Annotated in this window: 45 protein-coding genes (1 of these 45 running past the window's edge); 39 read left to right on the top strand and 6 right to left on the bottom strand. The window is 45.1% G+C overall.

Features of this window, described 5'->3' with window-relative positions:
* Positions 1-593, top strand: the 3' portion of a protein-coding gene (locus tag G590_RS0116270; protein WP_022766721.1) for an acyltransferase. Its footprint begins 460 nt before the window's first position; 593 of the gene's 1,053 nt are visible here — the last part of the coding sequence; its start codon lies beyond the left edge, outside the window; its stop codon occupies positions 591-593.
* A gap of 23 nt (positions 594-616) precedes the next feature.
* Here G590_RS0116270 and G590_RS0116265 read toward each other — a convergent pair whose 3' ends face one another.
* Both G590_RS0116265 and G590_RS0116260 read right to left on the bottom strand, forming a co-directional pair.
* Complete coding sequence (locus tag G590_RS0116265) at positions 617-1,909, bottom strand: response regulator (RefSeq protein WP_022766720.1); 1,293 nt, start codon at positions 1,907-1,909, stop codon at positions 617-619.
* Positions 1,910-1,933: 24 nt separating this feature from the next.
* Positions 1,934-3,634, bottom strand: a complete 1,701-nt coding sequence (locus tag G590_RS0116260; protein ID WP_022766719.1) for a sensor histidine kinase — start codon at positions 3,632-3,634, stop codon at positions 1,934-1,936.
* A gap of 224 nt (positions 3,635-3,858) precedes the next feature.
* Here G590_RS0116260 and G590_RS0116255 point away from each other — a divergent pair, with 224 nt between their 5' ends.
* The 7 genes from G590_RS0116255 (at position 3,859) to G590_RS0116225 (ending at position 13,095) form a co-directional block, all read left to right on the top strand.
* The gene (locus tag G590_RS0116255; protein ID WP_022766718.1) at positions 3,859-5,241 is read left to right on the top strand and encodes an ABC transporter substrate-binding protein; all 1,383 of its coding nucleotides are present in this window, start codon (positions 3,859-3,861) and stop codon (positions 5,239-5,241) included.
* Positions 5,242-5,349: 108 nt separating this feature from the next.
* Positions 5,350-6,273, top strand: coding sequence for a carbohydrate ABC transporter permease (locus tag G590_RS0116250; protein WP_022766717.1), 924 nt, complete (start codon positions 5,350-5,352; stop codon positions 6,271-6,273).
* Positions 6,274-6,289: 16 nt separating this feature from the next.
* On the top strand, positions 6,290-7,126 hold the full coding sequence (locus G590_RS0116245) for a carbohydrate ABC transporter permease (RefSeq protein WP_022766716.1): 837 nt from the start codon (positions 6,290-6,292) through the stop codon (positions 7,124-7,126).
* Between the two features lie 4 nt (positions 7,127-7,130).
* Entirely contained in the window at positions 7,131-9,062 is a 1,932-nt protein-coding gene (locus G590_RS0116240) for a heparinase II/III domain-containing protein (RefSeq protein ID WP_022766715.1), read from the top strand.
* A 24-nt stretch (positions 9,063-9,086) separates the two neighbouring features.
* The gene (locus G590_RS0116235) at positions 9,087-10,220 is read left to right on the top strand and encodes a glycoside hydrolase family 88 protein (protein ID WP_022766714.1); all 1,134 of its coding nucleotides are present in this window, start codon (positions 9,087-9,089) and stop codon (positions 10,218-10,220) included.
* 18 nt (positions 10,221-10,238) lie between these two features.
* On the top strand, positions 10,239-12,281 hold the full coding sequence (locus G590_RS0116230) for a DUF2264 domain-containing protein (RefSeq protein WP_022766713.1): 2,043 nt from the start codon (positions 10,239-10,241) through the stop codon (positions 12,279-12,281).
* A 22-nt stretch (positions 12,282-12,303) separates the two neighbouring features.
* Positions 12,304-13,095: a carbohydrate-binding protein gene (locus tag G590_RS0116225; RefSeq protein WP_026494222.1), complete on the top strand. Its 792-nt coding sequence runs from the start codon at positions 12,304-12,306 to the stop codon at positions 13,093-13,095.
* A 55-nt stretch (positions 13,096-13,150) separates the two neighbouring features.
* On the opposite strand, the gene G590_RS0116220 is transcribed toward G590_RS0116225, so the two are convergent.
* Positions 13,151-14,764 (bottom strand): CTP synthase, encoded by a 1,614-nt coding sequence (locus G590_RS0116220; protein ID WP_022766711.1) that lies wholly within the window; start codon positions 14,762-14,764, stop codon positions 13,151-13,153.
* A 109-nt stretch (positions 14,765-14,873) separates the two neighbouring features.
* On the opposite strand from G590_RS0116220, the gene ftsH reads away from it, so the two are divergent.
* From ftsH to G590_RS0116200, 4 genes are all read left to right on the top strand, one after another.
* Positions 14,874-17,090, top strand: coding sequence for an ATP-dependent zinc metalloprotease FtsH (gene ftsH, locus G590_RS19960; protein WP_022766710.1), 2,217 nt, complete (start codon positions 14,874-14,876; stop codon positions 17,088-17,090).
* 152 nt (positions 17,091-17,242) lie between these two features.
* Entirely contained in the window at positions 17,243-17,689 is a 447-nt protein-coding gene (locus tag G590_RS19955; protein WP_022766709.1) for a DUF4274 domain-containing protein, read from the top strand.
* A gap of 25 nt (positions 17,690-17,714) precedes the next feature.
* Positions 17,715-18,275 carry a hypothetical protein gene (locus tag G590_RS0116205; RefSeq protein WP_022766708.1) on the top strand — a complete coding sequence of 187 codons (561 nt, stop codon included), beginning with the start codon at positions 17,715-17,717 and terminating at the stop codon, positions 18,273-18,275.
* A gap of 45 nt (positions 18,276-18,320) precedes the next feature.
* Positions 18,321-19,034 carry a DUF4272 domain-containing protein gene (locus tag G590_RS0116200; protein WP_022766707.1) on the top strand — a complete coding sequence of 238 codons (714 nt, stop codon included), beginning with the start codon at positions 18,321-18,323 and terminating at the stop codon, positions 19,032-19,034.
* A gap of 54 nt (positions 19,035-19,088) precedes the next feature.
* Here G590_RS0116200 and G590_RS19950 read toward each other — a convergent pair whose 3' ends face one another.
* A complete protein-coding gene (locus tag G590_RS19950) occupies positions 19,089-20,291 on the bottom strand; it encodes an endo-1,4-beta-xylanase (protein WP_022766706.1) in 1,203 nt (400 codons plus the stop codon).
* 206 nt (positions 20,292-20,497) lie between these two features.
* Here G590_RS19950 and G590_RS0116190 point away from each other — a divergent pair, with 206 nt between their 5' ends.
* The 25 genes from G590_RS0116190 to G590_RS0116070 all read left to right on the top strand — a co-directional run bounded on the left by G590_RS0116190 (position 20,498) and on the right by G590_RS0116070 (position 53,850).
* Positions 20,498-21,937 carry a hypothetical protein gene (locus G590_RS0116190; protein WP_022766705.1) on the top strand — a complete coding sequence of 480 codons (1,440 nt, stop codon included), beginning with the start codon at positions 20,498-20,500 and terminating at the stop codon, positions 21,935-21,937.
* A 115-nt stretch (positions 21,938-22,052) separates the two neighbouring features.
* Positions 22,053-24,419 (top strand): EAL domain-containing protein, encoded by a 2,367-nt coding sequence (locus G590_RS0116185; RefSeq protein ID WP_022766704.1) that lies wholly within the window; start codon positions 22,053-22,055, stop codon positions 24,417-24,419.
* 215 nt (positions 24,420-24,634) lie between these two features.
* Positions 24,635-26,038: a PTS mannitol transporter subunit IICB gene (locus G590_RS0116180; protein WP_022766703.1), complete on the top strand. Its 1,404-nt coding sequence runs from the start codon at positions 24,635-24,637 to the stop codon at positions 26,036-26,038.
* A 12-nt stretch (positions 26,039-26,050) separates the two neighbouring features.
* Positions 26,051-28,087: a PRD domain-containing protein gene (locus G590_RS0116175; RefSeq protein WP_022766702.1), complete on the top strand. Its 2,037-nt coding sequence runs from the start codon at positions 26,051-26,053 to the stop codon at positions 28,085-28,087.
* 13 nt (positions 28,088-28,100) lie between these two features.
* Positions 28,101-28,526, top strand: a complete 426-nt coding sequence (locus G590_RS0116170) for a PTS sugar transporter subunit IIA (RefSeq protein ID WP_022766701.1) — start codon at positions 28,101-28,103, stop codon at positions 28,524-28,526.
* Positions 28,526-29,788, top strand: a complete 1,263-nt coding sequence (locus G590_RS0116165) for a zinc-binding dehydrogenase (RefSeq protein ID WP_022766700.1) — start codon at positions 28,526-28,528, stop codon at positions 29,786-29,788. Before G590_RS0116170 ends, G590_RS0116165 begins: the two co-directional genes overlap by 1 nt.
* Positions 29,789-29,840: 52 nt before the next feature.
* On the top strand, positions 29,841-30,098 hold the full coding sequence (locus G590_RS0116160) for an HPr family phosphocarrier protein (RefSeq protein ID WP_022766699.1): 258 nt from the start codon (positions 29,841-29,843) through the stop codon (positions 30,096-30,098).
* 123 nt (positions 30,099-30,221) lie between these two features.
* Positions 30,222-32,096, top strand: a complete 1,875-nt coding sequence (uvrC, locus tag G590_RS0116155; protein ID WP_022766698.1) for an excinuclease ABC subunit UvrC — start codon at positions 30,222-30,224, stop codon at positions 32,094-32,096.
* A 264-nt stretch (positions 32,097-32,360) separates the two neighbouring features.
* A complete protein-coding gene (locus tag G590_RS0116150; RefSeq protein WP_022766697.1) occupies positions 32,361-34,058 on the top strand; it encodes a hypothetical protein in 1,698 nt (565 codons plus the stop codon).
* Between the two features lie 47 nt (positions 34,059-34,105).
* On the top strand, positions 34,106-34,567 hold the full coding sequence (locus G590_RS0116145; RefSeq protein WP_022766696.1) for a hypothetical protein: 462 nt from the start codon (positions 34,106-34,108) through the stop codon (positions 34,565-34,567).
* Positions 34,564-35,265: a hypothetical protein gene (locus G590_RS0116140; RefSeq protein ID WP_022766695.1), complete on the top strand. Its 702-nt coding sequence runs from the start codon at positions 34,564-34,566 to the stop codon at positions 35,263-35,265. The genes G590_RS0116145 and G590_RS0116140 overlap by 4 nt, the downstream gene beginning before the upstream one ends.
* A 28-nt stretch (positions 35,266-35,293) precedes the next feature.
* Positions 35,294-36,979, top strand: coding sequence for a vWA domain-containing protein (locus G590_RS0116135; RefSeq protein WP_022766694.1), 1,686 nt, complete (start codon positions 35,294-35,296; stop codon positions 36,977-36,979).
* Positions 36,980-36,992: 13 nt separating this feature from the next.
* Positions 36,993-37,943, top strand: coding sequence for an HPr(Ser) kinase/phosphatase (hprK, locus tag G590_RS0116130; protein WP_022766693.1), 951 nt, complete (start codon positions 36,993-36,995; stop codon positions 37,941-37,943).
* Between the two features lie 29 nt (positions 37,944-37,972).
* Complete coding sequence (locus G590_RS0116125; RefSeq protein ID WP_022766692.1) at positions 37,973-38,908, top strand: ROK family glucokinase; 936 nt, start codon at positions 37,973-37,975, stop codon at positions 38,906-38,908.
* Positions 38,909-38,926: 18 nt separating this feature from the next.
* Positions 38,927-39,841 carry a UDP-N-acetylmuramate dehydrogenase gene (gene murB, locus G590_RS0116120; protein ID WP_022766691.1) on the top strand — a complete coding sequence of 305 codons (915 nt, stop codon included), beginning with the start codon at positions 38,927-38,929 and terminating at the stop codon, positions 39,839-39,841.
* A gap of 22 nt (positions 39,842-39,863) precedes the next feature.
* On the top strand, positions 39,864-40,733 hold the full coding sequence (gene rapZ / locus G590_RS0116115) for an RNase adapter RapZ (RefSeq protein WP_022766690.1): 870 nt from the start codon (positions 39,864-39,866) through the stop codon (positions 40,731-40,733).
* Between the two features lie 3 nt (positions 40,734-40,736).
* On the top strand, positions 40,737-41,681 hold the full coding sequence (gene whiA, locus G590_RS0116110) for a DNA-binding protein WhiA (RefSeq protein WP_022766689.1): 945 nt from the start codon (positions 40,737-40,739) through the stop codon (positions 41,679-41,681).
* Between the two features lie 10 nt (positions 41,682-41,691).
* Entirely contained in the window at positions 41,692-41,952 is a 261-nt protein-coding gene (locus G590_RS0116105) for an HPr family phosphocarrier protein (protein ID WP_022766688.1), read from the top strand.
* A 351-nt stretch (positions 41,953-42,303) separates the two neighbouring features.
* Positions 42,304-46,092, top strand: a complete 3,789-nt coding sequence (locus G590_RS0116100; RefSeq protein WP_022766687.1) for a diguanylate cyclase — start codon at positions 42,304-42,306, stop codon at positions 46,090-46,092.
* Position 46,093: 1 nt separating this feature from the next.
* On the top strand, positions 46,094-47,011 hold the full coding sequence (locus G590_RS0116095) for a GNAT family N-acetyltransferase (protein WP_022766686.1): 918 nt from the start codon (positions 46,094-46,096) through the stop codon (positions 47,009-47,011).
* A 74-nt stretch (positions 47,012-47,085) separates the two neighbouring features.
* The gene (locus G590_RS0116090) at positions 47,086-48,879 is read left to right on the top strand and encodes a Na/Pi cotransporter family protein (RefSeq protein ID WP_022766685.1); all 1,794 of its coding nucleotides are present in this window, start codon (positions 47,086-47,088) and stop codon (positions 48,877-48,879) included.
* 26 nt (positions 48,880-48,905) lie between these two features.
* Positions 48,906-50,060, top strand: coding sequence for a serine hydrolase domain-containing protein (locus tag G590_RS19945; RefSeq protein ID WP_022766684.1), 1,155 nt, complete (start codon positions 48,906-48,908; stop codon positions 50,058-50,060).
* A gap of 12 nt (positions 50,061-50,072) precedes the next feature.
* Complete coding sequence (locus G590_RS0116080; RefSeq protein WP_022766683.1) at positions 50,073-50,633, top strand: NUDIX hydrolase; 561 nt, start codon at positions 50,073-50,075, stop codon at positions 50,631-50,633.
* A gap of 4 nt (positions 50,634-50,637) precedes the next feature.
* Complete coding sequence (locus G590_RS19940; protein WP_022766682.1) at positions 50,638-51,360, top strand: Crp/Fnr family transcriptional regulator; 723 nt, start codon at positions 50,638-50,640, stop codon at positions 51,358-51,360.
* A gap of 12 nt (positions 51,361-51,372) precedes the next feature.
* On the top strand, positions 51,373-53,850 hold the full coding sequence (locus G590_RS0116070) for an adenosine deaminase (protein ID WP_022766681.1): 2,478 nt from the start codon (positions 51,373-51,375) through the stop codon (positions 53,848-53,850).
* Between the two features lie 49 nt (positions 53,851-53,899).
* Here the strand turns inward: G590_RS0116070 and G590_RS21430 are convergent, their stop codons facing one another.
* Positions 53,900-54,052 carry a hypothetical protein gene (locus tag G590_RS21430; RefSeq protein WP_022766680.1) on the bottom strand — a complete coding sequence of 51 codons (153 nt, stop codon included), beginning with the start codon at positions 54,050-54,052 and terminating at the stop codon, positions 53,900-53,902.
* 369 nt (positions 54,053-54,421) lie between these two features.
* On the opposite strand from G590_RS21430, the gene mgtE reads away from it, so the two are divergent.
* A complete protein-coding gene (mgtE, locus tag G590_RS0116060) occupies positions 54,422-55,786 on the top strand; it encodes a magnesium transporter (RefSeq protein WP_022766679.1) in 1,365 nt (454 codons plus the stop codon).
* A gap of 195 nt (positions 55,787-55,981) precedes the next feature.
* Here mgtE and tnpA read toward each other — a convergent pair whose 3' ends face one another.
* Complete coding sequence (gene tnpA, locus G590_RS0116055) at positions 55,982-56,467, bottom strand: IS200/IS605 family transposase (protein ID WP_022766678.1); 486 nt, start codon at positions 56,465-56,467, stop codon at positions 55,982-55,984.
* Positions 56,468-56,563: 96 nt separating this feature from the next.
* On the opposite strand from tnpA, the gene G590_RS0116050 reads away from it, so the two are divergent.
* Positions 56,564-57,671: RNA-guided endonuclease InsQ/TnpB family protein (locus tag G590_RS0116050; RefSeq protein ID WP_022766677.1), on the top strand; the 1,108-nt coding region annotated here is incomplete at its 3' end.

The raw sequence follows: 57,671 nt of genomic DNA, 5'->3' as shown, positions 1-57,671 counted from the left end.
TGAGATATTTCCTTCTGGTGTCATTTATCCTTACTTATCTGATTCCAACACTGCAGCTTATTCCGGCAGTCGCGGGCAGCACTGCATGGTTCACGGGAAAGTTTGATCTTTCCAACATTTCCGGATATATTCTTTACTATCTTGCGGGATACTATTTTGGAACTGCGGAGCTTAGCCCTAAGCAAAGAAAGATAATCTACACCATCGGTATAGCATCAGCTTTGATAATGTTTGCAGTAGTTTCAGCTGTAATAATCAGCCAGCAGTATCCGACAGATGCCTATTATAAATACTCAAATGCCGGAATGCCGCTTTTTGGTCTGGCAGCATTTGTCTTTTTCAAATACAGATTTGAGGATGTAGATCCGGGTACCAAAATTATGAGAGCAATTATAAAGCTTTCTAAAATGAATCTCGGAATATATCTTGTGCATGATTTTGGGCTTATCGTATTTAAGAAGATTGGCTTAAAGCCGGTGTTGGGAACGCCATTTATATCGCTTCCGCTGCTTGTTCTTGCAGATTTTGGGATTACAGTTTTCATCGTATTTATAATCAGTCACATACCATTATTAAAAAAGTGGGTAATATAATAATTAAGCGACATGCAGTATTACTACATGTCGCTTTTACTTTGAATATATTCTCTGGGGCTGTGCCCATCAACTTTCTTGAATACCTTGGAGAAGTAGTACGCTGATTCAAAGCCCAGGGCATCAGCTACTTCATATATCTTCATATCACCGGACAGGAGCATTTCTTTTGCCCTGTCTATTTTCTTGGTGTAGACGTACTCGGAGAAGCCGGTCTCTGTGTTTTTCTTAAAAAGAACTGACAGATAAGCCGGGGAGAGGCCGAAGACCTCGGCGACTTCGTTGAGCTGGAGCTTACCGTTCAGATTCTCATCGATATACTGCTGGATGGCGCCGATGAGCTTGTCCTTGCCGGAGCGGCGGTTTGAGCCGACGATGTGGCTAAAGAGCCTTATGGGTTGGGCGTTATCCGCCTGCTGCTGTGCGGTCTTTGCTTCGTCAAAAGACACTGCGATATCCATCGGGGTAGAGACGGCAGAGCCGATACCAAAAGTAAGAGAACCCTTAAAATAACTGGTTATCATGGTCCTGGCATTTTCCAGAGCCTCTGTTATAAGATCCATTGTCCCTGCGACAGGAGTGTCTTCAGTGAAGGAAAAGACAACTGCAAAGTGCTGAAGGTCTATTGAGACAATCTGGCAGGGCGCGTGGCGTGAGATGATCTCTTTGGCCATGCTGATGCTTGAGTTGTAGATATCAAGGGCTTCCGGAGTAAAGCCATCCTCTGAGCTAAAAGCGCTATCGGATGATATCTCGCCAAATACCACGATATATCGGTTGTAATCAAAGGACAGGTTGAGAGCCCTGGCCTCGTTTATAAGATCTTCCTCAGAATTTATCAGATGATTAAAGATTTTAAGCATGAATTTCTGGCGAAGGTCCTCAAGAGAACCGGTGCTGCTTACGTCTCCCGGAGCAGATGCGGGGCGAGCCTCGTCAACTCTCTGGATTGCTTTGTTTATGGCACCTGTCAGAGTCTTCGGATTGAGCTCTATTTTTACAAGATAATCGACGGCGTCATAGACTATTGCCTGTCTTGCCATTTCAAATTCTTCATAGGCGGTCAGCATTATAAAGGCCGGAACAGAACCGTATTTGTTGTGTGACTTGCCTAAAAGCTCAAGTCCTGTCATTACAGGCATTCTGATGTCTGCTATGACAATGTCAGGCGGATTTTCTGAGATAATATCCCAGGCTTCCTGTCCGTTGGAGGCTGTTCCAACTACTTCTATTTTGTCAGCAAGCTCTTTTGCCAGCATGCTCTTAAGGCCTATCTGTACGAGAGGCTCATCATCTACGATCAGTAATCTGTACATTAATTCAAAAACTCCAATTGTAAATTATATGTAAGCTTCTTCAGGCGGTGCTACGAACGGAAGGGTGAATCTCATGGTGGTGTAAACTCCGGGCTCACTCTCAATTGTGATACCGTAGCTGTCTCCGAAGGTATATTTTATGCGCTCATTGACATTGAAGACGCCGATCTGCCTGAAGAACTCAGTGCTGGTCTGACTGGCACCTGAAAGGACTTCTTCAATAGCATCAGCCGTCATTCCGACGCCGTTATCTGTAACATCTATTATAACATTGTCACCTTGCCTGTAGGTGTGGATGGTGATCCTGCCTGCACTGCCTTTGGGCTCGATGCCGTGGAAGATGGCGTTCTCGATGATTGGCTGCAGTGAAAAGCGGTTTATACGCTGCTTAAGCAGAAGTTCGTCATCTGTAATATAGTCCAGTTCAATGGTTCCGCCGTAGCGGTATTTCATAATGGTAAAATAGTCATCTACCAGCGAAAATTCGTCGCTTATCGGGATAAGATCCTCTGTGCTCTTCGAGATGTTCTTCATCAGGCGGGAAAGGGAAGTGGACATGTCGGCTATTCCCTCGGATCCCTGAATGGTCGCCATCCATTTGATGGTGTTTAAGGTGTTGTACAAAAAGTGAGGATTGATCTGGGACTGAAGAATCTGATATTCCAGGTCATGCCTTGCTTTTTCGTCAAGAAGTCTTTTGTCCATAAGATCTGATACGTTCTCGGAGAGATTGTTGATACCTCTTCCGATCTCGCCAAGCTCGTTGTCCCACTCAATTTTGCCGTCTCTTGAAAAGTCGCCCTGGCCTATTTTATCAAGCCTTGTGATGATCCTGTCAACGGGGCGTGTTATCGTATGCTGAAGCGATATGCTCAGGATGATTCCGGCAAAGAGGATAACCAGCGATATTACTACAATAAGAAGCTGGTACGAACGCATCCTGTCTATAAGAGCTGTTCTCGATGGCAGGTAGGAAAGAATCCATCCGGTATCCGGAAGGGTATAGGAAATCGCGCCTTCGGGAACAGATTCTTTTACCAGATCGGAGCCTGTATATCTGTATGTGACACCGCGGCTGAAGGTTATATACAGTGCGTCATCCTTGGTGAGGACAAAACTCCGAAGCGAGTCTGTGATCACGGAGATCGGGATGTCCATGTATACCCATCCGATCAGGGCTGAAGACGAAGAACTGTAGATGGGTCTTATCATAGGAAGGACCTTTGGATTGCCGCCGCGGCTTAAGGGATTTGCATAGAACCCGTTCCATTTAAAATTCGAAGCCGTTATCAGGTCATCAAAAAAGGAAGTGTCCATTATGGTCATGGGGACATCGGTTACAGACTGGTCGTTTCCGCCGGATACACACTGAAGGAACTGGGTTCCCGAAGGAGTTGAGATCACAACTCTGGTTACTGCATTTCTGACGCCGACAATATTGAACTCATTATTAAGATGGTTCCATGCGCTGAGGGACAGCTTTTTTCCTGCCTGAACATCCTGGGAATAGGATCTGTCTACGGTGCGAAGGTAGTTGCTGATGGTGCTGTCGAGGCATATCCAGTTTGAAAAAGTAAGAACGGTGTTTATGTCGGAATCCAGGTCGTTGCCAAGGATGTGAATATTCGTAAGAGCAGACTGCTGCTGGTTTTCCCTGAGATAACGCGCAGACAGGACATAGCTGGAGCATGCAACTGCCAGAGCAATTATGAGGGCAAAACCCACAGCCCATATAACGATTTTGTTACGAATAGAGTGTTTTTTGGTATGCATAGGTATATATTAGAGCAGTGGGGAATTAAAGAAAATACAATTTTATATAAAAAAATTGCATTTTTTTGACAACAAGAAATAAAGAATGTACATTCATTCAATTATTAACAAAATATAAACTATGTGTATAACAAACACGCCGTCTAAATGGCGGCATCATTAAGAGGGAGGTTATCATGAAAAAGAGAATTCTTAGCTCTTTGCTTGCTATGACACTTGTCGTTGCAAGCATCACAGGTTGCGGTGCAGCAGCAGAGCAGGCACCTGCAGCAGACACAGCACAGACAGAAACACAGGCACAGCCTGAGGCAGCTCCTGCAGAGACAACAGAGGCAGCAGCTGAGACAGCAGAGACTACATCAGATGAGCCCGTAACACTTAAGTGGGCACTTTGGGATGTATCCAGCACAGTTTACTATCAGCCACTCATCGACGCTTATACAGCAGCTCATCCAAATGTAACAATCGAGATGGTTGACCTTGGATCAACAGATTACAGCACAGTTCTCGGAACACAGCTTTCAGGCGCAGGTTCAGACTTCGACGTAGTAACAATCAAGGATGTTCCCGGCTACGTATCACTGGTTAACAAGGGTGTTCTTGAGCCCCTTAACGACCGTATCGCAGCAGACGGTGTTGATCTTTCACTCTACAATGGAGTAACAGATCAGGTTACTATCGACGGAAATCTCTACGAGCTTCCTTTCAGATCAGATATCTGGGTTCTCTTCTATAACAAGGACATCTTTGACAAGGCCGGCGTAGATTATCCTACAAACGACATGACCTGGGAAGAGTACGACAAGCTTGCAAGAAGCGTAACAGATACAACACCTGGTGCTGAGGTTTATGGATCTCACTACCACACATGGAGATCAACAATCCAGCTCGATGGTATCCTTGATGGTAAGCACACCATCGTTGATGGCGAGTATGACTTCACAAAGCCTTACTACGAGATGGTTCTTAACCAGCAGAAAGACGGTGTCTGCATGGATTATGCAACACTTAAGACACAGGGGCTTCACTACTCAGCAGCATTTGCTCAGGGTAACGTAGCTACAATGAACATGGGATCATGGTTCATCGCAACTCTTATCCAGAAGATCAAGGACGGCGAGTACACAGACTGCACAAACTGGGGTATTGTTAAGTATCCTCACGCTGACGGCGTAGAAGCAGGTTCAACTCTTTCAACAATTACAGCTCTTGCAGTTCCTACATCAGCTCCTAACAAGGATGCAGCTTGGGACTTCGTTAAGTTCGTAAGCGGCGCTGAGGGTGCAGAGGTTATGGCTTCAACAGGTAACATTCCTGCTATGACAAACAAGACAATCGTTGACATCATCGCATCTATGGACGGCTTCCCAACAGACGATGCTTCCAAGGAAGCTCTTATCACAAGCCACACATATCTTGAGATGCCTGCAAACGACAAGTCATCTGAGATCGAGACAGTTCTCAACGAGCAGCACGACCTCATCATGAACGAGGAAGTAAGTGTTGACGATGCTATCGCAGCAATGAACGAAGGTGTTCAGGCAGTTCTTGCTCAGTAATAAATAAGAATCAGATACCAAAAGACGGAGCACTTGAACGTCAGGACAAACCTAGTTCAAGTGCTCCTTTTAGGAAAAACGCTATTAAAGGAAAATGAGGAAACACACATGGCTGCAGAACTTACTGCTATGGAAAAGAATATGAAGAGGCGCCAGCGCAAAAGAAATATGGTGGCCTATTCATTTATCGCACCGAACTTTATAGGGTTTGCAGTATTTACCCTTGGACCTATAATCCTGGCCCTGCTTATGTCTTTTGCCGAGTGGGACGGAAGTAATGCGATGAAGTTTGTGGGTCTTAGCAACTTCACGCAGATCTTTGCGGATGACAGATTTACATCTGCTCTTAAGAATACAATTATCTACAGTATATTCACAGTGCCGATCACACTGGTTATGGCGCTGGCACTGGCTATACTTCTCAATCAGAAGATAAAGGGAAAGAGCTTTTTTAGGACCGTTGCCTTCTTCCCTTATGTTGCTTCACTTGTTGCTGTTGCCGCTGTATGGAACATGCTCTTTACACCGGCCAAGGGCGGAATAGTGAATCAGTTCATTATGAACGTACTTCATGGACAGCCGCTTAAATGGGCTGCATCATCAAGTACAGTAATGTTGACAATTATCATGTTCTCCGTATGGAAGAACATGGGTTACTATATGGTTATTTATCTGGCGGGACTCCAGGGAATAAGCGAAGATCTCTATGAAGCCGCTTCCCTTGACGGAGCAAATGCATGGCAGAAATTCCAGCATATCACTGTTCCACAGCTCAAGCCCACCACATTCTTTGTAACAATCATGCTTACTATCAACTGCTTCAAGGTATATGACATTGTTTATATGCTGGCAGGAGGTTCCAACGGTGTTGTTAATAAGAGCGCAATCGTTCTTGTCTACTACATCTACGAGGAGGCTTTCAGAAACTGGAAGCTGGGAAGAGCTTCTGCATCAGCACTGGTGCTCTTTGCCATAGTTCTTGTTGTTACGCTCATCCAGTTCAGGGGTGAGAAGAATTACGCTAACGACTGACGGGGAGGAATCAAAAGTGAAGAGCAAAAAGAACAATCGCATAATAGGAAATATCATAATCTATGCGCTGCTGATCCTCCTGGCACTTATGATGCTTGTGCCATTCCTTTGGATGATCTCCGCATCGCTTAAGTTTAACAAGGACGTATTCGTAATACCTTTCGAGTGGATACCCAAGGCTCCCAGATGGCAGAATTACATTGATATCTGGACCAAGATCCCTCTGGCAAAGTTCACATTAAACACTGCCAAGCTGACACTTATCGTTACACTGTTACAGCTGCTTACATCAAGCTTTGCTGCTTACGCTTTTGCCAAGCTTGAATTCAAGGGAAGAAACATCCTGTTTTTGGCATACGTCGCAACTATCGCCGTACCATGGCAGGTTTACATGGTTCCTCAGTTCATGTTCATGAGAAGCCTCGGCCTTGCAGATACGCACCTTGCAATCATCATACTTCAGGCGTTCTCTGCTTTCGGAGTTTTCCTGATGAGACAGTTCTACGAAGGAATCCCTGATTCGCTTTGCGAAGCAGCAAGAATTGACGGAATGAGTGAGTACGAGATCTACGCCAAGATCATGCTTCCGCTTTCAAAGCCGGCGCTGTCAACACTGATCATCTTTACCTTCGTTAACACCTGGAACGACTTCCTCGGACCACTCATCTATCTGACAACCGAGTCCAAGAAGACATTGCAGATAGGACTGAAGATGTTTATTTCACAGTATTCCGCTGAGTATGGTCTTATCATGGCAGCATCTGTGTTATCATTAATACCGGTATTTATTGTGTTTATTTCACTTCAGAAGTACTTTGTTGCCGGAATCACTACCGGTGCTGTAAAGGGATAATAGGATGGCAAAAGAGATTTCACCCAGACATCTTGTATACAACTACTTTAAGGAAACGCGCTCATTGTGCGCGTTTTCTTTGTGTCCCGACATCGCAGGCAGGAGGGAATACGAATCTCTTCCCGCCTCATTAAAGGACCTTCTTATAAATGAGGGCAAAAGAGCTATGGCCGAGCCATGGTCAGCTATCCTTTTGTCCGACTATCTGGAGTTTTCAAAAAACGGAAACAGGGTAAGGTTTGAGGAACTGTATTTTTCCAGAAGGAGAAAGCTCTGCAGCCTTGTAATGGCGGAGCTTGCAGAGAACAAGGGGGCTTTCCTTCAGGATATTTTGGACGGGATATACCTTATCCTCTCAGAATCCTCATGGTGTCTTCCTGCCCACAACACACACATCAGGGATCAGAAGCAGCAGGAGATGCCCGATGTCCTTCACCCGATAATCGACCTTTTTGCCGCAGAGACCGGTGCACTCCTGGCTTTTGCTGAGTATCTGCTTCGCCCAGTCCTTAGGGAAAAGAGCTCTGATATCAGCGAAGTCATAGAAAGCGCCCTGAAAGAGAGAATCTTTACGCCCTATGAAAACGAGCACTTCTGGTGGATGGGAGACGGCAGGCAGCCCATGTGCAACTGGACGCCCTGGATAATTCAGAACGTGCTTATCTGCGCGCTCACAAGGCCGGAAGGATTTTTTGAGGAAAAAGAGCTTTTGCAGTACCTGGAGAGTTCGGCAAGATCTCTGGATTTCTTCCTTGATGAATACGGGGATGACGGGTGCTGTAACGAGGGAGCTCAGTACTACTCACATGCAGGACTGTGCCTGTTCGGTGCTCTTTATCTGATGGCTGATGTCCTTAAGGGAAGCGGCTTTGAAGAGATATTTAAGGAGCCACTGATAAAGAATATTGCAAGTTACATTGTAAGGATGAATGTGACAGACAACATATATGTGAACTTTGCGGACTGTGCTGCAGTATGTCCCAGAAGAACTTCAAGGGAGTTTCTGTTTGGAAAGCTATGCGGCGATGAAGTACTCGCATCCTTTGCAGCTGCTGACTTCAGGAAGGCAGATGATGATGCCAGGATCCTCAAGGAGGAGATAAATCTCTTTTACCATGTGCTTCAGGCCATGAGCTATGAGGATATGACAGAGTACCCGGTAAGCGCCGGTCTGTGCGAAGATGTATTCTTCGAGAGCACGGGGCTTATGGTCAGCAGGGATGAGACCTACATTCTGGCCGCCAAAGCCGGAAACAATGCAGACAGTCACAACCACAATGATGTCGGCTCTTTTACCATCTACAAGAATGGTAAGCCGCTTATCATCGATCTTGGGGTCGGGACATATACAAGGGAGACATTTTCCGACAGGCGATACGAGATATGGACCATGCAGTCCCAGTTCCACAATGTTCCTACCTTTATAAAAAATGATACTGAAGTGAAAATAACCCGGCTTGGAAGCAATGCGGCAGAGGACTATCATGATAGTGATATCCTTATGCAGAGTGACGGAAAGGAGTTTGCGGCTACGGAAGTGGTATGCGATGCAGCAGCCGGACAGCCTAAGAAAAGCAGCACACTTTTGATGGAGATTTCGGGAGCTTACAGGGATGAGGCGGTCCGAAGGTACCATAGGACGATTACTCACGAGAAGGGCAGTGGCATTGATATTTGGGATAAGTATGACGGAAGCGCGACAGCTCTTTTGACACTGATGACATATGAGAGGCCGGAGGCAGAAGCAGGGACTTTGGGAGAGTGTGTCATAAGCGTAGGAAGTCTTGGAAAGGTAAGTGTGACGGGGGGAGAAGTTATTGATATCAGGACATATACTATTACCGATGAGAGGCTTAAGATATCCTGGAAGCATGAAGTTTACAGGACGCTGATAAGGATGAGCACAGGTGGCAGGCTCAGGATGCATATAAGTTAAAAGACAAAACGGAGGAATACACATATGAGAGCTCTGACAGATGATGAGAGAGCATGGGTCATTAAGACCCTTAAAAAGATAGAAGACAAGATGGTTCCTGTTACAAAGAGGAACTTGGACAAGATTCCATACACTACCGCAGATGGGAAGTTCGATGACAAGAGTGTATCTGACCCCTGCTGGTGGACCAACGGCTTTTGGGGTGGCGAGATGTGGCAGCTCTTTGCACTGACAGGAAATGAAATGTTCAGGCAGGAAGCCATCGGAGTTGAGGAGAAGCTTGATAAGAACCTAATGACTACCGAGGGGCTGGATCACGATAACGGCTTTAAATGGCTGCCGACTTCCGTGATCAGATACAAGCTGGAAAAGAACAGGGAGTCACTTAACAGGGCAATGCTGGCTGCGAACAACATGGCCGGAAGATTTAACCTTGCAGGAAATTTCATAAGAGCATGGAATAACTGGGACAATGTGGACAGAAGAGGCTACGCCATCATCGACTGCATGATGAATCTTCCGCTTCTGTATTGGGCGTCAGAAGAGACCACAGATCCGAGATTTAAGATGATGGCTGTCGCTCACGCGGACACAGCCATGAAGGAATTCGTAAGAGAGGACGGATCCGTCAATCATATCGTGGTTTTCGATCCCTTCACAGGCAGGATGACAGAAACCCTGGGAGGACAGGGATACGGAGTGGGCTCATCCTGGACCAGGGGACAGAGCTGGGGAATATACGGCTTTGCGCTTTCGGCCCGCTACACCGGAGAAAAGAAATATCTGGAGACCTCAAAGAAGATCGCAGACTATGTACTTTCTGAAATGCCTGAAAGCTTCCTTGTGCCTATAGACTACAGGCAGCCAAAAGATGTGGACCTCGAGGATTCCACGGCAGCAGCAATCACAGCTTCAGGTCTCATTGAACTGGCACAGCAGCTGGAGGACGGAGGAGATAAGTATCTTGATGCTGCCATAAAGCTCCTTAAGACACTGGACGAAAAGCGCTGCAGCTGGGGACTTGATACTGATAATCTTCTTAATAACTGTGCCGTTGATTATCATGGCGATGGCCACAACATGTCAATCATCTATGGAGACTACTACTTTATAGAAGCGCTGATGAAGCTTGATGACAAGGCGCTCAGGATATTCTGATGGCGCGGGGGAGAAAAAATGGTATTTACACCTGAACATACAGACTTTGAACTCAGCCCTTATACAGGGCTTACCAGAGAGAGCTGGATAGAAGCGGCAGAGTACCTTCTTTCCGGAGTATTTAATAACCTGAAATCAATCGAAGATCCGGTGGTTATGCCAAGGTATGAGACTAAGATTACATACCCTCAGCCCGGGCATCCGCAGTGGCGCTATAAGGCTGAAATCTTTGAGGGACTGGCAAGATCTTTTTTCATAGCTGCGCCTCTTTTGCATATCAAGCCGGACCTTGAGCTCAACGGAATAAACGTCAGGGATTACTATGCAAAGCAGGTCCTGGCAGCAGTAACTCCGGGGAATGCGAACTATGTACTGAATTACACCGATATGAAGAGCACGGATGATAGTGGGAATCTGTTTGCTGCCTATCAGCAGACCGTGGAGACTGCAGCTCTTGTTATCTGTCTGTGGCTGTCAGCGGAGGAAATCTGGGATAAGTACAATAAAGAGGAGAAGGACAGGATCGCGGATTTTCTGTCCGACTTTGCACATGCCAACACAGTTCCTCAGAACTGGAGGCTCTTTAACATGCTGGACCTGGCGTTCCTTTATATGAACGGATATGAGATAGATGAGGATATCATGAGAGACCACGCTGAGAACATTCTTCACTACTACGTGGGTGATGGCTGGTATCGTGACGGGCACTCTTTTGACTACTACTCATGCTGGGCTTTCAATATGTACACAGCCATCTGGAACAACTGGTATGGCTATGAAAAAGAGCCATACATCGCAGCTAGATTTGAAGAGAACTCAAATGAACTTATGAAGACTTATCCGTATTTCTTTGACAGGGACGGATTTACCAATATGTGGGGCAGGAGCGGGATTTACAGAAACGCAGCCACCAGTGCAATTGACGGAAATCTCATGATGAGAAATTCATCAGTGGATCCGGGACAGGCAAGGCGCATATGTTCAGGATCACTTCTTCAGTTCTTCACAAGAGACGATTTTTTGTGGGAGGGTGTGCCGACTCTTGGGTTCTACGGACCGTTTTCGCCGCTCCTTCAGGGATACTCCTGCGCAGAATCACCTTTCTGGCTGGCAAAGGCTCTTTTGTGTCTGCATCTTCCTGAGGATCATCCCTTCTGGACGGCCAGGGAGAGTAATGGTCTATGGGATGAGCTAAAAGAGAATGAGACTAAGGTATGGACTCTTGATGGACCCGGGCTTTGCATGGCAAACCACGAGGCCAACGGTATAACGGAGCTCAGGACAGGTAAGGTTGTTAAGCATAAAGACGATGAGCACGGCATGAACAATTATTCCAAGCTCGTCTTTAACACTAAATTCCCGTGGGAGGCAACCGTGGACAGAGCGGTGGAATCCCAGCAGTATGTGGCAAGGTACACGGATGAGGATATTGCTCTTCGCGGTAATGTCACCTACTGGGCCGGGGAAAAGGACGATGTTCTCTACAGGAGACAGTTCTTTGACTACGAGATGGAGACAGAATGTCACTGGCGCACAGCCATTGATCTGGCGGATTTTACTGTTCCCTGCGGCATCATAAGAGCTGACAAGATCCGTATGTACAGAAGGCCGATTGAGATTACTCTGGGTGCGTTTGGCTTTCCGGATAATGGCACAGATGTCACATTTATAGAGAAGGACGGTGCCAGGGCAGCAGTCCTTAAGGGACATGATCACACGGGAAAAGAGAAGCAGATGGCCTTCACCGTATTCGACGGCTGGAGCAGTATAGAGCGTATTGACTCTGAAGGAACAAATCCCGACAGCAAAAAGTCGATTGTTATGTACGCCAAGACCAGCAGAGAGAAGCAGTATGGGTATGAACCATACTTCCTGATCTCACAGGTAATTACAAAGGAGTCACTTGAGGATTTTACTGAGGATGAGATATTCCCCATAGAGAAAGTGGAATACACAGATCCTCAGAAATGCGGAGGCTACGGCCCTGTTACAATCCACCTAAAGAGCGGAGAAGTCAGGACCATCGATTTCTATGGCATTGAAGGCAGATTTTCAGTTTGACTCACAGAAAAAAGGAGCGAGTATGAAGATTAGCATATACAACGACTGGGACCATGTCCCGAAAGCAGAAGCAGCCGGAGAGGCAGAAGTGATCTTGGCCTGGGATGGAGAATACAGGAAAGGCGATATCATAGAGTTCTCCGGAATAACTCCCGATGAGTTCTATGTGGTTAAGGTGGATGCCACCATCGATCCGGCGCTGGTACTTATCAAGGAGGAAACGGTTCTCTTCACTGTGCCCTTCTATGAGAAAAAGACAAGCTATAATCCTCTGTCATTTTTCGGAAACAGACATATAGTCACCATCAGGAAGGCAGCGGAATACGAGGTCAAAGCATACAGAAACCTGGCTCTTAATCCCTTCGATCAACATGAAGTTTCGGGAGTTTATCCGCATGCCTCAGCCAATGTTGAGACAAGAGGTGAAGCGGTGTTTGCTGCAAGAAATGCCATCGATGGTTGTAAGGCAACACTTTCTCACGGCGAGTGGCCATATGAATCCTGGGGAATAAACAGACAGGATGATGCAGAGATCACGTTGGACTTTGGAAGAAAGGTTGATATAGACAGGATCGTTCTTTACACAAGAGCGGATTTCCCACATGACAACTGGTGGGTAGAAGGAACCTTTACCTTTTCCGACGGCAGCAGCGAGATCATAAAGATGGACAAGAAGGTCCAGGAGCCGCACATTTTCAACATTAGCAAAAAAGGAATCAACTTCCTCAAGCTCGGCAACCTGATAAAAGCAGATGACCCGAGCCCATTCCCGGCACTGACACAGATAGAAGTATACGGAACAGAAACAGAATGAGATAAAAAAGGCTTTCCTAGAAAAAAGAGGAAAGCCTTTTATCATCGCAATAATATTATTTTCTCTTGTTCTCATGAGCAAGTGAAGCCTTGATGAATCCTGAGAAAAGAGGATGTGGTCTGTTTGGACGGCTCTTAAGCTCCGGATGAGCCTGAGTTGCCATGTGGAAGTCATTGCTTGGAAGCTCGATCATCTCTACGATCCTGCCATCAGGTGACATTCCGCAGAGCTTCATGCCGTTCTGAACAAGCACGTTCCTGTAATCGTTGTTAACCTCATATCTGTGACGGTGACGCTCTGTGATGTTCTCATCTCCGAAGAGCTCGTATGCCTTGGAGTCTTTATCAAGAACGCAAGGATATGAACCAAGACGAAGTGTTCCGCCGATATCCTCAACACCGTTCTGATCAGGTAAAAGAGCTATCATAGGATGCTGTGTATTGGGATCAAACTCAATTGAGTGAGCATCTGTGTAACCAACAACATCGCGGGCAAATTCTACGATTGCCAGCTGCATTCCAAGGCAAAGGCCAAGGAACGGAAGGTTGTTCTCTCTTGCATACTTAATTGAGGTTATCATACCTTCAATACCACGATCGCCGAAGCCGCCGGGAACGATAAGGCCATCAACGTCTGAAAGGATCTCTGCTACATTGTCCTCAGTAACTTCCTCTGAGTCAACCCACTTGATATCAACTGCGGTCTGATTTGAAATACCGCCGTGCTTGAGGGCTTCAACAACGCTTATGTATGCATCGTGGAGCTGAGTATATTTACCGACAAGGGCAACCCTTGTTTCATGCTTGAGTGAGTAGAGTGTGTCAACCATTGCCTTCCAGTCTGTGAGGTCGGGCTCGGGACATTCAAGGTTTAAGCACTCACATGCAACCTGAGCCAGATGCTCTTTTTCCATGGCAAGTGGTGCTTCATATAAGTATTCAAGGTCAAGGTTGTTAAGTACATGGCTTGAAGGAACATTACAGAAAAGAGCTATCTTCTCTTTGGTCTCGATATCAAGCTCGAGCTCACTTCTGCAGACGATGACGTCGGGCTGAAGTCCCATTCCCTGCATAGTCTTAACAGCAGACTGTGTGGGCTTGGTCTTGATCTCCTGTGAGCAGCGAAGATAAGGAATGAGAGATACAAGGATAAGCATTGCATTATCATGTCCTACTTCGTGCTGGAACTGTCTGATAGCCTCAAGGAACGGCTGAGACTCAATATCTCCGACTGTTCCGCCGACCTCGATGATGGCGATACGTGTCTCATCATCTGTAAAGTTGCGGTAGAACTTGCTCTTTATCTCGTTGGTGATATGAGGAATTACCTGAACGGTCCTTCCGCCGTAATCACCGCGACGCTCCTTTTGAAGTACTGACCAGTATATCTTACCTGTGGTAACGTTGGAATTCTTGTCGAGGTTCTCGTCAATGAATCTCTCATAGTGACCAAGGTCGAGGTCTGTCTCTGTTCCGTCTTCGGTAACGAATACCTCTCCGTGCTGAACTGGATTCATTGTACCCGGATCTATGTTGATATATGGATCAAATTTCTGCATTGTAACTTTGTAGCCGCGGGCCTTAAGTAGACGTCCCAGCGACGCAGCAGTGATTCCTTTTCCAAGTCCTGATACAACACCACCTGTCACAAAGATGTATTTTACTGCCATTTTCGCCTCCCCTTGATTAAATCGATTGTACACGATATAATTCTATGTTATAGTTAAAACATCCTTTTTATTATAGCATGAACGGACATTTAAGGAAGTAGGAAAATATATGGACAATAATCAAAATCAAAGAAATAACAATAACAACCCTCTCGGAGGGGGCGGAGGCAATTCTCCGAGACGCCAGAATTTAATACTGTTGTTGGTGGCAGCACTGGTAACAATGTTTCTCATGACCTATTTTCTGAGGGCATTTTCTGAAAACACCAACAGTGAAGTTTCTTATTCCGACTTTATTAAAAAGGTAGAAGCCGGAGAGATAGAGAAGATCGTTATCGAGGAAGACAGGATCAACATCTATCCCAAGGAAACAAAGGCAGAAGACCAGCTTGGCTTTGGATATTCCCTCACAGGATATACCACAGTTACTTACTACACAGGTAAGGCAGAAGAGGACAGCGTCCTGACCCAGAGAATGCTGGATGCGGGAGTCGAGGTATCAAGCGAAGTTCCCGACAGCTCAGGTGCAATACTCACGTTTCTTCTTTATTATATAGCGCCGATTCTTCTTATGTGGCTCCTTCTCTCAATTATCTTTAAGAGGATGGGCAGAGGCGGCGGACCACTCAGCGTAGGTAAGAGCAACGCCAAGGTCTATGTTCAGAAGGAGACCGGAGTTACATTCAAGGATGTAGCAGGAGAGGATGAGGCAAAAGAGTCTTTGGTGGAAGTTGTAGATTTCCTCCATAATCCAAGTAAGTACGCCAAGATCGGAGCTAAGCTCCCCAAGGGCGCTCTGCTTGTAGGTCCTCCCGGAACAGGTAAGACACTTCTTGCCAAGGCTGTTGCCGGAGAAGCACATGTGCCTTTCTTCTCACTGGCAGGTTCAGATTTCATCGAGCTCTATGTCGGCGTTGGTGCCAGCAGGGTTAGAGATCTTTTCAGCGAAGCAAGCAAGAATGCACCATGTATCATTTTCATAGATGAGATTGATGCCATCGGAAGAAGCCGTGACAGCAAGTACGGCGGAGGCAATGAGGAGAGAGAGCAGACTCTTAACCAGCTCCTTTCAGAGATGGATGGTTTCGATTCTTCCAAGGGTGTACTTATCCTCGGTGCGACCAATAGGCCTGAGATCCTTGATAAGGCACTGTTAAGACCCGGACGATTTGACAGACGTATCATAGTTGATAAGCCTGACCTTAAGGGACGTGAGGAGATCCTCAAGGTTCACTCCAAAGATGTTAAGATGGATGAGACCGTAGATCTTAAGGCAATCGCGCTGGCAACCAGCGGAGCAGTAGGTTCCGATCTTGCCAACATGATCAATGAGGCTGCTATCAATGCAGTCAAGGCACACAGAGAATATGTATGCCAGCAGGATCTTATGGAAGCCGTTGAGCAGGTTCTTGTAGGAAAAGAGAAGAAGGACCGAATCCTCAGCAAGGCAGAGAGAAAGATTGTATCATATCACGAAGTAGGACACGCACTTATCAGCGCAGTTCAGAAGAATACAGAACCGGTTCAGAAGATCACGATTGTTCCAAGAACCATGGGAGCTCTCGGATATGTTATGCAGGTTCCTGAGGATGAGAAATTCCTTCAGACCAAGGATGAGATAATAGATGACATTATTGTCACTCTTGGTGGAAGAGCAGCTGAGGAAGTTATCTTTAACACAGTAACCACCGGAGCTGAGAATGATATAGAAAAGGCTACCAGCATGGCACGAAGTATGATCACCATGTTTGGTATGAGCGACAAGTTCGGACTTATGCAGCTTGAGTCAATCCAGAACAGATACCTGGACGGAAACAGAGTTCTCAACTGCTCCGATCAGACAGCAGCCGAAGTAGACGCCGAGGTCAAGAAGCTCCTTGCTGAGTGTTATGACAAGGCTAAGAAGATCATCAGCGAGCATCTTGATGCAATGGACAAGATAGCGCAGTTCCTTATTGAGGAAGAAACTATTACCGGTAAGGAATTCATGAAGATATACAGAGAGGTTGAGAATCTTCCTGAACCCACAGAAGAGGAGCAGGAGAAGGCAAAAGAGGGAAGAATCTATGCCACAAGAGCTGAGTCAGCTATGGTTGGTGAGAATGTTCCTATCAAGAAGCCCAAGAAAGAAGAACCTGTTATAGAGCAGCCGGCAGAGAGTTCTTACGGAGCAGCTAATGAGCAGCCTGTGAGCGCAGAACCTGCAGTTCAGGATTTTCGAGAGGTTGTAGAAGAGCCTGAGGCGCAGGACAAGGAGACATCAGAGCCTGTTCAGAGCCAGGGACTTTTTTCTCACGTTCCTGAAGATTTTGATAAGAAAGATTGATTCATAGAGACATACGGCCATGGACAAAGTAATGTCCATGGCCTTTTTTTGCGCCTTCAATGGCATCGGAACAGAATTTCGTGAAGTTTAGCCGGGTACAAATTTGTTGCAGCACGCTAATATCTGAAATACAATAAAAAAATATGAAGACAATGAATTCAGACGAAATTTTAAAAGTAAAAGAGTTGTTGTACGACAAGAGTATAGAGGAGGTAATAAGTGCTATTCCTCATATAAATAACAAGGAAACCTTATATGTCTTCGTCTACAACTACAATTGGGATAATGGTTTTGATATTCCGCAAGAAATATTAAACAATGAACAATGCGATCTAAGTATAGCGTTGCTGGTCTTTTACAGAGCCGGCGGATTCGAGTACTTGTCCGGTAAAACTGATAATGAAAACTTACCGCAATGGTCCGGCTTTATTAAAAGATTATATGACTCAATAATATCTAAACGCTATCCTAAGGGAGAGATTGAATTTAGAGTGCCATTGTCCAAGGTTCAGCTATATAAATTAAAAAAGATAATAACGGAAGAAGAGAGTGTTTTTATCCAAAACATTGACGGAAAATGTTTAGATGCTGACTTATGATTGGCGAATAAGGAGATTTTTGTTCATGAAAATAGAAGAATTAAAAGCCAAGTTGGAAAGAGAAGGGCTTCTTCCAATGTATTATTGCGGATGCCCTAAGCATTTCATCCCGGGAGTGGATATATTCAGTAATGAAAAATGGGGCAACATGCCCGATGTGTTTGGGGTTTATAAGAGCGCCGATACAAACCTTTACATTTTCTTTATAACTGACTCAGAGAGAGGAAGGTGTTGCCATAAAGAGTGGTTTTATACAGAGGAAGAAGCATGCGAGTACGTACTGAAAAGAGCTCAAATCAGCAAGGACACATTTTTGGAGGAGAGAAATACTTTTGTTAACGATGTTGTTCCCCAAAGATTTCGATCAACAGAAAGTGAAAAGTATACATATTATAAATTCGATATTGGCAATGGAGCGATGAGAAAAAAAGGTTGCGTGGTAGAATATATCGATAAAAACGGCAATTGGGTTGAGAATATTGAGCTTTTGAGAAACTTCATAGGATTAGATACCGGATTCTATGAAATAACAGAAGCTGAGGCGGAAGCTATCGTTCAAAGCAGAAAGAATAAAGAGGGAATATGACATTAGTAAGCATGATGATGTACAATTGGCTATAGGAGGATGCTTATGGGACTGTTTGATTTCTTCAAAAGATTTAAAAAGAATGGCGCAGCTTCTTGTAAGTCTGCGGAACAAAGAAAGAGAGAGAACATCGAATTTCTGAAGGACCAGGGAATAGAATACCTGGAGAGCCTTCCTTTCATAGAGGATGCATCTCAAGTAAAGCTAAAGGACGTGGATGTTATATGCAAGAAGGCAATATCGACTTTGCTTATCATTCAGGTGGCTCACGATGCGCTGAACAATGAATTTGAAAAATCAAAATCCTTTTTTGGCGAGGAATTTCAGCGCTTTGGCGTTGAGGATTGTCTGAACAAGGAAGAAAAAGAGCTGTGGAACGGAAGCTACACTAAGCAAAGCCTCTGCAATATAACATGGAAGTATGAGACTTTCTGGGCATTGGTATGGGCTCTTGGCATAATAGGGGATGATGAATTCAAAATGCCAACCGATCCGCTTGACTATATGAAAGCGATAAAGATAGTTCGCGAGTGTAAGGACTATGATGAATTCAAGGCCAAGGTCAACATGCGCGATGTGGAAGAAATCCTGGATATGCTGGATCTCTTTTACAGATACCATTGGACCACCGAGGATGCCAGGATAAATCTTAAAAAGCTTCCGAAGATCAACGGTGAAGTAGTGGCCGAGCGCAGAAGAGGTCTGGAGTGGCTTGTCTCTGAACAAGACGATTGGAATGATATACCTCTTAATACTTGATAAAAAACAAGCGGAGCATTTTGCTCCGCCTATTCAAATATATGCAGGTTCTGATCAAACAAGTTTAACAACCATTTCCTGATCGTCGGTGAGAGTCGCATCCGCGCAGATATCGCCGGCGGTCAGTTTGTATTCACCCTTAAATCCGGAGAAGTTTACACGGCCGTTTTCGTCAGTCTTAACTGTGGTGTCAGTCCACCACTCGTCCTTTACAAGCTTTTTAAGCATCTCATACGATGGTTTCTTCGAGAGGTCTTTTCTCAGGAATCCGCTTGGTGCATTAAGCCATGCACCGTCCTTGAAATCCCATGTTGTAATAGCCTCAACAAGAGGATGTGAAAAGAGAATCCGATACATCTCTTCGATCTCCCGGGCCTGCCTTTCTTCGCCCTCGGGAGTGCTTGGCCATTCATCTACCTGCCAGTCGTTGAGATCAACGATGTGTGCAGGCATGATCTCACCTGAAATCAGGGTGTTTTCTGTGAAGTGGATTGGAAGACCAAAGGATGAGAAACGATCCAGAACTTCTTCCAGCTTCTCTTTTCCCCAGTAGCCCTGATGCTGGTGTGACTGGATGCCGATGGCACTTATGGGCACACCTGCATTAAGACATCCGTCAATGAGAATCTCGTAGTTGATGGATGTGTTGAAGTCATTAAGCAGCAGAGTTGCATTGGGGTTACACTCGTGCGCCTTGGCAAAGACCTCGCGGATAAGGCCTACTCTCCCCTTCTCCTTGCAGATCCTGGTGATGGCGTTGTCGTATTTATCAAATATAGGCATGATAACAACTTCGTTGATGACATCCCACATGTCAATAACGCCCTTAAAACCAACAACTTCACGCTCGATTCTCTCAAGCTGCTTCTTAAGAATAGTTTCATTGTCATATTTCATGAGCCAGTCAGCGCATACAGTGTGCCAGCAGAGGGGATGTCCCTTGACTTTGACGTTTTTGCTCTGAAGGTATTTGGCTGTATTCATGAGCATCTCGCTGTTTGGCTTGCCCTCCTCGGGCTCGAAATTACCCCAGTAAAACGGAAGTGTTCCGTAATTAAAGATATCAAGCCAGCTCTGAGTTATCTCTTTTGTTCTGTCATCGCCCTTCATTACATGGGGGATGAAATCAAACGCTCCGCATCCAAAAAGGAAGCTGTGGTTTGTCTGCTCAATATGAACCTCCCTGTTTGCAATGGGGGCTCCGCTCTTGTCTGTAAAAACAAGCACTTTATCAACTTTTCTGTGTGAAATATCCATAAGTTCTCCTGCCTTCTCAAAAGAATGATCATTGTTTTGTCCATTATAATTTATGGATCGAACAGATTCTCCCTAAAACTGTACACAGACTAATCATTATCTGCTTTCTTGCAACGGGATGGCGTTTAGATTTGTATTAATGATAGGAGCTGTGATAAGATTCATTGTCATGCTATGAGACATAAAACAGAGAGGTATTGTGATCTATGATGAGAGCTGTGCTTAAAAAAATGAAAACAGGATTTGTACTTCTTACCGTTATGCTGGTAATGGCCATCCCCATAACCGGGGGCGGTATAGAATTATATCCGTTAAGATCAAATCCCAAAACCATAACGGAATACAAGAGAAAAATGTATAATGACGCCGGCAAAGTTGTGGATGTACCTGAAGATCTGGGAATGTCCTATGATGTCTATTACGACAAAGAGTGGAGTGGTGCAATACTTCGTTCAATCACCGGGCCGTGCTACTACGTGGACAGAGATTTGAACTTTAAGCTCCTGTGCAGCCGAAATACCTGCGCTGCCATAAGCTTCAACGGAGAGGCTGTAGTGTACGGTCAGTCCGAAGGTGGTGAAAAAGCATTTTACTGGTATGATGTGGAAAAAGACAAATCGTATAAGGTAATGACCGGATATGTTAATTCGGCAACTCTTTCCCCAAATGGAAAAAAGGTGGCGTTCGTTAGGTATGACGGCAAGAATTCATCGGTCTTTGTCGCTGAAAAAGTTTCAAAGCCGGAGCCTGTAGCCCGGGGAGATTATGATGTTATATCAGTCAGTGATGCCGGAGAAATAATCTGCAGCGAATACCTTGGAAAGTTCTACAGCTTTTCGGATGGACAAAAAGTGGGCATCGGCGAAACCGACTCTATAAATCAGTACTGCCTTAACAATAAATGCACGCAGTTCATGTTCGTCGGTAAAAATGAAAAGAATGTATATTTCTATGAATTTGGAATGGGCGGTTCGGAGATGGTTTATGAAGGCAGTGTGGGAACTCTTAAACCCGGAGCATATCATGTTCGCCAAAGTAATCGTACCAGCTCTCTGCATCAGGATATATATGACACCGAGAGCCTGTTGGGAACCGTGTTCTATGGAGCAAAACTTACACCGTACATGTTCCATGGAGTAGACAAAGAGATCGAGCAGTTTCCTGCAAGAAGTACTGTTTATACCATAAATACCGGAGATGAATATACGGTGATGATCGCTCAGAGCAGTAAAGATAACAGGACTGTTACCATCAAAAAATACAAAGACGGGGAATGCCTTGATGAGAAGATTTTTGATGACATAACCAAGGAGTCAGTGGCCTGCGACGAGAGAGGACGCTGCTTTTATATTGTTGACGACTTTGGCGTGCTTTACAGATATGAGGACGGTGAGCTGAAAGAGATTGATAAAAAAGCCAAGGCCGGTGGAAATGACGGTATGAAGGTGAATGTTCTGGACGGACTTCTCTACTACAGAAAAGGTGCAGATCTGTATGTGACAGGCGATGAGACAAAGCCTACTGTAGTAGCTGAGAACTGCGATTCTATAACGTCCGGAATGGGGACTGAATATAATATTTTCTATTATGACATGTCAGGTAAGACACATATCCTGATCTATGGTTATGATGCCGTGTCTTATTGATCGTGCGTTTGTTGTAAAAAAGAAACAGTTAATACAGCAGGGAATGATAATTCGTGATACAATAGATTTATATACGATATGTTAAAAGGCCTCGGATTTTTAGGAGAAAGAGCGTATGGTTCTTTATCTAACCGGTAGTTTCATCCCTTATCAGGAGATGGGATCTTATGAGAAGATTCCACCTGAGGAGTGCTATGGCTTTTTTGAAGATCTCAGGGGTGAGTGGCCGCAGTCCGCTAATTTATTGTATGTTCCCTGTGATCCTGAGGCTGTTTCTGAGAACGAGCATCAGAAGAAGCGCCTTTTGGATGCATTTGAATTCACAAATCTTCCCGTAGGAGAGGTGAAAATACTTGATGAAAAGCCGGATAGTTCTGTTAAGGATCTTATTGCCTGGTCCAATGTTATCTATCTGGCAGGCGGTCATGTGCCTACACAGCTGGCATTCATGAAACGAATTGGCCTTAAGGATGCGCTTGCAGATTATGATGGCATTGTAATAGGGCTTAGTTCGGGTTCGATGAATGCTGCATATAATGTATATCTTTTGCCGGAGCTTAAGGGAGAAGCTGCGGATCCAAACTATGTCCGTTTTTCTGACGGACTTGATCTTACCAACATTGAAATTATTCCCCACGCGGATACCATAAAGACAATGACCATCGATGGCAAAAATGTCATCGAAGATATTGTGCTGCCCGACAGCTACGGAGGCAGGTTCTATCTGATCACTGACGGAAGCTACTTCAAGGTAAAAAACGGAAGAACAATGTTCAGAGGCGAGGGCGAAGTTATTGAAGACGGAGTTATCAGCCCGCTCAAAGAGGGTGCTGTAATCCCATACATGGGTGTTTATGAGCAGCCGGTGATCAAGACCATTTTGGCTGACGGATATGACATGATCGTCTCTGTCAATATAACTAATGGGGTCTGTGAAGTCTATTATCTTAATCAGTCTCTGTGGGGCGTTTTTGAAAGCACGAAGCTTAAATACAATGATATAGTTTTCAAGCTTTCTCAGAAGGTAGTTGAGGAGGAAAGAGAGAACTTTTTAAATTGCATGAACATGACTTATATTTGCCATGAGATTGTAGAAAGGGGAAATTTTGTAAGGACTGTTCATGTAGATGTTGAGAGGGGACGAAGAGCAAAAAATATCAGAGTCAGGGAAGTTCCCGGATATCCCGACTGGAGACTGTTTGTATTCTTTGATATCACGTCTTCTTTGGATCACGATGTAATGACTGATGAGTATTCCAGAGCCGGATTTTTGGACAGGGCAGAACTCTTTATTTCAGAGTTTGCAGATTCAGGAAATTATTCTCTTGTCTACACAAATGTAAAAGGGTTTAAGGCGGTAAATGAGCTCTTTGGAGACCAAAGCGGTGATATGGTCATCTTTCAGACCAGGGATGTACTGCGCAAGTATCTTAGACCGATAATCATGGGAAGACTCGAGAGTGATCATTTTGCTCTTATTACCGCCAATGAAAACCTTAAGGACAAAAACCTCAAAGCCATGTGCAGTCAGACTTTCAGGGTTGAATCCAAGGAATTCAATTATGAGATACGTTGCGGAATTCATGCGATAAACAGCTCCGGGGCGAGGGTTACCCAGATCCTGGCAGGGGCAAAGCTTGCTGAAAAGAACATCAAGACCGGAAAAGGAAATCTTCTTTACGCATATTACGACGATGTTCTGAAGGAAAACTATGTAAAGCAGAGATTTCTTCTGGCAGACTTTGAGAGAGCTCTCGATGAGAATGAATTTGAACCGTATTATCAGCCTATTGTTGATGCCAAGACCGGAGAGATTGTCAGCGCTGAGATGCTTATAAGATGGCGGCACAAAGATCTTGGAATGGTATCACCCGGCGATTTCATTCCTGTAATTGAGGCAGAGGGAAAGATACCTTCACTTGATAATTTTATTGTCAGCCGTGGTATGGAGCTGATTGCGAGAAGGACATACAAGAAGAAAAAGATTGTTCCATGTGCCATGAATCTTTCAAGGGTAGATTTCTATGATTCACTTTTCATTGAGAGTATATTCGAGAGGATAAAAGACCTTGAGCTGGATCCAACTATGGTCAGGTTTGAAGTAACAGAGTCGGCTTATGCGGATCTGGAAGCCAAGGCCATGGACTATCTGAACCGGATGCAGAAACAGGGGATCCAGATCCTTCTTGATGACTATGGAAGCGGAATGAGTTCACTGTCCATGCTTGAGAACTTCAGCTTTGATATCATCAAGCTGGACCTTGGCTTTATCCGTAAGATAGGTATCAATGAAAAGGCTGAGTCAATAATAATCACAACCATCGGACTTGCCCACATGATAGGCGCCAAGGTTACTGCCGAAGGAGTTGAAACGGAAGAACAGCTTAAGTTCCTCAGGAACTATGACTGTGATTATATTCAGGGCTATTATTTCTACAAGCCGATGCCTGAGAAAGAATTTGAGAAAATACTGGATAAATAAATACTGCGCGGTGGTTATGGACACCGCGCATTTTTTGACTCTTAAGGACTTGTCACTTTCTGCTCGTGACAAAGTTAAAGATGTATGAATTGAAAATTAAATTGCGTACAAATATAATGGGCTTACATCAAACGAATGCGTTCGGATTATACACTTGAAAATCCGGCAGACGTGCCGGGACGTACCTATCGCATAGGTTGGAAGGGGAAATCCAAATGAAAGAAAAAATACAAAGCTTCGGCCGTTTCCTCAGCGGAATGGTCATGCCGAACATCGGCGCATTTATTGCTTGGGGTCTTTTGACCGCACTATTTATAGCAACTGGTTGGCTCCCAAATGAACAGCTCAGTTCAATGGTTGACCCGATGATCAAATATGTACTGCCTCTGCTTATAGCTTATCAGGGTGGTAAGATGGTCGGAGGACAAAGAGGAGCAGTTATGGGTGCCATTATGGCAGTTGGTGTTATCTGCGGAACAGATTACGTTATGTTCATGGGCGCAATGATCGCAGGACCTCTTGCCGGATGGGTTATCAAGAAGTTCGACAAGGCAATCGAAGGCAAGATTCCTTCAGGCTTCGAAATGCTTGTTAACAACTTCTCAGTAGGTATCCTTGGTCTTTTACTTGCAATCGTTGGTTTCTATGTAATCGGACCTTTCATGGGCGGAGTACTTGCAGTCCTTAACGGTGGCGTTGACTTCCTTGTAAGCCACAGCATTCTGCCTCTCGTTTCAATATTTGTTGAGCCTGCTAAGGTTCTTTTCCTTAACAACGCTATTAACCACGGTATCTTCACTCCTCTTGGAGCAGAGCAGGTTAGCCAGGCCGGAAAGTCAATCTTCTACATGATCGAGACAAACCCCGGTGCAGGTACAGGCGTACTTGTTGCTTACTGGCTCTTTGCTAAGGATAAGGTTACAAAGGATTCAGCTCCCGGAGCACTTATCGTACATCTGCTTGGTGGTATCCACGAGATCTACTTCCCATATGTACTTATGAATCCGCTTCTTCTCCTTGCTACAATCGGTGGATCAGTAGCAGCCATGATCTTCAACACAGCATTTAAGCTTGGTCTTGCAGGACCTCCATCACCCGGATCAATCTTTGCTTACGTTGGAATGGCACCTAAGGGATCAACCTTCATGGTTCTTCTCTCAGTAGTAGTTGCAGCAGCAGTTTCATTTGTTATCGCAGCTCCTATCATCAAGCTTTCAAACTCCAAGCAGTCTCTTGAGGAGTCAACTTCTCAGATGAAGGAAATGAAGGCACAGTCAAAGGGTGTTGCAGCAAGCGAAGTTAAGACTGTAGCTGACACACTTGTAAGCACAGCAGCTGCAGATGTTAAGCACATCGTATTTGCATGTGATGCAGGAATGGGCTCATCAGCAATGGGAGCAACCGTTCTCAAAAAGAAACTTGCCGATGTCGGAAGAAAAGATATTGAAGTAACTCATGCTTCAGTTTCTGAGATTCCGGAAGGCACACAGATAGTAGTAACTCATCAGGATCTTGCTGCAAGAGCAAAAAAGAGCGCTCCTAACGCAAGACTGATAACAATCAGCAACTTCATGTCTGCTCCTGAGTATGATCAGCTCGCTGAGGAACTCAGAGCATAAGACGGAGATTAAATGGAACTTACACCTCGCATTAGACAGATTTTAATATATTTGTTAGAAGCAGAGCAGTCGGCGACAGACAGTGAAGTCGCTGATGCTCTGGGTGTAAGTAAGCGCACTATTTTAAGGGAAGCGGATTATATTTCGAGCATTTTAAAGAGCTATGATCTGACCCTTGTAAGAAAAAAGGGCGAGGGATCTTTGATTGTTGGTGATGCGGATAAAAAGGCAGAGCTTCTTAAGATCGTCAAAGCCCGCAAAGAACAGGTGGTATCTGATAAGAATCAGAGAAGGAATCTTCTTAAGCTTGAGCTTCTCAGAAATCGCGAGCCTCAAAAGCTCTTTTACTACAGCGATATGTTCGGAGTGAGCGAAGCGACCATAAGCACCGACCTGGAAGCCATCAGCGAATGGGCAGGGGAGTGCCATCTGGATATCATCAGAAAACCCGGCTACGGAATCATGCTCTCGGGAAGTGAAAAGAGCTATCGCATGGCGATGCAGCGCTATGTCACAGAGAACATGAAGAGCAAGAAATATGCGGCAGAGGGAGATAATATCTATTCTCTTATGAATGAAGGGATCCTCTCTGAAGTTGAATCGGTTCTGGAAAAACTGGACGAGCCATACCTTAATCTTTTGACGAACGATGCATTTGTCGGCTTACTGGTTCATCTGGCAGTTGCTGTCGAGAGAATAAGTCAGGGCGAGCTTGTGGATGAGCAGACCTACGATGCCAGATTTGATAAGGGGTACGATATCGCCAAGAATATCGCAAAGGCATTGGAGGATGAATTCTCAATAGAGATTCCCGAATCGGAAGTAAACAATATACTGCTTCACATAAACGGAGCAAAACTGAACTATACCAGCGAGACCATCGGTGAGAGCGGCATTAATACCGATGAACTCATGGTTATAATCGATGGCATGATAGATGTCTTTGACCCGGAACTTGCCAGAGAACTCAGAGTGGATGATGACTTTATAAGAGGTCTCATGGTACATCTTGAACCGGCTCTTTACAGGATGAAAAACGACATGACCATCAGCAATCCACTGCTCCTTCAGATAAAGCAGGAGTACCCGGAGGTGTTTGAAAAATGCGAAAAGGCAGCAGAAGTCATAAGGGACAAGACAGATCTTGTTCCTAATGAAGCTGAGATTGGCTACCTTGCAATGCACTTCGGTGCAGCAAAGGAGAGAATTGACTCAAGAAAGCGCAAGAAGCGCACGGTTACAATAGGTGTCATCTGTGCCAGCGGATTTGGGGTAGCGCAGCTTATGATGGCAAAGCTTAAGAGCCACTTCTCAGATTGGGATATAGTTCTGAAGGCATACGGTGTTGATGAGATCACACAGCATACCGTATCCAGAACAGACTTTTTTATATCAAGCATAAATGTGGATGACCTTGGTGTTGATTATTGCCAGGTGAGTCCCCTGATCACAAACAGAGATGTTTTGCAGATCAGTGTTAAGATCGACGAATATGCATCAATGCCGGCAAGGCAGGAGAACAATGATTTCACAAGACAGCTTGATGAGATCAACAACGTTATTACAAGGGTAAAAGGTGTTATTAGAAGGTATCATCACCTGATAGTTTCAAAAGATACGACCCTTGAATCGCTAATAAAGCTTATAGCTGCGGATATTACTGACACGCCAAGAGCGGCAGCAGTACTTGCTGCGGACATTATCGCCAGGGAGCAGGTTATGAGCCAGCTTTTCCCGGAGATAGGAATAGCTCTTTTCCATTGCAGATCAAAGGCGGTAAAAGACTGTCAGATAATAACAGCGGGACTGGAAGGAGAAAGCTCTTTTACAGATCCAAAGCTTGACGGCATTAAGGCAGCGCTCTGCATGACAATGCCAATAGACGAACACAGGCAGCAGAATGCTGAGATGCTTGGGAGGGTGTCCGGTGCCATCATCGAGGACGAGAAGTTTCTTGCGGCTCTTAAGAGGGGAGATGAGGAAGGCATTCAGGACAAGCTACAGGAGATACTAAGGGCCTATTTTAGCGAACAGCTAGGCGTGTTTTAAACCGGAGGTACATATGATACTGGAAACTAAGAATATCTTTATAAATCAGGCAAGCAGTGAGAAGGAAGATGTCATCAGAAAGATAGGAGATATCTTTGCATCACAGGGGTATACCAATGAGTACTACACTCAGGCAATGCTGGATAAAGAGAAGGTGTTTAATACATATATTGGAAATGAGGTAGCAATACCTCATGGTATTGAGGAAGCAAAAAAACATATTTTAAAAACGGGACTTGTAATGATGACATTTCCTGATGGACTTGACTGGGGCGCTCCCGAGAAGGTCAAGGTTGTTATCGGAATTGCTGCGGTTGGAGATGAGCACCTTGATGTGCTTCAGAAGATCGCAATGACATTCTGCGACAAGGCAGGTGTTGAGAAGGTTTTGACCATGAATGAACAGGAAATAAGTCAGCTTTTTGAAGGAGAGGAATAATGAAGACCAGAGCAGTAAGAATGTACGGAGAAATGGACCTTAGACTTGAGGAGTTTGAGCTCCCCGAGATCAAGGATAATGAGATACTTGTTAAAGTAATCAGCGACAGTATTTGCATGTCAACATATAAGCTTGCCAAGCAGGGCAAGAAGCACAAGAGAGCACCTCAGGATATCGATGTAAATCCTATCATAACAGGACATGAGTGCTCAGGCGTTATCGTAGAAGTAGGAGAAAAGTGGAAGGACAAGTACAAGGTTGGCGACAAGTGGGCACTTCAGCCTGCGCTCAACTATCAGGGCAAGCTTGATTCTCCCGGATATTCATATCGTTTCTGCGGCGGAGATGCAACATATTGCATCATGCCTCACGAAGTTATGGAGCTGGATGCACTTCTTCCTTATCACGGTGAGAGCTTCTACCAGGCATCTCTTGGAGAGCCTATGAGCTGTGTTATCGGTGGATACCACGCAAACTATCACACCAACAAGCAGAACTATAACCACGCAATGGGAACAAAAGAGGGTGGAAACATTCTTATTATGGGCGGCTGCGGACCTATGGGTCTCGGTGCTGTAAGCTATGGACTTCGCTTTGAGAATAAGCCGAAGAGAATTGTTGTAACAGATCTTGATGATGCCAAGCTCGCAAGGGCAGCAGAGGTTATCAGCCCTGAGTTTGCAAAAGAGAAAGGTGTAGAGCTTATCTACTTCAATGCTTCAGGTGATGATGCAGAGCAGAAGCTCATGGATCTCACAGATGGACATGGATATGATGACGTATTCGTATATGTTCCTGTAAGAAGCGTTGCTGAGATGGGTGACAGACTTATGGCTTTTGACGGCTGCATGAATTTCTTTGCAGGTCCTACAGACAACCAGTTCAAGGCTGACATTAACCTCTACAATGCTCACTACACAAGTACTCATATCCTGGGAACAACAGGCGGAAACAACGATGACCTCTTAGAGGCTCTTCAGCTTGCTGCCAAGGGCGAGATCAACCCTTCAGTTATGGTTACACACATCGGAGGACTTGATGCAGCAGCAGAGACAACCTGCAATCTTCCGGGGATTCCCGGCGGTAAGAAGCTGATCTATACGCAGATCGATATGCCTCTTACAGCAATAGATGATTTTGAAAAGCTCGGAGAGAGCGATCCTCTCTTTGCAAAGCTTTCAGATAGCTGCAAAGCTCATCAGGGACTTTGGAACCCTGAAGCAGAAAAGATTCTTTTTGATCACTTCGGAGTTGAGATTTAATCTCGGGTGATCTCTGGCATCCCGGATCGGATGTGCATGCAGGAGGCTGTTTATGAAAGTATTTACTTATACAGTAAAAGACCCCGAGGGGATTCATGCACTTCCGGCAGGGGGTCTCATCAAACTTGCCGGTACGTTTAACTGCAGCATTACAGCGCAGGGAAACGGCGGCAGCGTTGATCTAAAGCACTTGTTTGGCGTTATGTCTCTTGGCATAAAATGCGGAGAGAGTATCACCATCACCTGCGACGGAGAAGACGAGGCAGGAGCAGAAGCAGCTCTTTTGAGATACCTGCAGGATAATCTTTGATGCCATATGGCCTCATCCTCTAATAGTATCCTTTTTTTCCTCTTTAACAAATCATTAAGGCACCGACTTCCTCACACTTCGTCGGTGCCTTAATGGCGTGTTTGTGATATTATTGTTAGGAATATGGGAAACTTTGACATTCAGGAAGAACTAAAAAAGCTCCCGAAGAACCCGGGAGTCTATATCATGCGTGATGAGAATGACACCATCATGTATGTCGGAAAAGCCATAAACCTGCACAACCGTGTTAGGTCTTATTTTCGTGCAAATATTGGCCGTGGTCCTCAGATTGACCGCATGGTTAAGCAGATTGCGAGATTTGAGTATATCGTTACGGATTCTGAGCTTGAGGCGCTGGTTCTTGAGAACAACCTGATCAAGGAGCATTGCCCCAGGTACAACACGCTTCTTAAGGATGACAAAACTTATCCTTATATAAAGGTTACCGTTGCAGAAGATTATCCGCGAATTCTCTTTTCCCGTCTCATGAAGAAGGATAAGTCAAGGTACTTCGGCCCGTTCACCAGTGCGGCTGCGGTAAAAGACACAATAGAACTTATAAATAAATTGTATGGTCTCAGGACATGTAATCGCGTACTGCCAAGGGATATCGGGCTTGAGAGGCCTTGTCTTAATTATCATATGAAGCAGTGCTGCGGGCCTTGCAACGGGCATGTTACCAAGGAAGAGTATCGTGAGAGGATCGACAAGGCGCTGGATTTTTTGAACGGTAATTACTCCGTGATCTTAAAAGACCTTCAGGAGAAGATGGAGGCTGCATCAGAGGAGCTTGATTTTGAGAATGCGGCACGGTACAGGGATCTTATCGCCTCAGTGAAGGTGGTGGCCCAGAAGCAGAAGATGACTGATTCCTCCATGGAGGATAAGGATATAGTAGCGATCGCAGCAGATGATAAGGATGCCGTTGTTCAGGTATTCTTTGTCCGCGACGGAAGGCTCATCGGTCGTGAGCACTTCTACATGACGCATATTTCTGAGACTCCCAAACAGGAGATTCTCGGTAATTTCGTCAAGCAGTTCTATGCAGGAACTCCTTTTATTCCGAGACAGCTCATGCTTCCTGAAGAGATCGAGGATATGGATATAATCGAGAAGTGGCTGAGCCAGAGAAAAGGAAGCCGCGTATATATTACAGTTCCGGAGCGCGGACAGAAGGAGAAGCTCATGGAGCTTGCTGCCCAGAACGCCGAGCTGGTTCTTTCCAAGGACAAGGAGAGGATCAAGCGCGAGGAGGGCAGGACCATCGGCGCGGTCAAGGAGATCGAGAAGCTTTTGGGGATCAAGGGACTTACAAGAATGGAGGCCTATGATATCTCGAATATAAGCGGCTTTGCTAACGTTGGATCCATGGTTGTCTATGAGAAGGGCAAGCCCAAAAAGAGTGATTATCGTAAGTTCAGGATCAAGACCGTTGCCGGTCCCGATGATTATGCATGCATGAAGGAAGTCCTGACCAGAAGACTTCTTCACGGAATAGAGGAGCGCCATGATCTTGAAGTCAGGGACATTGATGCACAGTACGGAAGCTTTACCAAGTTCCCGGACCTCATCCTTATGGACGGCGGACGAGGCCAGGTAAATATCTGCCTTCAGGTACTGGATGAACTTGGCATAACCATTCCCGTCTGCGGAATGGTCAAGGACGACAACCACAGGACCAGAGGTCTCTACTATAATAATGTGGAGCTTCCGATAGATACCAGGTCTGAGGGATTTAAGCTTATAACAAGGATTCAGGATGAAGCGCATCGTTTCGCGATTGAGTACCACAGGTCCTTACGCAGCAAGGCCCAGGTAAAGAGCTCTCTCGACGACATTCCGGGTATTGGTCCCGCAAGGCGCAAGGCTCTCATGAAGGCTTTTAAATCTATCGAAGATATCAGGCAGTCCTCCGTGGAAGAGCTGGCAGCAGTTCCTGAGATTCCGCTGAGTACTGCGCAGCAGATCTACGATTTCTTCCACAATGCAACAGATTGAAGCTGTTAACTGTGTATAAGGCAGAGGGTGATATCTGCCCACTGTCTTTGGATATGCTAATATTAGTGCCGGATCCAAAGGCTACTCGGGCGCCGAAGTGCGGCGCCCGTTATACTGTCCATTGGCTCCGGTATTTATATGGGCATTTCCAAAGGGGATCACATGTATACCAGTGCAGACCAGTGGACAGATGAAAATATTCTGTCACTGATAGAAGCTTGTATAAATTTACAGGACTAAATTAAAGGATTTAAAGATTTATATATGAAAAAGAAGTTTATGGGAATAATACTGGCATTAACATGCGCAGCAACTGCGATCACAGGATGCCAGACAACTTCAACCCATGAGCCGCCAAAGGTTGATACAATAAATGAGGTTCATACTTTTGATGATGAAGAGATCAGTGTGGCAAGGCTGTTTGAAGGTGCACTGGAGAATATCAGATATGCCAAGTATTTAAAAGTTTCAGGTGAGTATAGTTATTCTTATTCACACACTATCGGAATAGTGGGCACTGACAGCAAGATTAAAAGCAGTGCAGAAGGCCCTGTGGAATATGAAATCTTTCGCGATGATGACGGGAATTCAAGCAGTATTCTTAACGGGGAGGTAGAATATAAACACTCCAGCTATTTCAGAGACTTTGGAAACAAATATGATGATGAGCATAAACAGGCAAGTTATACATATTACAAGACAACGCAGGGAGCTGATACAAAAGACAGGTTTGTTTATTACGGTGACGATGGTATCTGCGGAACGATAGATATTGAAAGACTACTGCTGGCCAGCCTTGACGGTAAGACGGTCAAGAAGTTTTCAAAAGCAGGCGATAGTTATTATGTCGCTCTGGAGGGAGACTTTTCAGATGCAAGAGCTGCTTTTTCAGGAAATATCATCGGCAGCAAAAAACTCTCATCTGCGCATTATTATTTTGATTGCAAAACTCACGAATTGCAAAGTGCTTTATTTGGTGGGTATACATCAAATGAACATGAATCCAACGGCATTCATTATGGATCTGAGTCTGAGAGCTTTCATTTCGAACTCAGTATTGATACCGTATTAAATAAGGCCGTGGAGCTTCCGGAGATTCCGGAGGGATTATCCAGCAACGGAAATTTAAATGAACTGCTGATGAACGAGAGGGAAATTACCATCAGCGAAGAGATCAGCAATCCCTTCAATATTCAAAACGAGTTTTATAGTGTTGCGAGCGCTGTTTGGGACGGCGTTTGCGAGATGCCCGAGGAAGACAGAAACACTTTGCCTGAGATCAAGGAAGCCATGGTGATTGCTGCTTCGGAGTTTGATCTTGATGAAGTGGACTGTGAGTATGCGCTCCTTCCGTCTGTCTCAATGGAAGGTGGCACAAGAGGTGTACTTATCCGATACGCGCTATGCAGTGAGGGAACTATTGTCGGATACATTATCATTCCGGTGACAAGCGCATCTGATGGAGTAATGGTTGGCGAGGCAATTTCACTGGACATAAAGGACTTCGCCAAGATATCTATGTTAGGAAGAATGCAGTTTGCCCACGATTTCACTCCGGGATGTCAGTATTATGTACAGTATATGCTCACAGATGATGCTGAACTTCTCAAGGAGTATAGCTATTTACAGGAATTAAAAATGTCTTCACTCACTGATCAGGCTGAAGTGGTCAACTTCCCTGAGGAAGATTGGAAGATGCTTCAAAAACTTGCATCAGAACAGGAAATCGCAAGACTGAGTGCGCTATACAGATATGAAATAAGAGAAAGGGAGGACGATTCTTACATATATAAACCATATTATGTAATAGATTCGAATATGAGCTCGCAACAGATTTCAGACCTGGAAGACGCTTATTCCATAGAATTGGAATCAAAAGCGGCAATAGACAAGAAGCTTTCAAAAGCAAACTATTCTATAGAAGTAAATGCTGTTTCATGGGTGCAAATTCCGGTCGAATAATATATAATATCTCACAGATTGTTGAGAGGAAATTTTGTTGAATCGCAATGATGAACCCTGAAGTTTTACTGCTCCAGAGGAAGATAGCCGGATATCCCGAGCAGATCGATAAAATGCAAAAAAGATATTCGATGGTTTTGGCACCAAAGGCAGCTACCATCGAGTCTGCCATAAAAGGGCTTAACGCATATATAATCCAGCTCAAGGTTAACGACAGCTCTTTTACCAAAGTCGGAGCGTCGATTTCCGAGGACCTTGCAAGGCTTGAGGAAGTGATTTCCGAAGAGACTGCAGGGGGAAAAGAGCTTTCGGAGTCCCTCAGGATGAGCCACGTGCAGCTTCAGCATGCATCAGCCACCGTAGAGACATACAAAAATGCGATCGGCGCGCAGCTGGACAGTGCCCGTACAGCACTGGATACACTGACACTTGCTCAGAAACATAAAAAGACATTGGATGTAGTAAATCTTCTTTCAATGATAGAAAAGGGAGATGGTTATAAGCTATGAAAAAGAAGAATGGATTGATTGTTGGGGTAGTACTTCTTCTGGCCGGTATAGCGCTGACAACAGCTCTTTTGGTCAATGCGGGAGACATGATCATTTCAGTCGGAATCGGGGCATTCAGGATACTTACAATTGTTGGCCTTGTTGCCCTCGCCGCGGGATGTCTTTTGACCTTCGTTCCGATCATCGCCAAGGTGATCCGTGACAGGAAGGAAAAAGAGACTTTGGCCAGACAGGCAGCAGCTGAGGAAGAAGAGATCCGCAAAAAGAAAGAAGACGTAAAGGGCCTCGTAAGCCAGCTGATGGAAGAGGAAGAAAACTTTGTTCCGGTTGGACAGGAGCTTCTTAAAGCAATGTCGGACATGGACGAGTTTGTTGAGAGAAATGACAAGCTCTTTAAGTTCAACGATATGACTGAGTTTGAGAGCATGAAGGAGATAATCTCCCAGGCCAAGAACGCGCTCTATCACAATTGCCGCGGAGTGGTCAATTTGTATGTTGCTCTTGAGAATTCGGGAGAATTCAAAGGGGAAGCCGATAAGATAATCCGCAACAACGATGAGATTTTGAATAATGCCAAGAAGTTCCTGCTCGAGCTTGCAAGATACACCAACGAGCAGAATGAGGATACGGATGCAGTTACCATGATCCGGGATTATGCCGATGCTATCGGCCAGTCACTGAGACATAGTTATGACTGATATATTATGAATTTGTGAGGAAAAGACATTGAAGAAAAGAAAGTATATTAAAGCATTGATGGCAGCAGTACTTGCTCTTACAGTAACCGGCTGCACAAGTAACGTAACAAGCAACAACACACTGAACAATTCTCTGAGCTATGACGACGCCGTAACAGAGCTCAATACTTTTGTTAAGAAGATCAATCCTACAACTGTTCCTGCAAGGCTTGATGTTGATATGTCAGAAGCTTCTGTAGCGGACTCGCTTGCAAGCATTGATACATTTGACATGATGCTTCAGGGAAGCGGCAGCATAAATATTGAGATCGCTGCTCCTTCGGAATTCAGCGGTAAATCTTATCCTGACGAGTGGCTTGTTGCTGTTGGTCAGAAGTTCAACAAGGCGGGATACACAGTAGACGGAAAGAGCGTTTCCGTTTCAATCAGAAAGATTTCATCAGGTGAGACCCTTACCTATATCACAGAGGGCGGATATCAGCCGGACCTTTACATCCCATCCAATGAGATGTGGGGTGAGATGCTTGAGGCAAGCGGTGTTAAGACCACCAAGCTCACAGACAGGATCGCAGGCAACACGGCCGGAGTCCTTATGTCCAAAAAGGTTTATGATGATTATACAGCCAAGTACGGCGATGTAACCGTTGACGGTGTTCTTAAGGCAGCTAATGCCGGTGACCTGGTATTTGCTTACACCAACCCATATACATCTGCGACAGGTATGAACATCCTCTGCTCAATGCTCCATGCATTTGATAATGCCGATCCTCTTTCATCAAGTGCCGTAGATCAGCTTGTACAGTATCAGAACAACGCTCCCACAGCTGCTTACACAACATCAATCCTCAAGGAGTCAGCAGCAAAGGGAATTATCGATGCTATGGTAATGGAGGAGCAGACATATATCAACACTCCTGAGCTCAAGAACTACGTATTCACTCCTGCCGGTGTTCGTCATGACCATCCCGTTTACTCATTCATCTGGACAGATGAAGAGGAAACAGAAGTTGCCAATATGTTCATTGAATACTGCCAGTCTTCTGAGGGCCAGGAAATGGCTAGAGAGAGAGGCTTCAACCTCCACGAGGAGTATACTTCCGAGAACTACGGAATGTCAGGTGCTGACTACCTCGCAGCTCAGAAGGTATGGAAGACCAACAAGAACGGAACACGTCCTACAATTGCAGTATTTGTAACTGATGTTTCAGGTTCAATGAACGGATCACGTATCAAGTCATTGAAGAGTTCTCTTCTTAATACAATGCAGTACATCGATTCCGGAAGTTACATAGGACTTGTAAGTTACAGTGACAGGGTTTTCATCAACCTTCCTATCGAGCAGTTCGACAACAAGCAGAGAGCATACTTCAGCGGTGCGGTAAAAGACCTTGAGATCGGCGGACAGACTGCTACCTATGATGCAGTTCTTGTAGGAATGCAGATGCTTCTTGAAAAGAGCAAGACCGTTCCCGATGCGAATCTCATGCTCTTTGTCCTTTCAGACGGAGCACAAAATGCAGGTTATGAACTCAAAAGAATTACACCAATAGTTGGTGGTCTTGGAGTTTCGGTATATACTATTGGATATGAGATGACAAGTTCAGATAAAAAAGATCTGCAGACTCTTTCAGAGATCAATGAGGCAGTATGTATTGATGCTGACTCAAATGATATTGTTAATGAACTTCGTAACCTGTTCAATGTAAACATGTAACCAGGAGGATAGCATGTCAAGTGTAAGTCTTAAAACCATCATTGAGAAAATGAAGCTTGAAAATCTGACCCCGGAGATCGACGTCAAGAAGATCAGGATCACCCAGCCGGATATCAACAGACCGGCGCTCCAGCTGGCAGGATATTTCGAGCACTTCGAAGCCACGAGACTTCAGGTAATCGGTTTCGTTGAGTACACCTACATGGAGAATTTTCCCGAAAAAGATAAGGAGAAGATGTACAGGGAGTTCTTATCCTTTGACATCCCGGCAGTTGTTTTCTGCAGAGAGCTCGCTCCGGATCCTCTTTTTGTGAAGATAGCCCTTGAGGAGAGAGTACCGGTACTTATTACCAAGAAATCAACATCTGCGTTCATGGCAGAGATCATCAGATGGCTCAATGTTAAGCTTGCTCCATGTATTTCAATCCACGGGGTTTTGGTGGATGTATTCGGTGTAGGCGTTCTTATTACAGGTGAGAGCGGAATCGGTAAGTCCGAGACTGCCATAGAGCTTATCAAGAGAGGACATCGGCTCGTATCGGATGACGTTGTTGAGATCAGAAGGGTGAGTGAAGAGACCCTGATAGGTTCAGCGCCTGACATAACCAAGCATTTCATCGAGATGCGCGGTGTCGGAATCATTGATGTCAAGACACTTTACGGTGTATCAAGTGTAAAAGAAACTCAGAACATCGACCTTGTCATCAAGCTCGAGGACTGGGATAAAGATAAAGAATACGACAGACTGGGTCTGGAAGAGGAGTACACGGAGTACCTTGGAAACAAGGTTGTATGCCACAGGATTCCTATCCGTCCCGGAAGAAACCTGGCTGTTATCTGCGAATCGGCAGCAGTTAACCACAGACAGAAAGCAATGGGCTACAATGCAGCTCAGGAGCTTTACAACAGAGTACAGAACTCTCTGGCCAGAAGAAGGTCAGAGGATGATGATGATGATGAATAAAGACCACATAGAAAATTGGAGGAAATAAAATGGCAAGATACGTGTTTGGTGCAGATGTTGGAGGAACAACAGTTAAGATCGGTCTTCTTACAGAGACAGGTGAGAAGGTTGATTTTTGGGAGATTCCCACAAGAACTGAGGATCACGGCGTAAATATCATTCCTGATATCGCTGAGTCCATCAGAGCCAAGATGAAAGAAAAGAACATCGAGGATACACAGGTTGTAGGTGCAGGTGTCGGCGTACCCGGTGCAGTTAATTCTGACGGTATGTGTCATCAGGCAGTTAACCTCGGATGGGAAAAGGTAAACGTTGTCAATGAGCTTCATTCAAAATTAAAGCTCCCTGTTAAGGCAGGTAATGATGCCAACGTTGCAGCTCTTGGTGAGGCCTGGAAGGGCGGCGGACAGGGTTATCCCAACATGCTCCTTGTAACACTTGGAACCGGTGTCGGCGGTGGAATCATCATTGACGGCAAGATATTAAACGGTGCCAAGGGATCAGGCGGAGAAATAGGACATCTTCATCTTGTAGATGACGAGCCTGAGACATGCGGATGTGGCAATCACGGATGCTTTGAGATGTATGCAAGTGCAACAGGTGCAGTAAGACTTGCCAAGAGACTTCTTGCTTCAACAACTGAGGACAGCGTCCTTCGCGGCAAAGATTTCGAGTGCAGAGACATCTTCGATGCTGCCAAGGCTGGTGATCCGCTTGCGGTAAAAGCTGCAGAGCAGTATGGTTACTACCTCGGAAAAGGTATCGCAGCAGTTGCTTCAGTTACAAACCCTGAGATCATCGTTCTCGGAGGCGGTGTTTCAAAGGCCGGAGATATGCTCTTTGACCTTCTTATGCCAAGCTTCAAGAAGTATGTATTCCCGGGATGTGCTGACGCTAAGTTTGCTCTGGCCAAGCTTGGAAATGATGCAGGCGTATTCGGAGCAGCTAAGCTTGTGATCGACTGATCTTGTTGAGGATATATTGTGAACATTGAAGTTACCGACGCTTTAAGTCAGATAGTTTTAAAAGAGAATATAGTAACAGACGAACCTATGAGCAGGCACACCACGTTTAGATGCGGTGGGCCTGCCACCTTATTTTTGCGCCCCGCTAATGAGGACGAGCTGGTAAGGGTGGTTTCTCTGTTAAAAGACAAAAAAGAACCCTACATGCTCCTTGGAAACGGAAGTAATCTCCTGGTTTCTGACAAGGGCTATGCAGGCGCAGTCATAAGCCTTGAGAGGCTTACTGAGATCCGCCTTGAGGGAGATACGGCTGTTTATGCTCAGGCCGGGGCCCTGAATTCCGGGATAGCCTCTTTTGCCAGAAACAATTCCCTGACAGGCTTTGAGTTTGCTGCAGGTATTCCCGGTACCATTGGCGGAGCGATGATTATGAATGCAGGCGCTTACGGCGGAGAGATGAAACTTATCACGAAAGCCGTGAGGGTTATATCTCCGCAGGGAGAGGTTCTGGAGATGTCTGCCGCAGACTGTGATTTTGGCTACAGGACCAGTGCCCTCAAGAGAGAGGGATACGTCGTTTTGTCAGCAGTTTTGCAGCTTAGTAAGGGCAATGAAAAAGACATAACGGACCTTATGACGGAGCTTGCACTTAAGAGAAAAGAAAAGCAGCCCCTTGAGTATCCGAGCGCGGGATCTACATTTAAGAGACCTGAAGGATACTTTGCCGGCAAACTCATTGAGGATGCAGGGCTGAGGGGATTTAGCGTGGGAGATGCAGCGGTTTCCGAGAAACACTGCGGCTTTGTCATAAACAAGGGCAAGGCAACTTCTGCGGATATATACAGACTAATTAAGGAAGTTCAGAAAAGAGTACTTGAAGATTCCGGTGTCATGTTGGAGCCGGAAGTTATCCTGGTCGGTGAATTTGACTGAGGAGCTTTGAAAGGGCAGAGCGATGAGATTTGTAATTGTTACAGGTATGAGTGGCGGAGGAAAGGCCACAGCCATAAATATGCTTGAAGATGCAGGATTTTACTGCGTTGATAACCTTCCGGTTTCTCTTATTGAGAAGTTCACCGAGCTTATATCTGCTCCCAACAGCGAGATAACCAAGGTTGTTTTGGGTGTTGATGCCAGGGCTGGACAGAGTTTTGAAGGTGTCTCGGGAATCATAGATTCCATGAAAGAGAGAGGAATCCCGGTTGAGGTTCTTTTCATGGATGCAAGTGATCAGGTGCTCATCAAGAGATACAAGGAGACCAGACGTATTCATCCTATGAATGCCGCCGGAGACAGACTGGAGGATGGCATCGCCAAGGAGAGAGAAGTTCTTGCCGAGATCAAAAAGAAGGCAGACTATGTCATCGACTCTTCCAATCTCCTCACAAGAGAACTCAAGAAGGAGCTGGACACGATATTTGTCGAGAACAAGGAGTACAACTCTCTGATGGTCAATGTGATGAGCTTTGGCTTCAAGCACGGAATTCCGACAGATGCGGATCTTGTCTTTGATGTGAGATTCCTTCCAAACCCTTATTACATTGATGAGCTCAAGCACAAGACAGGTAATGATAAGGCTGTACAGGACTATGTTAAGAGCTTTCCTGCATGCGGAGAATTTGTTGACAAGCTCGTAGATATGCTCAACTTCCTGATACCGGGATATGTACAGGAGGGCAAGTATCAGCTGGTGGTTGCTATCGGATGCACCGGAGGCCAGCACAGAAGTGTAACTATCGCCAATGAACTATACGACAGATTAAAGGCATCCGGCGGTAACTACGGACTCAATCTGTCTCATAGGGACGTTAAACAGGCAAGGTGAGATATGTCTTTTTCCTCAGAGGTAAAAGAGGAACTCTCAAAGCGCATAGGTTCATCAAGGCATTGTCAGCTGGCTGAGATCTCGGCCATTGTCACCTGCATTGGTCATGTGGAGGCGGGAAAAGGCGGAGAAACAGTGCTTTACCTGCAGACAGATAACACCCAGGTGCTTAGAAAGTTCTTTACATTATTAAAAAAAGCATTTAATATAGTTACTAGCATTTTAGAGGGGATTCCCGATGTTAAGGTGGGAGGCCGAATCTACCGCCCAGTCCTTGATTCAGAGCATGGTGTGGAATCCGTTTTAAAGGCAATAAGACTGATAGATCAGAACGGAAATCTGCGAAATCCCGATGATGGCGTAAGCCAGATGGTCACCCGGAACTCCTGTTGCAAGAGGGCGTTTCTGAGGGACGCATTTTTGTGCATTGGATCAATAAGCGATCCCAATAAAGGCTATCATCTGGAGTACGTGTGCAGCAGTCCTGAACTGGCACAGCAGCTTGCCGAGATGACCCTGAGCTTTGACATCGAGGCCAGGACAGTACAACGCAAGAAGTACTATGTCCTCTATATAAAAGAGGGATCCGGTATTGTGGATCTTCTTAATATTATGGAGGCGCCGATCAGTCTGATGAATCTTGAGAATCTCAGAATTCTCAAGGAGATGAGAAACTCCATCAACAGAAAGGTCAACTGTGAGGTGGCCAATATCACCAAGACAGTTAATGCCGCTACCAAGCAGGTAGAGGACATAACCTATATAAGAGACCATTATGGTTTTAATAAGCTTCAGGAAGGTCTTAGAGAAATGGCTGAGGTCAGATTGGAACATCCTGATGCTACGTTGTTGGAACTTGGTAAATTTCTCGACCCGCCCGTAGGTAAGTCAGGAGTTAACCACAGGCTTCGCAAACTAAGCGAGCTGGCGGACAAGTTGAGAACTTAAGGAGGATATTATGATAACAAAATCTATCGAAATCAAGCTGCCCAGAGGACTTGAAGCAAGACCTGTTGCAGAACTTGTACAGCTTGCAAGCAAGTATGATAGCACAGTTCACATCGAGGCTCAGTCCAAGAAAGTGAACGCCAAGAGCATCATGGGAATGATGACACTTAACCTTGCTTCCGGAGAAGAAGTTACGGTTATTGCAGAGGGAAGTGATGAGGAGTCTGCTGTTGCAGATCTTGAGAAGTTCCTTCAGGGATCAGAGAAATAATCCTATAAATAAAAAAAGCCCTATAAAAGGGAGGATGCCAGGTAAGCTTCCTTACCTGGCATATTATGAAAAAGTTTTTTGTTTGGTATTGTCTTAACTCATCTGACAATATTATATTAACAAGCCAATATGTCTAAAAGATGATTTGAAGTAACTATTCTTTTAATTAATTGTAAACAAATTGTTAACGTCACGCGATCGGTATTATCACCTTCTGCGTGACGTTTTTTAATAGTAATTTAACAATTATTCGTTGAGAGTACGTGCGAAATAGTGATAAAATTATTGTGAGTACGCATCGCTATATTTAGCGATGTCTGGTTTGTATGTGCCATCATTTATGAGGGTAACATGAGTAAGCGTAAATTACTGATTAGCTTGTTTGTGATCATAATATGCGTCCTTTTAAACCTGCTGGGAAGGAATATTGCTTCTATGTTTTCCCTTCCTTTCTGGCTTGATTCTATTGGGACTATTGCTGCTGCAGTTACGCTGGGGCCTATTGCCGGTGCGTTCTGTGGCCTTCTTCTCAATGCGATAATATCTCTGCAGACTCCCGAATCCCTGCCATATATGATTGTTTCTATAGCTATAGGCTTATCTGTGGGATTCTTTTACCCAAGACGAAAGAAAAAAAGTGTATTCAAAGCTGTATCGACCATGGTATTGACAGGTGTTCTTGCAGCAGTCATCTCAACTCCGCTCAATATCCTTATGTATGAGGGCAATACAGGAAATGCATGGGGAGACACCTTCATGGATATGATCTCCACTGATATAAAGGTTCAGGTCATCAACACCTTTTTGGGTGAAGCATTTGTTGACATCCCGGATAAAGTGGTAAGTTTTTTGATAGCATTTGGGCTTATCAAACTTGTATCGCTTCTTAGCAAAGGGCACAGGGCAGCAGTCAAGGGCATGGGAGTTCTCCTGGCAATATCTGTTGCTGGTCCGCTTCTTTTGTTCCCTGTAAAAGCGCATGCCGTCGATTTTGGATCGGAATATACAGGAGACATCTATGATACAGACAGCGGTCTCGATTCTGTGGAAATAAACGCAGTGGCGCAGACAAAAGACGGTTACATGTGGGTTGGATCTTTCTCGGGTCTGTACAGATTTGACGGCTACAAGTTCAGATCTTTTGCCATTGATGAACGAATAAAGAACGTTATGGTCCTGTTTGTGGATTCAAAAGGAAGACTCTGGATAGGAACCAATGATACCGGCGTGGCCTGCTATGATGTGGAGACAGGAGATGTGGACTTCTACGATACTGAAAGGGGTCTTTCTTCGGATGCTATCAGGGCAATCTGCGAGGATTCTGAAGGCAATATCTATGTTGCTACGATCAAGCAGCTGTGCAAGATCGATCAGAATCACGAGATAGAGGTTTTTGAGGCAAAGAGCTTTTACGGTGTCAGCAAACTCAGTTCCAGCGGCGATACCGTGGCAGGCGTTAGAAGTGACGGAAGTCTCATGATATTCAGAGACAAAAAGATCATCTATGTTCTTGCCGGTAATTTCACGGATATAACCAAAGAGGAAGAGGGCAACTATGTAATAGGAACAAGTGGCAATGTTACCGGTAGGCTGTTTATTAAAGAAGGCATGACGGATATCATGTCAAAACATCTTTCCGGAAAGCTTACGTATTTTAATGACATCCTTTATTCCAAAGACTTCAGAGGATACTTTATAGCCTGTGAAAACGGACTTGGATTTATCTCGGATACAGGTGTTGTGACAGATCTTTCCACTTCTGATTTCAATACTTCCATTGTTGATATTTTCGTGGACTATCAGAATAACGTCTGGTTTGCATCAAATAAGCAGGGTATCAAGAAGTTTTCATGGAATCCGTTTGAAAACATTTATTCCAAGGCTCATCTGGAAAATGAAGTGGTCAACAGTGTTCTGGTAAAAGACGGAGTGCTCTATGTCGGAACAGGAACCGGCCTTAAGACAATCGACCTTAAGACCTTCTATTCAGTACCTATTCCGCACCCCGAGGTTCTGCGCGATGTCCGCATCAGGGGAGTTATGTGCGACAGCAACAATAACCTGTGGTTTAGCACATACGGACCTGCGGGTCTTGTCGTCATGCATCCGGATAAGACGATAAATTCCTACAACCGGAAATATGATGGCACCGAGGGCGAGAAGTACAGAGCGACTTATGAGCTTTCCGACGGGACTATTGCTGCGCTATCTACTACAGGTCTTAACTTTATAAAGAATGAACGTATCTTCAAAAAGCTTGGAGAAGATGATGGCATAACAACATCTGTCCTGTGCATTGCTGAGGAAGCCGATGGAACTATCTATGCGGGATCTGACGGCGGAGGTATCTTTGTCATCAGGAACTACAGGGTGGTAGATACAATAGGACCGGAAGATGGACTAAAATCTCAGGTTGTCATGAAGATCGTGCCATGCAGAGGCGGATATCTGTATGTAACGAGTAATGCCATTTATTATAACAACGGAGCCCAGATAAAGGCACTTAACTCATTCCCTTACAGCAACAACTATGATGTATTCATAGCTGAAAACAAGAAGGCATGGGTTCTTTCCAGTGCCGGAATTTTCGTGCTGGATGAAAGAGATCTTCTGGCCGATAAGGCTGATAATTACATGCTCCTTAACAGAACAAGGGGACTTGATACCTCTGTCACAGCGAATGGATTTTATTCGCTTAACGGAGACAACCTTTATCTTCCTTGTACAGACGGTGTCAGAAAGATTTCCATTTCCGATTATGATTCCTTTAGCAATGAGTATGAGATCAAAGTTTCGGAGATCATGGCAGGCGATGATGTGATCGAACCGGTGGACGGTGTGTACAATATTCCTGCGACTTCGGGACGTCTTGTCTTTGATGTGGCTGTGATGAACTACTCGCTCTCAAATCCTCTGCTCCACATATTCCTGGAGGGAGCCGACGATGAAGGTATCACCTGCTACCAGAAGAACATGCAGTCCCTGACATATACGAATCTGCCGTTTGGAGATTATAAGCTTCATGTTCAGGTGCTGGATACTGCAGGCAAGCAGGTTATCAGAGAAGAAGTGTTTAAGGTTACCAAGGAGTCCCAGCTCTATGAGCGCAGGTATTTCAAATTGTATCTGTTTGTGGTAGGCTTTTTGCTGGTGGCATATATTGGCTGGGCTATAGCATCGCTGGTACAGGACATGAACAATATCCAGAGACTGGAGCAGGAAGCAACCAAGGATCCTCTTACAGGTCTCTTGAACAAGAGGGGATCATCTGAGGCTCTCGGTGATGTGATAGGCAAGCATTCAGGCATTCTGGCCATACTGGACCTTGACAGTTTTAAACCTGTCAACGATATATATGGTCATGATATGGGTGATCGTATGCTCATCGATCTGGCCGAGCTTTTAAAACAGAGCTCCGACAGTAAGGATATTCTGTGCAGAATAGGCGGAGATGAGTTCCTGGCATTTTACACCGACACCACACATGATCAGATGAAGGAAAAGACAAAGTTCATAAATGAGGAAATTCTAAAGAGAGCCAAGAAGCACATGGGCGACGACATGAGCATTCCTTTGGGTGTATCTGTCGGGGCTGTAACTGTTCTTGCGGGAGAGGATACTGAGTATGAGGCGCTCTTCAGGAAGGCCGACAGGGCGCTGTACTCTGTTAAAAATTCCGGCAAGCATGACTGCAGGCTCTATGAAGAGATTGTTGCCAATGTCGATTCTGATGAGGCCAATATTACCGGAATTACAGAGCTGAGGGCAATCCTCGGTGAGAGAGGCAAGTCAGATAAACCATACAGGGTTGAGCGTGAGAGGATGCAGGATATCTACAGGCTTCTTGTCAGATTCGGTGACAACGATGTGGTGAATTCATCTCTTGTTCACTTTACAATAACCGGTAACGGTGAAGAACAGGTGACTCCTGAGATAATGGAACTCTTCCTGAATACGCTCAAAGAGAACCTGCGGAACGTCGACGTGTACGGCAACGACAGTGGCAACAGAGTTATCGTGCTGCTTACTGATGTTGATCTCAATACTGCAGTTAAGATTGCTGACAGAATAATTAATAAGTGGAACGCACAGCCAAAGAGTGAAGGCTATGTGATCACTTACGAGAAGGAGACACTTTAAATTGCTTAAAACAGTGGCATTTGTCCTGGGCGAAGATGAAGCTGCGGACGAGAGTATGCTTAAAGCTGTAAAAGAAACAGCGGCCTATATTGAAGATAACGGATACGAGGTTATAGTGGCAGATGGAAAGGATCCGCTGCCACTTTCCATGTCCGAAAACCCGGGAGAGGTGCTGGTTTTGACTGACAGTACTGTCAGGGCAAAAGAGCTGATGGATGCCGGTTACTACTGCGTCGGACTTCAGCATGGCAGGAATGCCGATAAGTCTTTTTCCGGAGTTAAATATGTATTCACGGACATAGCGGAAGTGGATATGGATTCTTTTGTAAAGGTTTACCAGAGATACTCCGGAGAGCCCTGGGAAATCCTTCAAACAGAGAGGCTCATCATCAGGGAGACAACAGTTGATGATGTGGATGAGTTTTACAAGATCTATGCCGATCCGAGCATGACCAGGTATATGGAGGGACTTTTTGATAATCCCGATGACGAGAAAAGATATCAGAAGGATTACATCGAAAAGGTCTATGGCCTGATGGGCTTTGGAGTGTGGACTCTTGTAAGAAAAGAGGATATGAGAGTTATAGGCAGGGCAGGATATTCTGTAAGAAACGGCTTTGATGAGCCTGAGCTTGGATTCCTTGTGGGGACAGAGTTTCAGAGACAGGGATACTGTATGGAAGCCCTCAGAGCTATACTGGACTACGGAAGGAATATGCTGTTGTTTGACAGGGTGCAGACCCTGGTAAAGGCCGAGAACGCCGTATCCATCCACGTCTGCGAAAAACTCGGATTTAAGAAGGTCGATGAAGTTGACGTCGAGGAGCACATCTACGGCGACGAATACAACGGCGGCAAGAGAGTTTCTGTTGGCGGTTCAAAGTTTGGAAAGTATGTGAGAATGATATTTTTATGGTAATTTTTAGCTTAATCTTGTAAGATAGTAGCTGTAAACGTGAATAGATGGATAATAAGTAGAAGTGGTAGGAGAAAATGAACTCACTGGAAGTATTTAGTTTGATCGCAGGCCTGGTTGGAGGCCTGGCAATGTTCCTCTACGGAATGAATGTAATGAGTGGCGGACTCACCAAAGCCGCAGGCGGCAAGCTGGAAAGCGTGCTTGCTAAAGTGACTGAGCACAAGATAATAGCATATCTTTTTGGTGTCGGCGTTACGGCGCTGGTTCAGTCTTCATCAGCATCTACCGTAATGGTAGTTGGTCTTGTTAATTCCGGAATAATGACTCTTAAGCAGGCAGTCAATGTTATTCTCGGTGCCAATCTTGGTACAACATTTACTGCATGGCTTCTTTCATTAAACGCAATCAGCAGTGACAACTTTATCATCAATCTGTTAAAGCCCAAGTCCTTTACGCCGTTTTTGGCGCTTATTGGTATAGCTCTTTACATGTTCTCCAAGAATGACAAAAAGAAAAATATCGGAACAATCCTTCTTGGATTTTCTGTTTTAATGTTCGGAATGAGTACGATGTCTGACGCGGTTTCACCTCTTAAGGACGTGGACAGCTTCAAGGCGGTTCTGACAACTTTCAGCAATCCGATAATAGGCTTTCTTGTTGGTATCATCTTTACAATGGTGATCCAGAGTTCAGCCGGAACCATCGGTGTACTGCAGGCGCTGTCTCTTTCCGTCAAGGTCAAGTACAGCATGGCGATACCTGTTGTAGTAGGTGCCGAGGTGGGTACTTGTATCACAGCTATTCTCTCATCTCTTGGTGCCAACAAGAACGGTAAGAGAACAGCTCTTATGCATCTGTATTTCAACCTTATCAAGGCTACAACCTTTATGATCCTGTTCTATCTGATCCATTCTATCGTGAACTTCGCATTCATGGACAACGATATAGGAATGGTTGGAATCGCAGGAATCCATACACTTGTTAACCTTGTGGCAACTCCGCTTATGCTGCCTTTCTCAGGGCTTCTTGTGAATATGGCACTGAAGACTATTCCTATCGACGACAAGGAAAAGAAGGAGCAGGAGGAGCAGGAAGGCATCCGTACATTGGATCCTCGTTTCCTTTCAAACCCGCCTTTTGCTCTTGAGCAGGCCAGAAACGCTGCAATTGCCATGGCCAATATGAGTAAGAATGCTCTTTACGAAGCTATTGATCTTATCGAGAATTTCGATGAAGAGAAGGCTGCAGATGTCGATTACCTTGAGAGAAAGGTTGATACATACGAGGATCAGCTGGGTACTTACCTTATGCAGATCAATGCGCACCACCTTGGTGTCAAGGACTCCCATACTCTGTCGGTTCTTTTGCACTGCATCACTGACTATGAACGTATCAGTGACCACGCTCTCAACATCATGCAGAAGGCAAGAGGCATGAGCGAGAGTAAGAGAGAGTTTACTCCCAAAGCTAAGTCTGAGATGGAGATATTCTCCAATGCGGTAAAAGAGATCGTTGATCTGTCCATAAAGGCGTTTGAAGATCAGGATGTGACTCTTGCCAAGATGATCGAACCTCTTGAAGAGACCATAGACGGAATCAATATGGAGGTTAAGAGAAGACATATCAGAAGACTTCGCAAAGGCAAGTGCACCATCGAGCAGGGCTTTGACCTCTCTGATATCAGCACAGACTTTGAGCGTATCGCCGATCACTGCAGTAATATCGCAGTTGGTCTTATTGAGGTCGATGAGGACGCTTACGATGCACACGAGTACATTGAGCACCTCAAGGCCGACAAGGGAGAAGAATTCGAGAAGGCAGTTGACTTCTATCAGAGAAAGTATCTGCTGCCGGCTGTTAAGTTCTAAATATTTTTACCGGGGAAAAACGTGTTATGAACATTAGAAAGCTGAACAGGCTTGACACATTAATAGAGAAACAGAGAGAAGCAGGCGCACTTCAGGGCGCCAAGATAATTGTTGAACATAAGGGCAAAAGAGTTTACGAAAACCACTACGAACCTGACAGAGAGGACAGCATCTACAAGATATTCAGCATGACCAAGCCCGTCACTGCACTGGCAGCCATGATCCTGTATGAGCGCGGAGACCTGGATCTTATGAGCAGGGTTTCGGATTATCTTCCGGCATATGAGAAGGTAAATGTGGTTTCATCCGAAGGTATCAGAAAGGCGCAGAACCCTATTACCGTCAAAGATCTTTTGAATATGACATCCGGTATCGTTATGCCGGGAGACTTTGGCGAAGCCGAGAGACTCATGGCCAAGATTGTCAAAGAGGCCAGGGCTCAGAGGGAATCAGGAATTTTAAAGAGCAATGTCGATATCTGCAACAAGCTTGCAGAGGCGGGAGTTGCTTTTGAACCCGGAGAGTACTTCAGATACGGATATTCAGCTGATATTCTGGGCGGAATAATTGAGGTTATAACTGGCAAGAGCCTGTCTGAGTTTTTCAAAAAAGAAATCTTCACTCCCCTGAACATGGAAGACACCGGATTCAAGATCGATGAGGGAAAAGAGTTCAGGGCAGCAGTTCTTTACAGAAGAGATAAAAACGGCAAAGTAGTCAGGGCCGAGGACGATGTAAGAAGGCGCATGCAGATGGAGAACCCGTCAAGGGATCCGTGGTTTGAGAGAGGCGGAGCAGGTCTTTATTCTACTGCGGCAGATTATGCCCACTTTGCACAGATGCTTTTGAACAAGGGATCCTACCACGGCAAGGAACTCATAGGCAGGAGAACCTTTGAATTCATGACATCTCCGCAGCTGAGTGCCCAGCAGCGCACAACGCTTGATTTTGAGTCATGTATCGGATATGACTACGGCAATTTTTTCAGGATCCTCACTGATCCGGCTAAGGCAGTCTCCAATGGCAGTATTGGAGAGTTTGGCTGGGATGGAATGGGCGGAACATACTTCTTTGTTGACCCGAATGAGGAACTTATATTTATATACATGCAGCAGATTGAGGGAGGCTGTGACTACAGCTTCATAAGAGGCCTCAAGCAGATAGTATACGGTGCATGTTGACGGAGTTTTAAAATGGAATTTGAATATATAGAAAAGAAAGAGCAGGGTAAGTTCATCAATCGCTACGATGTGCATTACAAGATGGTGGACGGCAATGAGAAGGTCTATGAGATGATAAGCAGAAACCCTGATCTTAAGAGCTTTGAAGACCTTCAGAACGGCAAGGAGGATGCAGTCGCCATCATCATGCATGATGAGTCCGGCGAGAAGATCCTCATTAACAGAGAATTCAGAATGGCTACAGGTCGCTGGGTATACAACTTCCCTGCCGGTCTTATAGATCCCGGTGAAACACCGGAACAGGCGGCCAGGAGAGAACTCAAGGAAGAGACCGGGCTTGATATTTTGAGAATTGACCAGTGGTGGGGACCGTGCTACAGCGCTATCGGGTTTTCGAATGAGCGAAATGCCTGCTGTGTAGGAGTTGCCGGAGGTGCTTTTTCTGAGAGCACATCCTATCAGGAGGAGATAGAACCCCGCTGGTACACCAAGAGCGAGGTAAAAGAGCTTCTCTCAAAAGAGCCTTTTGCCGTAAGGACTCAGGCATATTGTTACTGTTGGATCAATGGGTAAAAGAATGGGTAATATCGGAGAAGAATTAAAGAGAGGAATCTCGGGTCTTAACATCTGCGAGGAATGCGGAGGGTTCTGTACCGAGAATGTGCCCCTTATGGAGGGGCTTCCTGTCAATGCCCAGGTGAGCCTGATGGAGCACTCCATCCATGAGAATCTCAAGAAGAACAGTTATCTCTTCAGAGAGGGTGAACCGGTTGATTCAATATGTATTATCCGTAAAGGAAGAGTCAAGCTCTGCAGATATGATTCTCTCGGAAGAGAGCAGATCGTAACAATTCTTGCAGACCATGATATCATCTGGGAAGGCATGTTTTTGGACGGCAGTATTTATCCCTATTCTGCTGTCTGCCTCACCAACGCTTCCATCTGCCTGATACACAGGGATGATTTCATAAAGGTTGTCAATGATCCCCATGCAGCCATGAACACCATAATACTTCTCAGTAAGAAATTGCATGATGCCAATGAGAGAAACATGCTTCTTTCTACCAAGGACCCTATGGCTAGGCTGGCGGGATTTCTTTTATACAGAGTCGACAGAAGTATCGACGACGATGTTGTGTTAAAGCTCGATGATATCGCAGCCAGCGTGAGTCTCAGAACCGAGACCGTTTCAAGAAAGCTTCGCGAAATGGAGAGGGAGGGCCTTATAGAGAGGCTCGGACACGCCAGGATCAGAGTGCTGGACCGCGACAGTCTTAAGGAGATATACGTTTCTCAGTAAGGGGGCGTTTCTATGACATATTTCACCTGCTTTTTCCTCGATAACGAAAAAGACATTATTGTAAGCCTGTACAAAGATTTGGACAGGCTTATGTTTGTGCTTTCAACACCCAATCACGGAACGGGAAACCTTATAAGGAATCTGGCTCAGACCTGCTGCCTTCCTCTTTCGCAGAACAAGGACGGAATGCTGGAGATAAGAGGTGAAGTTCCGTGCTTTGTGGATGCGGACAATAAAGAGTGCTATATCTTCAGCCTGGGAGATATTGAAGTGGCATATATCTATCAGGACGGAACGGTTGAGACAAAGGCTTCAATCCCCGCTATTGCCAAGACCCTCATGAGTCAGACCAAGGAGCCGGACTTTGACCTTAAGAAAACGGTCTTTAAGACTCATATCAGAAAAGAGCTTAAGTTTGCCGGTGACCTTCATACCCATATGAACGGTAATCTCTCCGGCGATATTCTTATTGCGCTTGGAATTGCGCATCAGATACGATACCCGCTTTACTATGTCAAAAAACTGCAGCTCGGCCTTACAAATGCCCAGTGGGAAAAGGTTCTTGCCCAGCGCAAAAAGGTTGCCTGGCAGTGGACTTCATCAGACTTAAAGGGCAAGTATCTGGACAGAAAGATCGATGACAATACCTTTATCAACTTCGCAGACCTTATCCTTAATAACCTTGATAATGCGGAGATGAACATCGTCAAGATCCGCGGTTCGCTTGCTGTCATCAAGGACGGACAGGCAGTGTTTACAAATCTGGAGAAGGTTTATCTCTATCGGTATGTCTTTTGCAAAGGCAAGGAAAGTGAGGAGAAGATTGAACTTACCGGAATCGATCAGATCCCGGATGAGGATGTAAAAAGACATCTTAAGCAGATGCTCCGCGACAGGGAGAACCCGGATTATTGCGGAAATACCATCTTCCAGGACAAGCTTCTGTGGATAGCAAGGAATTACAAGAAGCAGGGCGTGTGCTATGCAGAGATCAGTGACACCACCCTTGTTAAGAAATATGAATCCATCGAGATGCTTCGCCAGGTCCATGACGTTATGCCCAGGATATACCAGGAGACCGGCGTCATGATCAGGTTCCTGGCTGCCATCAGGAGGATTCCTCTCACCATCGTAAAAGATGCTGTAACTCCCGCAAATTATCTGGAACAGAATCTTGAGGTTTTAAAGGCTACGGCTCTTGATCCCTATGTTGCGGGATGTGATTTTGTCGGAGAGGAGATAAACGATATCATCACTCTTAAGCCGGCATTTAAGGAGATTGTTAAGATTGCCGCCAAGGATCCCAGCTTTGTCATAAGAGTCCATGCCGGTGAGAATGACAGCTTAAGAGACAACATTGCGCACAGCATAGCCTGCGTACGGGATTGTCTGGCGCCGGGGCAGCAGATTCCGAGAATGAGGCTTGGACACGGACTTTATACTTACAGCCCAAGGTCCCAAAAAGGAAAAGAAGTTCTGGCCCAGCTCAAGGAAAACAAGGTGGTGCTGGAGTTCCAGATATCCAGTAATGTAAGGTTGAATAATTTAAATTCTCTTAAGGACCATCCTCTCAAACAATATCTGAAGCAGGGAATATGGTGTGTGCAGGGAACAGACGGCGCTGCACTCTACGGCACATCTTCCATAGATGAGGAGCTCTCACTAAAGACTATGCTTGGACTGACGGATGCAGAGCTGAAGCTTATGAAGGATGCCGAGACAGCCATCATAAAGTCCAGTCAGGATGCATACTCACAGAAGAAAGAAGCCTTTAACAGACTTCTTAAGGGAAGGGACATGGAAGAAGTCCTTCTTGAAAAGATGCAGAAGGTAAAGATCTCCGGAGGACTTTCCAGCGGCGAAGTAAGACTTGATTCCAACAGGGAATTCAAGGACAGGATCAGTGATATCACCTGGGACAGATTCCCGGTTGTATTATTGGGTGGAAGCTTCAACACAGAGAATCGCGCGACGAGAATTACGGAGGCAGGCAAAAAAGAGCTTGATGCCCTTCTTAGGTTTTTGAACCCGGATGAAGTGTGCTTTGTGATCGGTCACAAGGTATCCGGGTATGAGAAATATCTCTTGGACCACAACAAGAAAGGATTCAGGATATACGCAGTTGTTCCGGCTCTTGTGACCGGGCAGGAGAGGGATAAGCTCATGTCCTATCCTGTTCAGATAAGAGTGTCAACGGAATCTCAGGGAATGGGAATCTACAAGAGTTTTAACTACGAGATATTTGAGAGACGCCCATCCATGGTAGTTGCCTTTGACGGCAACAGCGCCGCGGGAAACCTTATTCAGGAAGCTCGTAACGGCAAGGGCAAATCAGCAATCCTTGTCTGGAGCCATTCCAAAAATCTGCGCTCCAAGGCCAGCACCCTGGGCGGATATGTATTTACTTTCGACGAACAGATGGGCCTTGTCCCCCGCATCAAACAACTTCAGAAAGGAGTCAGCGGGGAGGGTGATGTGACTTACACTTAAATCAAAAATGAGGTGACGATTGATGATCGCCACCTCATTTTTTATGCCCCTAACGAGTGTTAAGTAATTTTTTCAATTCCCGGGTCTCTCTCTCAACTTCCTTTTTCATAAAATAGACATTTCTGCGATGAAGTGCTTTTGCGTGAAGCTTCTCTTTGAGCAGGTCTATTTCGTACTGTGCCAAACCCTTCATTTCTCCCATTTTTGATACCTCCTGTCAGTGTTTGTTAAACACCCCCTCACGAGTTCTCAAGATAAGTGTAAATGCAGTATGTGATAAAAATGAGTTTATTTTCTGAAATTTCTATTAATTTTATCAAATGTGAACACACATTAAATATTTGTAACATTTTATAATTTTTGATTTTTGCTGATTATATTTATACACATTTCACCACAGTTGTGATAAAGTAAGAGTGCTGAAGTGCTACTGCTTTCTATGCAGATATTCCAAGGCACTAATCTCCAACAGAAAGGTGGTGGTTTTTAATGAAGTCTGATTCACATTTATGTAGCAGTGATTCTGCTCCCGGTCGAAGTACCATAAAAACCACATACAAAGGAGATTACCATGGAAAAAGAAGAAGAAAAGACTCTCGTTGAAACACTTCAGGAACTTCTGTCATCCAGGCAATACACCCTGCTTCGCCAGACCATCTCGGAGATGAACACAGTAGATATCGCTGCTGCAATGAGTGAGATGGCAGACGAGGATTCTCTTAAGATGTTCAGAATCCTCCCCAAGGATATGGCTGCAGATGTTTTTGCCGATCTGGAAATGGACGTACAGCAGTACATTATTCAGTCCATGTCAGACCGAGAAGCTTCCAACATAATTGAAAATCTGATGGCCGATGATGCTACAGACCTGCTGGAGGAAATGCCTGCCAGCGTTGTTAAGCGTATCCTGGCCAATGCAAGCCCTGAGACAAGGGCCGATATCAATCACCTGCTTCGCTACCCTGAGGATTCAGCCGGATCCATCATGACTGTGGAGTACGTTGACCTGCGTGAAGACATGACTGTCGGCGAGGCAATAGAGAGGATCAGGAAAAAGGGCGTTGATTCGGAGACCATAAACATCTGCTACGTAGTTACCAAGCAGAAGATCCTGGTAGGTACTGTTGCCCTCAGATACCTGCTTATCATGAAGCCCGATGATATCATCGGAGACATCATGAACACCAATGTCATCAGCATCAATACTATGACCGACCAGGAAGAAGCAGCGCGTATGTTCCAGAAATACGGCTTCACTGCAATGCCTGTTGTAGACAATGAGTCCCGTATGGTCGGAATCATCACCATCGATGACGTAGTGGACATCCTGGAAGAAGAGGCTACCGAGGATATCGAGAAGATGGCAGCTATCGTGCCATCCGACAAGCCCTATCCCAAGGTTGGTATATTTGAAACTTACAAAAACAGAATACCGTGGCTGCTGTTCCTCATGATCAGTGCCACATTTACGGGTGCTATTATCACAGGCTTTGAAGATGCACTCTCAGCCTATGTTGTACTTACAGCTTACATTCCGATGCTGATGGATACCGGAGGAAATGCCGGTTCCCAGGCAAGCGTTTCCATCATCCGTGGTCTTTCACTAAAAGAGATTGAGTTTGAAGACCTCTTCAAGATCATCTGGAAGGAAATAAGAGTAGCTGTGCTGTGTGGCTTAACACTGGCAATAGCAAATTTTGCCAAGCTCCTTCTGCTTGATAGAGTATCAATTCTCGTGGCTGCAGTAATCTGCCTGACTCTGCTCTTTGTAGTGCTCATCGCCAAACTGGTGGGTTGCTGTCTTCCTATGCTGGCATCCAAGATCGGCTTTGACCCGGCTGTTATGGCCAGCCCGTTTATCACAACAATAGTCGATGCGCTTTCACTTCTGGTTTACTTCAACATCGCAACCAGAATGCTGCATCTGGTAGCTTGAGAAAAAGAATTACCTCCGGAATCTGATATATTGCAGATCCGGAGGTTTTATTTTGGGTAAAAGAGATAACAACAATCATATTAGGTCAATAATAGCCCGGTCTATTGTGAACGGTTGGTTGTCAAAAGTATTAAAATATTATAACAACGTGCGAGAAAACCCCTTCCGATGAAATTGGTTGTGGGATGAATCGCACTAGCTTTTCTTTTTGTATTTCTCGGTCTTAATGTATTTGCGTTTGTGTTCTTCTGTTCGTTGTTCTTCAATGTATTTCTTAACAGTATCAAGAGAAACGCTTCCGGTAGTTGCACAAAAGTAACTTGCGCTCCAGAAGGGTGAATCTCCACAGAGGTATTTCTCAACGTGTGTTCTATATGTATTCTTTACTTCCTTTGACAATTGTGATTTTAACGAGTTGATGAGCTTTACAGGAGCCACATCAGGTGGCATGGAGATCAGAAGATGCATGTGATCGACATCTGTCTCTGCTGAAATGAGTTCACTGTTCATGCGTCCGCAGAGGTAAGCTGCATAATTCTTCATGAAATCACCAATCTCATCCGTGATCACTTTCTTTCTGTATTTAGTTACGAAAATCACATGGTAAGTGAGTTTGTATACTGAATGTGAGCCTCTTCTGTACTCGTTCAGGATATCTGATTCTACTATTGATTTCTGCATAAATTTACTCCGTAGCTAAAGAGAACATGTGTTTGCTTATTTCTTAAAAGTGTGCTATAATACTAAATATAGAATACTAATGAGGAATTTTCAACCGTGTACAGAACAAGGCAATACAGGATAAGCAACAACCACATACTCTATGACTACTGCAGGGATATCTGCAGAGCATCAGCTGTTCTGTACAACAGGGCAAATTTCATCTTAAGGCAGTATTCGTCTGCAGTAGATTCAATGGCCTTGTTCAAGCCTCTTTTCCCAAATCAGATGATGGTTTACAGGCTCGTAAGGGATAGCCTATGGGGGACTAAATATCTTGGTGACAGCAAGTGGCTCTCATATAATGCCCTTGATCATCTGCTAAAGGTTACAAGGGATAAGGCATACTATGCCCTTCCGTCACAGGCTAATCAGCAGATATTGAAACTCCTTCTCAGGGACTATAAGTCATTCTTTGAAGCGGTAAAAGCATATGGGAGAAATCCTGTAGCTTTCACAGGCCGTCCAAAGATGCCGGGATATATGTCACAGGGCTCATTCAAGACAGCTGTTCTGACTAATCAGATATGCAGGATCAAGGATGGGTATCTTAAGTTTCCCGGTACAAAGGATCAGCTGTCTCTTGGCCAGCTCTCGGAAGAAGTGTGCCTTAAGGAAGTACGTATAAAGCCCGGCGGAAACAGCTTTGTCCTGGATGTGGTCCTTTCGGTCCCTGACAAGGGGATAATCCCTATGGCCGATAAGGATATCCTCTCTGGCCTTTCAGGTATATCAGACTTGAAAGGTATTAGAGTAATGGCAATCGATCCCGGAACAGACAATATCGCCGCTGTAGCAAACACTTTTGGTGCAAGGCCATTTGTGATAAAGGGAGGGGTGATCAAGTCGATCAACCAGCTTTACAACAAGGAGATGAAAAGACTCTCTTCCTGTGCCATGACATGTAACAAGAGGTACAGGACAAGAAAGATGAATGCTCTTACCGAGAAGAGGAACAGAAGGATAAAGGATCAGTTCCATAAGGTGAGCAGACAGCTTGCAGACTATGCAAGGGATAACCATGTCGACGTTGTTGTGATGGGGCATAATACATACCAGAAACAGGAGATAGGTATAGGACATGTCAATAACCAGAACTTTGTGCAGATACCAATGCTGATATTTGCAGACATGCTCAGATACAAACTTGCTGAATATGGTATAA

The sequence above is a fragment of the Butyrivibrio sp. XPD2006 genome, assembly GCF_000420865.1.
Taxonomy (GTDB): domain Bacteria; phylum Bacillota; class Clostridia; order Lachnospirales; family Lachnospiraceae; genus Butyrivibrio.
Note: the sequence above shows the minus strand (reverse complement) of the source record. Positions and strands in the feature narration are given on the sequence as shown.

Coding starts and splice junctions, on each gene's coding strand:
- G590_RS0116265 (WP_022766720.1), bottom strand. CDS start 1,909: ATGTACAGATTACTGATCGTAGATGATGAGCCTCTCGTACAGATAGGC.
- G590_RS0116255 (WP_022766718.1), top strand. CDS start 3,859: ATGAAAAAGAGAATTCTTAGCTCTTTGCTTGCTATGACACTTGTCGTT.
- G590_RS0116250 (WP_022766717.1), top strand. CDS start 5,350: ATGGCTGCAGAACTTACTGCTATGGAAAAGAATATGAAGAGGCGCCAG.
- G590_RS0116240 (WP_022766715.1), top strand. CDS start 7,131: ATGGCAAAAGAGATTTCACCCAGACATCTTGTATACAACTACTTTAAG.
- G590_RS0116235 (WP_022766714.1), top strand. CDS start 9,087: ATGAGAGCTCTGACAGATGATGAGAGAGCATGGGTCATTAAGACCCTT.
- G590_RS0116230 (WP_022766713.1), top strand. CDS start 10,239: ATGGTATTTACACCTGAACATACAGACTTTGAACTCAGCCCTTATACA.
- G590_RS0116225 (WP_026494222.1), top strand. CDS start 12,304: ATGAAGATTAGCATATACAACGACTGGGACCATGTCCCGAAAGCAGAA.
- G590_RS0116220 (WP_022766711.1), bottom strand. CDS start 14,764: ATGGCAGTAAAATACATCTTTGTGACAGGTGGTGTTGTATCAGGACTT.
- ftsH (WP_022766710.1), top strand. CDS start 14,874: ATGGACAATAATCAAAATCAAAGAAATAACAATAACAACCCTCTCGGA.
- G590_RS19955 (WP_022766709.1), top strand. CDS start 17,243: ATGAATTCAGACGAAATTTTAAAAGTAAAAGAGTTGTTGTACGACAAG.
- G590_RS0116205 (WP_022766708.1), top strand. CDS start 17,715: ATGAAAATAGAAGAATTAAAAGCCAAGTTGGAAAGAGAAGGGCTTCTT.
- G590_RS0116200 (WP_022766707.1), top strand. CDS start 18,321: ATGGGACTGTTTGATTTCTTCAAAAGATTTAAAAAGAATGGCGCAGCT.
- G590_RS19950 (WP_022766706.1), bottom strand. CDS start 20,291: ATGGATATTTCACACAGAAAAGTTGATAAAGTGCTTGTTTTTACAGAC.
- G590_RS0116190 (WP_022766705.1), top strand. CDS start 20,498: ATGATGAGAGCTGTGCTTAAAAAAATGAAAACAGGATTTGTACTTCTT.
- G590_RS0116185 (WP_022766704.1), top strand. CDS start 22,053: ATGGTTCTTTATCTAACCGGTAGTTTCATCCCTTATCAGGAGATGGGA.
- G590_RS0116180 (WP_022766703.1), top strand. CDS start 24,635: ATGAAAGAAAAAATACAAAGCTTCGGCCGTTTCCTCAGCGGAATGGTC.
- G590_RS0116175 (WP_022766702.1), top strand. CDS start 26,051: ATGGAACTTACACCTCGCATTAGACAGATTTTAATATATTTGTTAGAA.
- G590_RS0116170 (WP_022766701.1), top strand. CDS start 28,101: ATGATACTGGAAACTAAGAATATCTTTATAAATCAGGCAAGCAGTGAG.
- G590_RS0116165 (WP_022766700.1), top strand. CDS start 28,526: ATGAAGACCAGAGCAGTAAGAATGTACGGAGAAATGGACCTTAGACTT.
- G590_RS0116160 (WP_022766699.1), top strand. CDS start 29,841: ATGAAAGTATTTACTTATACAGTAAAAGACCCCGAGGGGATTCATGCA.
- uvrC (WP_022766698.1), top strand. CDS start 30,222: ATGGGAAACTTTGACATTCAGGAAGAACTAAAAAAGCTCCCGAAGAAC.
- G590_RS0116150 (WP_022766697.1), top strand. CDS start 32,361: ATGAAAAAGAAGTTTATGGGAATAATACTGGCATTAACATGCGCAGCA.
- G590_RS0116145 (WP_022766696.1), top strand. CDS start 34,106: ATGATGAACCCTGAAGTTTTACTGCTCCAGAGGAAGATAGCCGGATAT.
- G590_RS0116140 (WP_022766695.1), top strand. CDS start 34,564: ATGAAAAAGAAGAATGGATTGATTGTTGGGGTAGTACTTCTTCTGGCC.
- hprK (WP_022766693.1), top strand. CDS start 36,993: ATGTCAAGTGTAAGTCTTAAAACCATCATTGAGAAAATGAAGCTTGAA.
- G590_RS0116125 (WP_022766692.1), top strand. CDS start 37,973: ATGGCAAGATACGTGTTTGGTGCAGATGTTGGAGGAACAACAGTTAAG.
- rapZ (WP_022766690.1), top strand. CDS start 39,864: ATGAGATTTGTAATTGTTACAGGTATGAGTGGCGGAGGAAAGGCCACA.
- whiA (WP_022766689.1), top strand. CDS start 40,737: ATGTCTTTTTCCTCAGAGGTAAAAGAGGAACTCTCAAAGCGCATAGGT.
- G590_RS0116105 (WP_022766688.1), top strand. CDS start 41,692: ATGATAACAAAATCTATCGAAATCAAGCTGCCCAGAGGACTTGAAGCA.
- G590_RS0116100 (WP_022766687.1), top strand. CDS start 42,304: ATGAGTAAGCGTAAATTACTGATTAGCTTGTTTGTGATCATAATATGC.
- G590_RS0116090 (WP_022766685.1), top strand. CDS start 47,086: ATGAACTCACTGGAAGTATTTAGTTTGATCGCAGGCCTGGTTGGAGGC.
- G590_RS19945 (WP_022766684.1), top strand. CDS start 48,906: ATGAACATTAGAAAGCTGAACAGGCTTGACACATTAATAGAGAAACAG.
- G590_RS0116080 (WP_022766683.1), top strand. CDS start 50,073: ATGGAATTTGAATATATAGAAAAGAAAGAGCAGGGTAAGTTCATCAAT.
- G590_RS19940 (WP_022766682.1), top strand. CDS start 50,638: ATGGGTAATATCGGAGAAGAATTAAAGAGAGGAATCTCGGGTCTTAAC.
- G590_RS0116070 (WP_022766681.1), top strand. CDS start 51,373: ATGACATATTTCACCTGCTTTTTCCTCGATAACGAAAAAGACATTATT.
- G590_RS21430 (WP_022766680.1), bottom strand. CDS start 54,052: ATGGGAGAAATGAAGGGTTTGGCACAGTACGAAATAGACCTGCTCAAA.
- mgtE (WP_022766679.1), top strand. CDS start 54,422: ATGGAAAAAGAAGAAGAAAAGACTCTCGTTGAAACACTTCAGGAACTT.
- tnpA (WP_022766678.1), bottom strand. CDS start 56,467: ATGCAGAAATCAATAGTAGAATCAGATATCCTGAACGAGTACAGAAGA.